The following is a 47,254-nucleotide window of genomic DNA, read 5'->3' on the forward strand; positions in this document are numbered from 1 at the left end:
GGGAATAGGGATGAAGTACTTTGCTCCCCAGCAACCAGATGTAGCCAGTGCGATCGCTTCGCTCATCAAGAGGCTTGCCAACCGCCCGAATCTCACCCAGAGTCGGCATCCCGTCCACGTCGCGGTAGCAAAACTGACGTTAATTATGAGATTTGATATCAAAAAGGCATAACGCACAATAAAAAAGGGCAACCTGTCGCAGATTGCCCCGATCGAAAATCAGAGTAGAATTAAGCGACAAATCTTAAGGGGTTTGTCGCATTTTCATTCAAGTCATCACGGTCAAGAGCGTTGTGTCTAAATCGAAAACCCTCGACCCGACAAATTCCTAGTGACCGATGCCGACGTAGCGGAAGCCAGCTTTTTCCATCTCCTCTCGGTTGAGGAAGTTACGGCCGTCGATGAGGACGGGAGTGTGCATTTGCTTGACCATTTTGCTGTAGTCGAGAGATAGGAACTGTTTCCAGTCCGTCACCAAAACTAGCGCATCGCAACCATCGGCTAACCGTTCGGGATCGGTTTCCACCAAAACCCCCGTCAACCCGTCCCGCAGTCCCGAAGAAGAAACGATCGGGTCGTAGGCTTTGACTTTCGCCCCCAAACGATTTAGGTTTTCGATCAGCAGCAGGGAAGGCGCATCGCGCATATCGTCGGTATCGGGTTTAAAGGTCAAACCGAGCAAGCCGACAGTTTTGCCTTTGAGGATTTTCAGCTCTTTTTGCAGTTTTTCCAACGCCAGCAATCGCTGCCGCTTGTTCACGTCAACGGCAGCTTTGAGCAATTGAGCCTCGTAGCCATAGTCATCAGCGGTGTGAACCAAGGCCGACACATCTTTCGGGAAGCACGATCCGCCCCAGCCGATTCCGGCTTGCAGGAACTTGCCGCCGATGCGGGAATCCAAACCGATACCTTGGGCAACCTGAGTCACATCAGCCCCGACGCGATCGCAAATATTGGCGACTTCGTTGATGAAGCTAATTTTGGTCGCCAGGAAAGAATTGGCCGCGTATTTAATCATCTCGGCGGAGTTGAGATCCGTCATCACCACGGGAACCGGAGGTAAGGAGGGATCTTCGGCAAATTTACGCTGGGTGATGGGTGTGTACAATTCTTGCATCATCGTCAGTGCCTTCGAGGCATTGCTACCCAAGACGATGCGATCGGGGTTGAAGGTATCGTAAACGGCCGAACCTTCTCGTAAAAATTCCGGGTTGCTGACCACGTCGAACTCCGCCTCGAGCTCGGAGAGTTCCACTTGGGCACCTTCACCAGCTAATTCTTTTTGGCGCTCGGCAATGCCATCGAGCACGATCATCCGCACCCAGTCACCAGAACCGATGGGCACGGTGGACTTGTTGACAATCACCTTGTAACCATCATTAAGATGAGTGCCGATGCCGCGAGCCACCGCTTCGACGTAGCGAGTATCGCTTTCTCCGGTGGGCAGAGGCGGCGTTCCCACCGCAATGAATAAAATCTCGCCGTGGTTGACACCCGCCCCCAAATCGGTGGTAAACTCGATAGTTCCTGCTTGGATGGCAGATTCCATAATTTCAGAAAGACCCGGTTCGAAGATCGGAGAGCGACCGGCTTTCATCATTTTGACTTTTTCTTCGTTGTTGTCAACGCAGATCACATCGTGGCCGACGTGAGCCAAGCAAGCTCCCGTAACCAAGCCAACATATCCGGTGCCAATGACACAAACACGCATATCAGTTAATCCTTCTAACTAAAATAAGGGTCGGGGATTTATCAACGAGTTCGCACCGTCACAGACTTTGACAGGTGACTCGATCCCAATATAACGAACAGATTGTGTAGGCACCCAGATGGAGTTTAATTTCTTATTGAGCACAGAGGCGCTCTCGGAAGTCCTCGATGGTCAACTTCAATCCCTCGTCTAAGGCAAGCGTCGGTTCCCACCCCAACCAAGTTTTGGCTTTGGTAATATCGGGCTGACGGCGACGGGGATCGTCTTTGGGAAGTGGCTCGAATTGAATCGGCACATCCGGATCGATTTTTGCTTGGATGGCCTGGGCGAGCTGCAAAATGGTATATTCTCCCGGATTTCCGAGATTCATCGGACCGATATGTTCTTCGTTATTCATCAAGCGGATAAATCCCTCGATTAAATCGGAGACGTAACAGAAGCTGCGGGTTTGCGACCCATCTCCGTATACGGTGAGAGGAATGCCTTTCAAGGCTTGAACGATAAAATTACTGACAACCCGACCGTCATTTTGCTGCATCCGGGGGCCGTAGGTGTTGAAAATACGAGCCACTCGCACGTCAACACCATTTTGACGGTGGTAGTCAAAGGCGAGGGTTTCGGCCACTCGCTTACCTTCGTCGTAGCAGGAACGAATACCGATAGTATTGACGTTGCCGCGATATTCTTCAACTTGAGGATGAACGTCGGGGTCGCCGTAAATTTCTGAGGTAGAGGCTAGAAAAAACCGCGCTTTCACCCGCTTGGCGAGTCCGAGCATGTTCAACGTCCCCATGACGTTGGTTTTGATGGTTTTGACGGGATTGTACTGGTAGTGAACGGGGGAAGCCGGGCAGGCGAGATGGTAGATCTGATCGACTTCTAAGCGAATGGGTTCGGTAATATCGTGGCGAACCATCTCAAAGTAAGGATGTCCGATCCATTTGAAAATGTTGCGCTTGCTTCCGGTAAAGTAGTTGTCCAAGCAGACCACTTCGTGACCTTGCTCCATCAATCGATCGATCAGGTGGGAACCGAGAAATCCCGCACCGCCGGTGACCAAAATTCTCATGCGAGTTCTATATTCTATCTTGAGGTGAGACTCGCCTTCTAAGGTATACTGCGATCGAATAAACTGTCTACATTCAATCTCGGGTTACACTTAAAATTTTCTTAAAATTTCGGACTTAAATTGTAAAGTTGCTGCTAAATCCCGATCGAAGTGGCATCGGGCATTCGGTTGAATTCAGTTCCTCCAACGTCGGCTTAGACCTATGGCTCATCCCCTATACGTTGCATTCATCTGGCACCAGCACCAACCCCTCTACAAAAGCCGTGCCGAACAGTCGGAGGTTGCTTATCGTTTACCTTGGGTGCGGCTGCACGGTACGAAAGATTACCTGGATTTAGTACTGATTTTAGAGCGTTACCCGCAACTGCATCAAACGGTTAACTTGGTACCCTCTCTGATTTTACAGCTCGAAGAGTACATTGCCGGCGAGGCGATCGATCCTTACTTGCAAGTGGCGCTGGCCGATGTCGAACAGCTGACCCCCGAACAGAAACAATTTGCGATCGAGCATTTCTTCGATGCGAACCACCATACCCTCATCGATCCCCATCCCCGATATCGCCAACTCTACGAACAGCGTCAGGATCGGGGTATCGATTGGTGTTTGCACAACTGGCAAGCCAACGACTACGGTGACTTAGCCGCGTGGCACAACCTCGCCTGGATCGATCCGGTGTTTTGGGAAGACGAACAGGTTGCCCGGTGGCTGGAGCAAGGGCAAAACTTCACTCAGACCGATCGAGCGGCAATTTTCGCCAAACAGAAGGAAATCCTCGCGCGCATCGTTCCCCAGCACCGTAAGATGCTCGAATCGGGACAATTGGAGGTGACCACCACCCCCTACACCCACCCGATTTTACCCCTGCTGGCGGATACCAATGCCGGTCGGGTTGCCGTCCCCAACATGACCCTGCCCGATCGCCGTTTCCAATGGCCCGAAGATATTCCCCGCCACCTGCGCAAAGCCTGGGAGATGTATAAAGATCGTTTCGGACAACCCCCTCGGGGACTGTGGCCGTCGGAACAGTCGGTGAGTCCGGCGATTTTGCCCTACATTGCCCGAGAAGGATTCGAGTGGATTTGTTCCGATGAAGCGGTGTTGGGATGGACGCTCAAGCACTTCTTCCACCGGGATGGGGCGGGGAACCTGTGCGAACCGGAGTTGCTGTACCGTCCCTACCGTTTGGAAACTCCCGATGGGGATTTGTCGATCGTCTTTCGAGACCACCGCTTGTCCGATTTAATCGGCTTTACCTACGGGTCGATGCCCCCCAAAAAAGCGGCCGCCGATATGGTGGGTCACTTGGAAGCGATTTCGCGATCGCTCAAATATCGTCAGGGAACGGGCAGCCCGACCCTAGATAATCCCTGGTTGGTCACCATCGCCCTAGATGGGGAAAATTGCTGGGAGTTTTACGATCGCGATGGCAAGCCGTTTTTAGAGTCGCTGTATCAAACCCTGAGCGATCGCGACGATATTGAGTTGGTGACGGTTTCCGAGTTTCTCGATAAATTTCCCGCTACCGCAACCCTTCCGGCGGACGAACTCCACAGCGGGTCTTGGGTGGATGGCAGCTTCACCACCTGGATCGGCGATCCGGCGAAAAACCGGGCGTGGGATTTACTCGCCGACGCGCGGCAAGTGTTGGCAAACCACCCGGAGGCGACGGAACAGACCAATCCCGAAGCTTGGGAAGCCCTCTATGCCGCAGAAGGGTCGGACTGGTTCTGGTGGTTCGGCGAAGGGCATTCGTCCAACCAAGATGCGATGTTCGATCGCCTCTTCCGAGAACATTTAGTCGCCCTATACCAAGCCCTGGGCGAACCGGTTCCCGAATCGGTCTCTCAACCCGTTGAAGACCATACTCCCCTGGGAGACCACGGTCCCCTGGGCTTCATCCATCCCACCATTGACGGTCGGGGAGACGAACAGGATTGGGATTGGGCCGGTCGCCTGGAAGTAGGAGGCGCGCGGGGAACCATGCACCGCAGCAGTGCCATTCAGCGGCTGTGGTACGGGGTCGATCACTTGAATTTCTACCTGCGATTGGACTTCCGCAGCGGCGTACGTCCGGGGAAAGATTGCCCCCCGGAGTTAAATTTGCTCTGGTACTATCCCCACCGGACGATGCACAACAGTCCGATTCCCCTGAGTGAGGTGCCCGATACTTCCCCAGCGAATTATTTGTTCCACCACCACCTGGAAATTAACTTGCGCAGCCAGTCGGTGTGGTTCCAAGAGGCGATCGAAGATCTTCAGTGGCATCCGCGCAATTCTCGCGCTCAAGTGGGGTTGGATACCTGTTTGGAAGTGGCAATTCCTTGGGCGGATTTATTGACAGAACCCGATTGGTCGTTGCAAATGATGTTGGTTCTCTCTGAGGGCGATCGCTTTTGCGATGCGGTACTCGATGATGGCATCGTTGAAATTGTGATGCCGTAGGGAAGGCGATTTCGGTTCGGATCGCGTGGGGGACGGGGTGGAAGAAGATCCCAGAGAATCGATCGTCGCTGCCTGCGACGATTGACTCCCGACACTCCACCCTCGTCAAAAATAATCCGATCGCAGAGGTTCGCTTACCCCCTCAGAACGTTGCGAGATCGTCCTCTAGAACAGTTCGTCGAGTGTCTCTGCTGCACCAAAATAGACATCGGTATCAACGCTAAAGTCTCCATCTTCTACTCGATCGCCGAAAACCGTAATTGTTCCCAATTCATCGGCATCATGTGCGCCGGCACCACCTTGATTGCTGATTAAGGAAATAATCGATTCCTCAACACCATCGCCATTCACATCGGCATAGCTCACAGATGCTTGTACGGTATGTCCGAAAATCGCAATGCTATCCCCTTGAGCTTTTTTGTAATCTAAGATGACGTCATCCCCGATGGCATCTACCCAATGATCGTGAACGTTGTCATTTTCGTGAGCAACCATCCTCCAATTAATTTCACCCGTTGAAGGATCGGCGTGCCGTTCGGCAATTTCATATTTTGCATTGATTAACAGATCGAAACGGAATACATCTGCTCCTTTACCGCCTGTGACCGTATCATTTGAATCGAGATAAGGTTGCTCTGGATAAACCTTCGATTCATCGGTTTCTTGAGCGATATCCGGTTCCCCCGCATCACTCCGAAGATGAAGAGTATCGTTTCCTTTGCCTCCATCTAAAAGATCGTTTCCAAAACCATCCAGAAGAAGATCGCTTCCTTTGCCACCATCTAAACTATCGTTTCCTTTGCCGCCATCTAAACTATCGTTTCCTTTGTCGCCATCTAAACTATCGTTTCCATCATCTCCAAAAAGCAAATCGCTTCCATTACCAGTAATTAAGCGATCGTTGCCATCACCGCCAGAAAGTGTATTTTGACCTTTCCCTCCCTCTAAAGTGTCATTTCCATCATCTCCAATAAGCAAATCACTTCCATTATTAGCAATTAAGCGATCGTTGCCATCACCGCCAAAAAGTGTGTTTTGACCTTTTCCTGCATTTAAAGTGTCATTTCCATCATCTCCAAAAAGTAAATCGCTTCCATTACGAGTAATTAAGCGATCGTCGCCGTCACCGCCAGAAAGTGTATTTTGACCTTTCCCTCCCTCTAAAGTGTCATTTCCATTATCTCCAAAAAGCAAATCACTTCCATTATTAGCAATTAAGCGATCGTTGCCATCACCGCCAAAAAGTGTGTTTTGACCTTTTCCTGCATTTAAAGTGTCATTTCCATCATCGCCATATAAACTATCGTCTCCTTTCCCTCCATCTATAAAATCGTCTCCTCGATCGCCAAATAATTCGTCTTTTCCATGACCACCCAAAACAATATCGTTGCCATCACCGCCAAAAATTAGATCGTCTCCTTTCCGACCAGAGAGATAATCATTTCCATTGAGACCTAAAATGTAGTCAGCGTTCTTGGATCCGATCAGGGAATCGTCGTTCTCGGAGCCAATAATCGTATTATCGATCGTCATAATTTAAGCGTACCTATGTGTAGACAGTCCCAGATTGATGTCTGCGATTCAGTGTATGAAACCCACTTCAATCCTTGATTTGGAAAAACAATACAAACCATATCGTTGTATTTTTTAAATCCGTTCTTTGCTTTCAAAATACGACGACTGTTGTAATTATTTAATTTTTCCAAAGCTCAGTTAGTACTGTAATAATGAATGAAAATAATGTAAATTCGTAATTTCACGAACTTCATCAAAGCCAGAAAATAATTTTACGTATTACTTCAGATTAATTCTTAATTCGAGCACGGATTCTAATCAAAAATACGCAACTTTATACTCAAAAGTCGATCGAAGTTTTGAACTTTTGTGAATTCTATTTTTTATAGCAGTCGTCACTACGGTTAGCCTGGATTATTCACCAAACGCGAAAATCCCCATCTCTGTCTAACCTCTCGCACACAGACTGTTTTTCGAGTCAATTTCGAGCTAGTTGATTAGGCAAGGCTTTTAGCGATTCTCGTTAAACCTCATGGATCGTGCAGGTTAGGACAATTGAATCTCACACCACGACCTCTCGAACCCCACTCCCTCAGCAACGCCCGATCGCAACATTAGCGCTTAACATGGCGGTGGCTAGATCGGGCAACTCACCCCCTTTGTCACCCCTTGAGCGTCCATGAAAGTAGAACCCAATCATACGAGAATCGTGGGCAGTTCGATCGCTCGTGCAAAGGTACAACCTCCGCGAGAAAAACTGCCCACCCTACAAATTCTTTCTTTTTCCTTTCCTCTTTAACCCTTTTTCACCAAAAGTCTAGTATCCCGTTTCCTCTTCGTACTCGGGCATCTTCGTTTTCTTGGGCAGATTCACTTTCGGAGCTTTGTAAGTTTTCGTATCTTCCTCTTCCGCCCAGGCATCGGCTTCGATATCCTCGTAGTCGTCGTACTCGGCGTATTCCGGGTACTGGGCTTTGGCAGGGGGTTCGGCTTCGGTGTAAGGGGCTTCTTCGTAGGGCTGGGCGTACTGAGCGCGGGAAGCTTCGCTCCAGTTATCCTCTTCTTCGTACTCGGCGTAAACGACTTCCGGCTCTTCTTCGTAAAGGGGTTCGGGTTCCGGACGATCCCATTGGTCTTCATCCCAGCGCGATTCCTGTGCCGGTCGGGCGGGGGTTTGCAGGGGTTCTTCGATCGGGGTGCGAATGCCGCTGCCGAGCTGATTTCCGGGCTTGGCGACGGGGGTGCCGAACTCGTAGTCTTCTTCCCGTTCCCAGGGGGGAGTACTCAGGTTCAATCGTTCGAGAATACCGACGCTAATCTGGCTCAACCGCTCTTGGGCCCCTTCAAAGACGATGAGACGATTCGGACCGCTGCTGACCACTTCTTCGATAGGCAGTTCGTAGGTACTCAAGACGGATTCCGGGATTTGGGGAATCCCCACAGAGGCGATGATAATCGAGACGACGGTGCCGTCTTCGGTATTGAATTTGAAACCGCGCACCTGTCCCAGGAGTTCCCCGGTTTCGGTAATCACCTCGCTGCGGATTAAATTGCTATAACCTTCAACATCCAGGTCATCTTCAATAACATCATCGTCTTCGACCAAAATCACATCGCCAATTTGACTGATTTCAGAAAGGCGCATATATCGAGGCAGGGCCGTCACGGCGAGGATATTTTCTCTCACCCCCAGGGCGACGACGGTACGGCGATCGATATCCACCCATAGCTGACTGACGACCCCGAGGCGTTTGCCGGTATCGCGAGTGATAACTTGAGTGCCTAATAGATCGGAGCGTTGGCGAATGTTTTCGGTTGTCATTATAAGTGGAACCCAGATCTCAAATCTCGATCGATATATTGTAATACTACACAGAGGAACTTTGATGTTGCAATTTTATCCCCAATACTTGGGTGTAGGCTCCTCGCGCTTGCGTCACGCCAATGGTGCGCTCTGCCGATTCAATCATCGGTCGGCGCAAACTCACCACGATAAATTGGGCCTGCTGCGCCTGTTGTTTAATCATTTTAGCTAATCGTTCTACATTTGCTCCGTCAAGAAACATATCCACTTCGTCAAAAGCGTAAAACGGAGAGGGGCGGTAGCGCTGCAAGGCGAAAATAAACGATAGGGCTGTCAGGGATTTTTCCCCCCCGGACATGGAAGCGAGACGCTGGACGGGTTTACCTTTAGGGTGCGCCACCAGGTTCAAACCGCTGCTGAAGGGGTCTTCGGTATCGCTCAACTGGAGGTAACCGTCCCCTTGAGACAGTTCGGCAAAAATTGCGGAGAAGTTTTCGTTCACGGCATCGAAGGCTTCGCGAAAGGCTCGCAAACGCAAGGTGGTGAAGTTTTCAATCCGCAGCAAAACCTCGGTGCGTTCTCCTTCGAGGGTGGAGAGTTTTTCCGTGAGTTGTTCCAAGCGGGTTTGGGTTTTGTCGTATTCTTCGAGGGCGAGCATATTCACCGGTTCCATCGCCTGGATGCGCTTGGCAAGAGATTTGAGTTCTTTTTGCAGCGCGTCGAGATTAATTTTCTCGGGGACTTCCGGTAGGGGATCGGGCAAATCCGCTTTGCGTTCGTCGAGTTGCTCGCGCAGGGTTTCGAGTTGTTCCCGTCGTTGCTGCTGACTTTCTTGGAGTTTTTGCTGTCGCCATTCGAGCTGTTGGGCGGCGACGCGCTGCTCTCGCAGGGCGGTTTCGGCTCGATCGCGCTCCTGTTTCTCCTCCCCAAGTTTGGCTTCGATTTGAGTCAGTTCTGCTTTCTGACGCTCGATTTGGGCGACGATGCCCTGTTGCTGGTTCTCCAGGGCGGCTTTTTGCACGTCCTGGGTTTCTCGTTCGGTGCGATAATCGCGATCGCGCTGGTGTCCGGTTTGAATTTTTTCTTCGAGGCGCTGGCGTTGGGCATCGAAGCCTTGGAGTTGTTCGAGGGCTTCGCGTAAAGCAGACTCGCGCTCTTGCAAGACCTTTTCTCGTTCTCGGATAGCGGCTTGGGCGGCTTGCCACTCGCTGTGGGTGCGATCGCCTTCTAGTTCGGCCAGCTGTTGCCGCAGTTGTTGCAATTGTCCTTCGAGTTGGGGGAGTTGCGTATCGAGTGCTTCGAGTCGAGTTTGGGTCGTTGCCCGTTCTTGGGTATTTTTCTCTAGTTGCGATCGCCCGTCTTGGTGCTGCTGCGTCAATCGCTGGATCTCTTTTTGCAGTTGTTCGGCTTTGAGCTGGCACTCGCGATACTGCTGTTTGGCATCGGCGAGTTCCCGCGAATGGAGTTTGAGTTCCGATGCCCACCGTTCGATGCTCGAATCGCACCGTTCCAGGATATCGGCGATCTGGGTCAGACGCTCGCGCAACCCGGTCACTTCTGCCGACTCCCCCTCTTCTGCATTACCAAAGTGTAATTGGGAACTGTTACCCCGATTCGCGCCCCCCGTCATCGCGCCGCTAGTTTCGAGCAATTCCCCGTCGAGGGTGACGATGCGCGTCCGCCCCAATACCCGCCGGGCATTATCGAGGGTATCGAAGACGACAGTTCCCCCAAAAACGTAGGCAAAGACTTCGTCGTATTGGGGTTCGCATTCAATTAAATCGACGGCGTAGTTGAGAAAACCTGCGGTGTTTTCCACCTCTCGCAGGTGAGAAATGCGAGGCGATCGAATCTTATTCAACGGTAGAAACGTAGCGCGTCCCGCCCGTCGTTCTTTGAGCAGGCGAATCCCCGCCGATGCCACTAAGTCATCTTCCACCACCAAAAAACCCAATCTTCCCCCCGCAGCGGTTTCCAAAGCCAGCTGAAAATCTGGTTCTACCCGTCCCAACTGAGCCACCAAACCGCACACTCCCTCCAATCCCGACTGGATGACGATTTTGGTGGCATAACTGCCAGAGGCTTCTTGCATCACCTGGGCTTGGGTTTCCAACTTATCCAGGCGGCGCTGTTTTTCTCGCTGTTCTTGCAATAAGCGGGTTTGGGTTTCTTGCATCACTTGCAACTCTGCTTCCGCTGCCGATGCCAGTTCGTTGAGGGATTCGACTTGGGTGCGCGCGGTGGCCAGTTCGCGATCGAGTTGCTCGGATTGCTCGTGTTTGGCGGTTTCCTCCCGCTCTAACCCCGCCAGAGATGTCTCCAACTCTTGAATCTTGCCATCGAGCTGAGAAACCCGCTCTCGAAGCTGCACGTTCTCGGCACGCTGGGGTTCGAGGGTGGCGAGCAGGGTTTCGGTTTGATGGCGTAAATCCGTTTGCTCCCGCACCCAGGACTCGGCGGTGTCGGCAATGGAACTGGCCGCTTCTCGACTGCGTTCTAGGGCTTGACGGGCTTCGTTGCGCGCCCCTTCCCGAGCGGCGATGGTTTCGGTTTCGAGTACGGTGCGTTCTTGGAGTAATTGGGCGAGCGATCGTTCGTTTTCTTCGATCTTTCCCTGATTTTGCGAGATCGAATTTTTAGTCTGGGCAATGTCCGATTCTAGGGTGGAGTAGCGCTCCTGCAACTGCTGCTGCTGGGCTTCGAGCTTTGCCAGGGCTGACTGTCCGGCGAGGAGTTCGTCTTCTCCCAAGGCTTTCACCCGCGCGTTGAGGGCATCGAGTTCGGCACTGGCGCGATCGATTTGTTCTCCCAGGGTTGCTAATTGTTCGGTAAGTTCAGTGCGAGTGCGATCGCCCGCTTCGATTTGCTCGCGCAATTTGGATTCGGCTGCGCGCAGTTGCTGCCATTGCAGAACCACTTCCCACACTTGCTTTTCTTGCAGTTCGGCGCGCAACTTCTGGTATTTTTCGGCTTTCACCTTATCTTCGGCAAGGCGATCGCGCTGGGAAATCAGCTCTTTCTCAATAATCCGACATTGTTCTTCCCGTTCTCGCACCGCATCGAGTTTTCCCCGCGCCTGGTTGATTTTGCGATCGAAGGCCGCCACCCCGGCTAACTCGTCGATAATCTCCCGTCGCTCGCGGGGATTCATGGAAATAATACTGGTCACGTCCCCTTGCAATACGACGTTGTAGCCTTCGGGATAGATGCGCAGTTGGTTGAGCTTTTCGTGGAGTTCCGTGAGGGTGGACGCTTCGCCGTTGATGAAATAATTGGAGGTGTAGCTACCAGATTTGGTCACCCGCAGCCGCCGCGTCACCATCCATTCGGGGGATTCTAAGGTCTCGATCGCCCCGTTGTTTTTTAAATCTTCTTCGTTCTCTTCCGCTTCGAGTTCCCGAGAGCGACTAAAATCTGCCGAGAGATCGAAAGTTACCGTGACGCTCGCTTCTACTGTGGAACGGCGAGAAGTGCGATCGTGGTTCACCAAATCCGGCAGGCGATCGGCCCGCATCCCCTTCGATGAGGCAATTCCCAAACAAAATAGCAGCGCGTCGAGAATATTCGACTTCCCCGATCCGTTGGGTCCGGAAATCACCGTAAACTCCGGCATCAGGGGAACCCGCGTCGTGCCGCCAAAGGATTTGAAGTTGGTGAGTTCGACTTGCTTAATGTGAACCATTTAACGCCACGTGCAACTTAATTCTCCAAAACCCTCTCGCTCGGGGGAAAAGGGGAAGGGGGAAGGGGAAAAGGGGAATTTTTCGACTCGCTCACCATATAGCTTTGCTCAAAGTTGTACATGGCGTAATTAAAAAGCGCGATCGCCGCCCAACAGCCTTGGGGACACAACTCCCATAGAGTAGCACAGAGGCTTGCAGTTATTTGAAACTGACGAACTTTAGAAAAGGAAAAACGGTCCGAACGATAGGAATTAGGGGAAATACAGTCACTCAAACCATTTTAAAAGCCGGGAGAAAAATTTAGGAATCGTCTTGAAGATCGATCGTCAATGAATTGAGAATTAAAGCGTCTTTTCAAATTATGTAGAACGCTCAAAGTTCGATCGAGATTTCTTTAGAATCACGCCAAGCTCGCCGTCGCTCCTCCCTTTGTGCGGTCGATGAGCTCGACGCTCGTCCTTCTAGCCTCGGAACCGAGAAGCCGAAACCACAATCGGCTTAAAACCCTTGGTACGACTTATTCCCAAGAAGTGTCAAGATTTCTATTTCCATCGATCGATCTGGAATTTACGGTCTCGATCGGCTCCGGGACGAGGGATAAGATCCCAACAGAAACTCGACGATCGAACGGGCTTGTTCTCCCTCGAAGATCGTGGTAACATTCTAAATATGAAGGTAGTTAGCGCCCTAAAAAATATTATCTCTTCGCCATTGCATTCACTGCAATTCCAAATATTAAGAAGAGTTATTCGCTCGGCATTACGGTAGAGCCAAATAGGGCATTGCGTAGTAGGTCAAGCATCGGACATTTGTCGCACAATGCATCACATCATTGTTTGCAACGTCTATGTTTGCCCAACTACAAGGCATCAAAGAAAAGATTCGGGGAGCTGTCTTATTGGCGGGTCTTCCATCTGTTCAGCGAAATGCGAGCGTTAAACTGAAGCTGCAAGCGGTCATGCTGGCGGTGAGTCTGGCGTCAGTGGCGGCGATCGGTTCCCTGGCTTGGCATCGCGCGCAGGTCTCGATGAAGGAGGAAATTTTCGGACAGCTCACCAGTATCCGCTCCTCCAAAGCCAATCAAATCGAGGTCTACTTTGAAATCCTGCGCAACCACGTCGAGACTCTCGCCGAAGATCGGATGGTGGTCGAAGCGATGGTCGAGTTGAACAAGGGATTTCGCGAAATCGATACGAACTTTATTCCCAGGGAGTGGGAAGAACCCCTGCAGCGGTACTACGAAGATGAGTTTTTCCCTCGACTTTCGCAGAATATTTCGGGCGAGCTAGCCTACGGCGTTTATCGCCCCACCGGACAAGCCGCCCGCTATTTACAGCATTACTACATCTCCACCAACCCTCATGAGGTGGGGGAAAAAGACCGGTTGCTCGATGCGGGAGACGGCAGCGACTACAGCCGCTTTCACGCCAAATACCACACCTTGTTTCACAACATCATTCAAAAGTTTGGGTACTACGATCTATTTTTAATCGATTACAAAACGGGCAACATCGTTTACTCGGTTTATAAAGAAACCGACTACGCCACCAACCTCGATGACGGGCCCTATCGAGAGAGCGGTTTGGCACAAGCGGTGCGAGCCGTTCGGCAAAACCCCGAATACCGATCGATTCAGCTCGTTGATTTTCAATTTTATCGCCCGTCCTACGGCGCGCCGGCCGCCTTTTTCTCCGCCCCCATTTACAACGGTCCGCACATCGTCGGCATCCTCGCCGTCCAGTTACCCGTCGATCGCATCAACAACCAGATGACCGGGTTTCAACAGTGGCAGCAGAACGGACTGGGGGAAAGTGGCGAAACCTATCTCGTGGGTTCGGATTTACTGATGCGATCGATCTCTCGCTTTTTAGTAGAGGATCGAGACCGGTACAAAGCCGCCTTGAAAAAAATTGGCACCCCCGACAGCACGATCGAGCGGATCGAACAACTCGACACCACTATTCTGTTGCAAGAAGTCGATACGGAAGCGGCCCGTTTAGCCTTAGGTGGCGCCTCCGGGACGAAGATCGTCGATGACTATCGCGGTTTGCCCGTCCTTAGCTCTTATGCCCCCCTCGATTTGGAGATTGACGGTCTCGATTGGGCGATCCTGGCCGAGATCGACCTCGCGGAAGCTTACGAACCCGTTCATACGTTGCAAATCTACCTCGTCATTTCCACGGCAATTGTAGTGGTTGCAGTCAGTTTTATCGCCCTGGGTTCTTCCTATTCGATCTTGCAGCCGGTGAATGCATTGCTAGAAGGGGTGCGTCGCGTCAGTCTCGGGGAAAAAGACGTGCGCGTCGAGATCGACTCGAACGACGAGTTCGGTCAACTGGCATCGGCATTTAATGAGATGGTCGAGAACCTGCGTACCCAAACGGAACTTTTAGACCGCAAAAGTCAAGAAAATGACGAGCTGCTGCTGAATATCCTCCCGAGTTCGGTGGCCCAGCAGTTAAAGAAAGGTCAAAAAAAAGTAGCCGATCGGGTCGAGCACGCCACCGTCCTCTATTCGCGGGTTTTGGGATTGCAAGAACTCACCGCCGAACGGGGGGTCGAGCAAGCGGCGAAAATCTTCAACGACCTGGTGGGAATTCTCGATAAAGAAGCCGAGAAGCGCGGTGTCGAAAAACTGAAGACCCTTGGGGAACGCTACGTTGCCATATGCGGACTGACCCGACCTCACCCCGATCGGGTGCGGCGAACGGTGGATTTTGCCCTCAACGCTTTGGACCACCTTCAGGGGTTCAACCATCGCCACGCCACTCAATTCAATCTTTGCATGGGAATTCACATGGGGGAGGTGGTCGGTAGTGTCATCGGCACGGACAAAAATATGTATTACAACCTGTGGGGTGAAACCGTAGCGCTGGCTAACTACTTAAGCACCCAAGCCGAACCCGGTAAGTTGCTGATGGTGCGGGAACTGTCCGATCCCCTCGAAGATGTGTATTCTGCGATCGCTTGCCAGCAAGTGGAGTTTGGGGGCCACATGCTGAAAGTTTGCACTGTCGGTCGGACGGTCGCTTCATCGGATCTCGTTGGGGAGACCAGTTAACGCTATGTGCAACTTAATTCTCCAAAAGCTGACAACACGGGGTCAAAGGGGAAGGGGGAAGGGGAAAAGGGGATATGGTCTGCATTGTCACCACGGGACTTGGTTGAAAGTTGCACGTGGCGTTCTTAATTCACCGCCAGTTTTGGATAAGCCGAAACCCTGATGCTACCGTGACCCAGAAATCGGCAAAAACCTGATTCTGTTGTTGAAGCATTGAAAATTTAGCGCTTAAGCAAAACTGACGTTAATTCAAACCCACCTCAGAATATATAGCGGTATTCACTTTGATTAGGACTTTGATTAGGACATTGTCACCGATATGACGATTGGGAAGGCGAGCAAGATGCTCGCGCTGGATATGGCGATATCGCAACATCTCGATCGACCTGGAGAGGCTTATGGATTTATCGATTTTTACCTGGGGATTGGCGATCGTCATCGGCGTTCCCGCACTACTCCTGATTCTCGGTTTTGGCACGGAGCAATTGGAGCGTCGGCACAATCCCCTGGCGAAGGTATTGCGCAGGGTTTATCTTTACGTCCTGCCGGTGCTGGCGGTACTGTTGGTGATGCGGCAGCTGTTTCGCGTGGAGAGAGGGCAAGTTTCCGCACGGGCGATCGAAACCTGCTTTTGGCTTGCGGTGTTGATGGCAGTGCTGGCTCTCCTGAATGCAGTACTCACCACCACCAAACGGGAAACCCTCTGGCAAATTCGCGTGCCGAACCTCCTCTTTCAGGTGGCTCGCGTCTTGGTCGTCTTGGCCGTCGCCTTCTACCTACTGTCCGGTGTCTGGAAATTCAATCTGACCAACTTGGTGACCGCTTTGGGGGTGGGATCGCTGGCTGTGGCGCTGGCCTTACAAGACACCCTCAGCAACCTGGTTTCGGGATTTTTGTTACTCTTGGAAGGACCGATTCGGGTCGGGGATTGGGTGACCATCGGTGAGTTGCGCGGAGAGGTCATCGATCTCAACTGGCGATCGGTGCGCCTGCGCGATGCGAAAAGAAATATCATCATTATTCCCAACGGTGTCGTTGCCCAAGAAACCATCGACAACAATACCCTCCACGAAGCCGACACCAAGCGTGAAGTTTGCCTCAATATTGCTGATGAGAATCCTCCCAACCGAGTGAAAGCCGTACTCAAAGAGGCTGCGGAGTCGGTGGAAGGGGTGAAACGAGCTAGACCCTTGATATCGGCGTTTCAAAGCTACAGCATTCAGTACACCGTGGAGTATTACATTGATTCTGCCATCAGCGAGAATCGCTCCCAAGACGCAATCCTGACCTGTCTCTACTACGCTGCCAAACGACACCAATTGACGATTCGCGACCCCATTTCGATCGAGTACGGTATCAAGGAAGATCCCAACCCGCAGCTCGATCGCCAACTCGAAGTTCGGGAATTTTTGCGATCGCTCCCCTACTTTGGAGTTCTCGAACCCGACACCCTCGACCATTTAGTGGCGAACTCGAGATTGGACTACTACGGTGTGGGCGATCGGGTCTTGCAAATTGGTGAATTTGATGAAGGGATGTACGTGATTTTAGAAGGCAGCGTCCGAGTGGCGGCCATGGACGTTCGCCACAGCCTTCAGGAAGTCAGCCACCTTTCGAGGGGAGACTTTTTCGGCGAGTTGACCCTGCTGGTGGAAGAACCCAGTCCGGTATCGGTCACGGTTTTGGAAGATTTAGTGGCGATCGTGATTACCGACAAACTCATCAGCCAGCTTTTACAACGCAGTCCCAAACTCGGCGTCGAAATCGGGCAAATTATCGATGAAAGCCACAAAGTGTTGCGCGTCATCCAAGGCAGCGCAGAAATACCGAATGGGGTGACGGGGTAATAGACCTCTCGAGGAAAAGGGTTAAGGGTTAAGGGGGAAAGGGGGAAGAAATTCATTTTGGAACCATAGATATCGATCTGATTTTTTATGTTCACCAGAGGGTTCAATAATGAACAATGAACAATGAACAATGAACAATGAACAATGAACAATGAACAATGAACAATGAACAATTACCTCTCCTTGAAAAGAAGAGGATTGATTCAAAGGAAGATTTTTTCTTATTTCTCCTTTAAAGGAGAGGCTTTAAACCTTAATTCTTCGGTAATGGGAAGAACGAGAATGCAATCGCCAAAATGGGATCGGTTAAAGATCTGCGAACGCAAACTGACCTGCCGGGTCCGATCTGGGTTGAGATGGCAGTTCTGGAGAGATCTATTACTGGTGGGTCTGTTGACGGGTACGATCGGCTGTGGTGCCAACTCAGGGGTTTCCCCAGCAACAGATCGACCCGAGACGGCAACAGTGTCCGAAACCGATCGAGAGTCGGTGAAACCCGATCGAGAAATCGAGTTTACCGTTCTCGAACCCAAAACTCCTCCCACTCCAGTCGATCGGCAGACCGGAATGGAGTTGCCGACTGTCGATCCGCTCAAAGTGGAAGGTAATTTGTACGTGGCCGGTAGTTTTGCCGCCTCTCCTGTTATCAAGGGGATGGGAGATCGCTTTATCGAAGAAGGCTATGCCGGCATTATCGAAATTTCGAGCATTGGTTCGAGCAAAGGCTTTCAAATTTTCTGTCAAGAGGGCAAATCAGATTTAGCCACGGCCAGCCGTCCGATTCGACCCTCGGAAGTGGAAGCTTGTCGTGAAATTGGGCGCGAACCCGTTGAATTCTCCATCGGCATGGATGTTTTGACGGTGGTAGTTCACCCAGAAAATGACTTCTTCGATGATGCCACCCTGGAGGAACTCGCCCGGATTTTCACCGTGGAAAAATGGTCGGATGTAAACCCCGACTGGCCCTCGGAAACCATCGAGCGGTTTATCCCCGCTCCCGAATCCGGTGTATTTGACATCTTTGTCGACAGGGTTTTTTATGGGAATTCGGAAGCCTTGCTCAATTTGCCCAACGTCCAGTTTTTCAAGGATGACGAAGATTTTGTCGTCCAAAGTATCAGTACGAATCCCTATTCGATCGGCTTTTTTAGCTTTGCGTTTTACGAGCGCAATAAAGATTTACTCAAGTCAATTTCGATCGAGGGTTTGCGACCGGGGATTAGAAATGAGTATCCCTTGGTTTATTCTCTATTACTCTACGCAGATGCTGACATGATTCCCCAAAACACCCAGGTCTCTGCTTTTTTAAATTATTTTCTCACCCACGTCAAAGAACAAGTCGTTAAAGTTGGATATTTTCCCCCTTCACGAGAAACCTTAGACAGCGAAAAACTTGAATTTTTAACCGTGCAAGGGTACGAAAGCTTTTTGGATTTCGATCGGGCTGAAGAGCTAGAATTTATTGAATAAAATATACCTTATAGCGGTTCTCACACTCATGAGGTACAGAGTTTCTGGTTTTAGGGAACGGGGAACACCGGAACGGGGAACGGAGAATGAGAAACGGGGAATGGAAAATAGAATTTGGGTGTATCTCCGTCTACTGAGAATTGCTATAACCCGACCCGAACTTAAGGAGGCGATCGTTAAGGGGGAGTTGGTTCGGGAAACTCATATTCTTGCGTCCATCCACAATCGAATAGCGTCCCTCCAGACATCGGAAGAAGGCGTGCGTTTAACTGAGTCCCCAACTCGATGGCATTAGCTCCCGCGCGATCGAACATCTCTTGGTGAATAAAATGCAATTCGGGGCCGTATTCCAACCAATAGTCCTCATCGCCGGGTTGGATAATTCGCTCTTCCTCTCGATCGCAGTTTGCAATTGTTGGAGGACAAGAGTAGACCTCTTTAGAGAACAAAGGAATGAGGAAAGGATAAGGTTCTGGATTTCGAGCTGAGCCGATGAGTTCGGCGAGTTGGTGGTGTTGGTTCAATAAATCAATAAATAAACTTTGAAATGCCGGATACATATCATCCCAACGACCGCACATTTGAATTTTGGCAAATAAATATTCCCCCGAACCGGCAACGAATGCAGCCCAAACCTTGACGTGAGACAGAGTCAGACAATCCCACGAGCGAGTCTTCTGGGAAAACCGATCGACTCCACGAAAACCTGCCAAGGTAAGGCTCGAGCGAAAGACTTCCAGTGCGCGTTCCGGTGAAGTTCGATAAAACCAAGCGATAACGTTCAATCTCATCTTAATTTCTCAATTTATTAAAAAACAAAAAATACTGTTTTTACCAAGAACCGACAAAAAATATCGGATTATTTTTTATCAACTAAAAATAATTATTCAAAAAACAGGATAATATTTTTTTTACAATTCAAAAAAAATAAAAATTTTTCATTTTTCATTTTTAAAGAAACTCAATATTTATTTTTTTAAGACGTTTATACCAGAAAAAATTATTTTAAACTGTCAGTTGTAGCGAAGTATTAATCGATAATTTTAAATCATTTTGACGAATTTGGTTTTTCCCGTTCAATATAGAAGAAGATAAAACGCAGCAACTCCTCAATATCCATGCACCATCGAGCACAGAGAATCGATCGCATTCCCCTCACAAATCGCCCCATCTCCCATCAAATCGGTTTGTGGCTGGCGTGTTTGAGTGTGTTGGGGAGTGGATGTAGCGCCACAACTTACAGCCAGGGGGTTCCCCTGTCCGATACCAACCTCGAACCTCTAACCCTCGAACTCGATATTCCCGCCGAAGATAATGGTAGCGGTAGCCTCATTACCGTCGATGTCAACGATGATGGCAACCGAGATATTATCGTCACCAAACCCGGCACGATCGCTGCCTACGAGACCACCGGGCAACAGCTTTGGAAGCAACAGGCGAACGTTCAACTGACCAAACAGTCGGAAAGCCAAGGACTACCGGGGCGATCGGCCCCAGGGGTACAAGCTGCCGATATTGATGGAGATAACCAAACCGAGGTGTTGTTCCTGACGCAGGAGGGGACGCTGGAAATTCTCCAAGGGTCCGATGGGGCGATCGAAAAGAGCATCTCCCTGGAATCGCCACCGGATACGGAACGCTGGGAACACTTGGTGGTGGCTAATTTCCGGGGAGAAGCGAATGGGGATTTACTTCTGCAAACCACCAACGCGACCGGATACCGCATGGGTAGCTATCTGGCGGCTTACTCTTTTGAAGCATTGATGTCCGATGTCCCCCCCGAACCCCTGTGGACGCAGGATAATTTCATCGCCAACGCGCACAATGGGGCGCGCGTGGCCGATCTCGATGGCGACGGTAAAGAAGAGGTGTTGGGGGGTAGCGTGGTGTCCCCGGAAGGAGAGATACTGCTGGAGTTGCCCCTCAAAGGTCACGTCGATGCCCTCGCGGTGGCGGACATTCGGCCGGATTTACCGGGGTTGGAGGTCGTCGCCCTCGAAGAAGGGGGAACCCCACTGCCCTTCAGCGGTCGCAATCGTCTGGGTCGCATTGGCAATCACCTGTACCAGCAACTGTTTGGCGATGGGAATCGCATTTTTCTCTACAATCGCGATCTCCTCATTTGGGAGACCCACTACAAGCACCAGGAACCGCAAAATACTGCTGTGGGAGACTTCGATCCCGATCGACCCGGTTTGGAAATTTGGTGTCGCAGTCGGTACAGAACCCACCAAAAACCCTTCGTATTCGATGCCCGAGGGCAGCTGATTGCCAACTATAAGATGAAAGATGTCGCGCCCCAAAATTGGACGACGAAGGGCATCGAAACCATTTTTACCATTGATTGGACGGGGGAAGAGGGACAACTGGCCGCTGCCAAGGAACGCCACAGCGCTGGAGATGTGGCAATTTTCGATCCCATTAGCGGTGAGTTTCTGTTGCGGTTCCAGGACAATGCCGATCGCCTCTATGTTGCCGATGTGTTGGGGGATTGGCGAGAAGAGTTGATACTCCTGAGCGGCGATCGACTCTTAATTTATCAAAATCCGGAGACGAATCCCAATCCCGACAAGCCATCGCTCTGGGAACGTCCGGAGTACCGACGCAGCAAGATGACCTGGAATTACTACAGCCCTTGATGTTATAGCAGTTCGCGCCCTTTTCGCTACACATTAGAGTTTTTGGGGAATGGGGAATGGGGAATGTGGAAGAGAAAAACCTATTCTATTTTTTCAATCGTGTAAATAAACCACAAGAAGCGCTATAGGTTAGAGCGGGTGTTGTCCCATGGCTTGCAGCCATCGAAATTCGCTGTTACCAAAACCGAAACGCCAGCACTTCCTCCCAAAACCCTGAGCTATCGTGGTCGAAAGTCGGTAAGGTATTTGGAGGTATTGGATGAAACGGTTTCGATCGAGCATCGCATTTTTGGGACTCGCTGCCCTCCTGGCGGCGTGCGGCTCTCAGTATAACGGCGCGGACTATGCTGCAGAAGTCCCGAGCGCACCCCCACCGGCACAGCAATCGAAACAGTTAACAAGTGCCGAACCGAGTCCAGTCGAACCGGAAGCCGCGCCAGAACCCGCAGAACCGACGAGCGGCGAAACCTACGACTCGATCGAAGATAACCCCTTCGAGTTGGTTGGCAGCAATCCCCTATCCACCTTCTCGATCGATGTCGATACCGCCTCCTATAGCAACCTTCGCCGCTTCATCAATAACGGCCAGCGTCCCCCCAAAGATGCCGTCCGGATCGAAGAACTGATTAACTACTTCACCTACGAGTATCCCCAACCCACGGGCGATCGCCCCTTCTCTATCGACACCGAAACCGCAGCAGCCCCCTGGAACGATAACCACCAACTGGTTCGCATCGCCTTGCAAGGGAAAAAAATCGCCTCGGAAAATCTCCCCCCCAGCAACCTCGTGTTTTTGCTCGATGTTTCCGGTTCGATGAACGATCCGAATAAATTGCCGCTGCTTAAATCGGCATTTCGGATGCTCGTTAATGAGTTAAATGCGGAAGATCGCGTCAGTATCGTTGTCTATGCCGGGGCGGCTGGCGTGGTGTTGCCTCCGACTCCCGGAAATGAGAAAGAGACGATTTTAGAGGCGATCGAAAAGCTCAATGCTGGGGGTTCCACCGCCGGGGGTGAAGGCATCCAACTCGCCTACAAACTCGCCCAGGAGAACTTCCTCGAAGCCGGAAACAATCGCGTCATTCTCGCCAGCGACGGAGATTTTAACGTCGGTATTTCCAGCGATACGGAACTGGTGAAACTGATTGAAGGGGAACGGGAAAAAGGGGTATTTCTCACCACTCTTGGATTTGGTAGTGGCAACTTGCAAGACGCGAAAATGGAAAAACTCGCCAATAAAGGGAATGGTAACTACGCCTATATCGACAACGAGTTAGAAGCGAGGAAAGTTTTGGTGACTCAGATGGGGGGTACGCTGCTCACCATTGCCAAGGATGTAAAAATACAAGTGGCGTTCAACCCAGACAAAGTACAAGCCTATCGCCTCATCGGGTATGAAAATCGGCGGTTGCAAACTCAGGATTTTGCAGACGATACCAAGGATGCTGGGGAATTGGGGGCGGGACATACCGTCACCGCACTCTACGAAGTGATACCCGTGGGCGTACCTATTGATGTCGCGGTGTCGGAAAACGCAGCCCCGGAACCAAATCCCGATATCTCCTTTGACGATAATGCTTTGATGCAGGTGAATTTACGCTATAAAGAACCCCAGGGCAGCGAATCTCAATTGCTGTCTTCTATGGTTGCCGATGGGGGAGGGAGTTTTGACAAGGCTTCAGAGAACTTTCAGTTTGCCGCAGCCGTTGCTAGTTATGGCATGATTTTGCGGGATTCGCCGTACAAGGGAGATGTGAGTTTGGAGCAAGTATTAACCTTGGCGCAAGAGTCTCAAGGAGTCGATCTCGATGGCTACCGGGCGGAGTTTATCCGCTTGATTCAAAGTAGCGAAGAATTCCTAAAGTAGGCGTTATTATTGGGTGGGCAATGGCAGAATTAGCAACAGATTGTGTAGGGTGTATTTAGGAACGAAGCACACCACAGCCACTCCATAATCCCGTGATATGTAAATCCTAATAACGCGGTGTGCAATCTTTTTGCGATCGCCATATGGCAAGCGAGTCGCAAAATCCCCCATTTCCCATTCCCTATTCACTCGTATTGTTAGGTTTTGGATAAACAAGTTGCACATGACGTTAATAAAGATAAAACTCCCTCGGGGTTGGTGGGTCGTTCGATTTTAGTAAAAACGTTAAATTCCGGTTATCAAAACTGCTCACCCTACAATTAACTCCCTAACGATTGACGACTGAAAGTAAAAAATGACCGTTCCAGCTCCAAGTCTTAAACTATTTTTTGAAGAGGAGATCGTCAATCTAGATGAAGATACGGTTGAAGAGTTTGTGAGCCGTTATCCGAGCGCACAAGTCATTCAGTGCTTGTTCGAAGAGCTGAAATCTTTAGAGTATGGCGATGATGCGTGGAGGCTAGGAGGAGCTTTGGCAGATGTTTCTCACAAGTATGCAGTCGATACGCATATCTATTTATGGCTAGAAAACTCTACTCTCGATCGAAAGAAAATTTTTTTAGATTTTTTGGCTGGATATTATTATAATGCTTTCCCTAACATCGGGGCATTAATCGAATTCGCAGACTCTATTCGGGATGTGATTGATTGTCTGAATATCTTAGATTGGGACGAATCCGCTATTTTTTTAGCTATTGAGTCTATTGTTTACGGATATGGAAGAATAAAACACTTGATTCGAGAAAATCAACAAATAAAGGAGCGAGTGAAGCAACAAGTTATGGTTTTCCAAAAATATGTATCTAACGCTAATCTCGCATCTTCAGAACACCAGATGATAGCAGGTATGTTGAAGACGTGGGATTTAGGGATTTCTGAGATTGGTACAAGATAGAGGTTGGGAAGGTATAGATATCATGAATAACTTAGAACCCAAACCATTTGCCGATCGCGGCTACAAACTCGATCGCCCTCTCGGAACCAATCACCTGGGAGGACGAGTCACCTACCTGGCAACAGAATGCGATCGCCAGCAACCGGTGGTAATCAAACAATTCCAGTTTGCTCGCGATGGGGCTAATTGGTCGGAATATCAAGCCCACGATCGAGAAATCGCCCTCCTCCAACAACTCAATCATCCCCAAATTCCCCAGTATCTCGACTCTTTTGAAACCCCCGACGGTTTCTGTTTGGTTCAGGAATACAAAGATGCGCCCCATCTAAAAATCGATCGCCCCTTTTCTCCCGAACAAGTCAAACAAATTGCCGTTGCCGTTCTCGAAATTCTCGTCTATTTACAACAGCAAGAACCACCGATTATCCATCGAGATATCAAGCCGGAAAATCTCCTGATCGAGTCGGGAGAAACCCTCCAGGTTTACTTAATCGACTTCGGATTTGCCCGTCCCGATCGCAGCGAAATGGCAGCTAGCAGCGTGATTAAAGGGACATTGGGATTTATGCCTCCCGAACAACTCTTCAACCGCCAACTGACTCCCGCTTCCGATCTCTACAGCCTGGGAATGACGCTGATTTGCTGTCTGACAGGAACCCCATCTATGGAGGCGGGACAGCTCATCGATAATAAAAACCGGGTCAAATTTCGCCATTTGCTGCCCCACCTCGATTCCCGGTTTGCTGCTTGGTTGGAGAAAATGGTTGCCCCCAATCTCAAACATCGCTACCCCAATGCTGCGGTTGCCCTCGAAGAACTAAAAGCGATCGAACGTCGAAACCTCAAACCTATTGCCATTGCCAGCCTCGCGGCATTGAGTACGGTGATTTTCGCCGGTATGGGCTGGCTGTACTTCACGCCTACCCCCCCAATCACCCGCTACATTTCTGACTGTCCGGGATGCGATTTAAGCGGGCAAGATTTGCGCAGTCTCGATCTGAGTCATGCGAACTTGAGGGGGGCGGATTTAACCCATGCGGATTTGCGGGGAACTTACTTAAAAAATGCCGATCTCACCAATGCGGATTTGCGGGGGGCGAATCTGGAGAGTGCTGATTTAACGGGGGCGAAGTTGGATGGGGCAAAACTTCCCACTCGTCCGTAGAGCGATCGCCATCCGCCTCAGAAAATACCCGATCGTCTCACCCAAATCGACAGGTGACGCGACCGAGGATTAAATGGGGTTCAACCCAGCCAAACACTCGACTATCGGTGCTTTGCGATGGATTGTCTCCGAGAACGAAACAGGTGCCATTGTCGCGAACCGAAACGACTCGTTTGATTAACCGGATTTTCGAGTCATCGGGAGACACTAAAGCGATCGCATCTCCTGGGGTTGGGGGCGATCGCTGATAAGCTTTTGGATCGACGAAGACTTCATCTCCGGGCAAGAGGATGGGTAACATCGAAACCCCAACGACCTGAAAACGCTGTCGCCGCCTCAACAGCCACAGCAGAATATCGAAAAAGTTGCTATCTCGAAGTGCAAGCGGGTTGAGACTCGCGGTTCCAGTCAAGCTTCCCGTCCCATTTAACTGGCTTTGTACCAGGGGACGTCCGTGCGATTTTTGGTGGCCCAGAACATTTCTTGGATTTCTTTAATCGCATCCATCAACTCGTTGGCGTGTTCTAAGTTCACTTCGACTTTGCACGCCGAACAGAGTTTCGCTGCGTTCCAGAATTTGGTGTGTAAATCGGGAAACTGTTCTAAATGAACGGGTTTGAAGTAATCCGTCCACAGAACGAGCAGCTCTTTTTTCGTCAGCTGTGCTTGCTCTTCTTTGATTTGGATGTACCGACCGATGGTATTTTCGTAGCTTGCCATGGCGACTGGATCGCCTGCAGAGGGAGGTTGCAGATCGAGAATCTTCTTGGTCATCGAGACAACCGCTTCGGCTGAAATTCGGGCAGAAGCCGGATCGTACACCCCACAAGGTCCGTCACAGTGTGCGTGGAGAGTTGGAGCCGGAAACCAGCGCTTAATTTGGTTGGTAATTTGTTTCCAAGAAAGCATAATGCTAAAACTTCGCAATTGTGAATTGCTAAATCTTAACATCGATCGAGAACATTTTCTCTCGGTTTTTATACCCATTGAAAAGAAGCTCGGCAAATTAATGCAAGAAAACCGAGCCGAAAAACTGCGATCGAAGCTTTTGAGGTAAATTTCGATCGAGCCAGCTATTCTTATTTATTCTCAATAAAAATTGACCGACTCTGGAGTTTCCGATCGAGATTGTAAACCTCCCGATCTCCCCCGATGTGGCGATCGCGATCCGATCGGGATTACCGGATGTGAAGAGAGGAATATCCGTGGAGAAAACCGGGGTGCGCTTTACGGTTCTAGAGAGATATTTTTATCGATCTATTCTGAAAGGAAAAGATCCAGTCTCATCCATCAGCTCGATACTCAATCCCAGTTAGTTTTTGGATCTAAATATTTTCAGCTTTGAAATATTCTCAATAAAATAGGATGATATTTGACAAGATTCAATTCATAAACCTTCTAAATGACGTCTCATTAAAAATTAATTTTTGGGATGGCAATCGCCCTTTATACTAACCCTAAATGTCAATGCGTTCGCGAGAATTCCCATGGCAAATATTCCCCATTGTCTCGGACTCAGCTTTGTTTCAATCGTCACCCTGAGCAGCATGGGAACGGTCTTCGTGCCTCCATCAACAATTCGGGCCGAGATGATTTCTGCAACGAACGAGCAGTCCGTCATTGAAGGTACTTTCGTTGAAGTGGCACACGACACCATCGGAACGGCAAAAATTCTCGTCGAAGATGGTGTTTCTTATGTTAAATTCGACGACGCATTCAAAACGGATGACGGCCCCGATCTGTTCGTACTCCTGCATCGCGATGCCGTCCCGGAAACCTACAAACCCGACGACTATCTCAACCTCGGGGAACTGCAAGCGATTCGAGGAACTCAGCGTTACGAAATACCCGACGGGACAGATATTGCAGAATACGCTTCGGTGGTGATTTGGTGTCGGGAATTCGATGTAACTTTTGGTTACGCCACTTTGCTAGAGCCAGAGGACATGGGGGATTCGGAATCCTCGGGTGCGACACCAGTGGAGATCGAAATTTTAGAGGATGAAATCCCGATCGAACCTTCGAAGTCACTGTTTTGAGATTCGATCGCATTCTCGGGTTAATCGAGCGTACGCTGCTACCATGAACGGACTCTAGAACATCTAACACAACGATATGGACGCAAAAGATCTTTTAGGCTTAGTGCATCCGGCGATCGCCGTTGCCATCGTCTATCCCCTGATTGGGATGGTGGTGAATATGGCGTGGCAAACGCGCCAGAGACGCTTGCAAATCGCCACGGATAAAAAAAGTAAAATTCCCCCCGTTGTCGGTCGAGAACACGTCAAAATCGGTCGCTGGCTGACGGGTTTTGTAGTGGGTATCTCCCTGGTCGCTCTCGCCTACGTTATTATTCTCAAAGCCAGTTTATTTAGTAAAGAGCCATTTTTAATTGGCTTTATTTTATTGATGTTTGCGGCGACCATCGGCTCGCTGGTTTGTCTTTTCAAAGCCGAAAGTAAGATGTGGCGCGCCACATTTGCCACCCTCAGCAGTGCGGGATTAATTATTTTAGGCGCTCAGGATGGGGTATTTCGCCGCACGAACGAGTGGTATATGTCTCATTTTTACTTTGGCATTACTGTCTCGATCTTGATGATTATTTCCCTCACGATTCTCCCGGAAATTTATAAAGACAAAACGAATCGATGGCGGACGGCGCATATTCTCTTAAATTGTTTGGCTATTTTTCTATTTCTGGGACAGGGATTTACAGGAGCAAGAGATTTACTCGAAATTCCCCTCAACTGGCAACTTAAATATCTCGGTTTGTGCGATTGGGGCAAACAGACTTGTCCCGAACCGCAGTCGCAAAATCCGATGGATTCCTTCCATGCAGATCTCAGTGGGATTCCCCAAATCGATGGATTCGATCGAGAATAATTCATTCAATCGAGCCAGCCTCGATTCACAATCCTGCGCTGAAAATACAACGCGATTTAACCGCAACTCAGCTTCTACTCAGATTGGCAAGTCATCCTTAGATGGGTTGAGTTTTCAGATCTTTTGATATGCTTTCCGTTCCCCAATCTCCTATCTACCGATCTCCCGTTCCGAACCTAGAGCAAATTCTGGTTCTGATTCCCGTTTTAAACGAAGAAAGCACGATCGCCCCCACGATTCGCAATTTGCAACAATTCGGACTGACGCAAATTCGCGTCATCGATAATGGCAGTACCGATCGCAGTGCCCAGATGGCTCGATCGGCCGGGGCGCAAGTGGTGAGCGAACCGATTCCCGGTTACGGTCGCGCCTGCTGGCGGGGGTTGCACAATCTCGATCCGGATGTGGAGTGGATTTTGTTCTGCGATGGAGACGGCAGCGACGAACTCGACGGACTCGATGAGTTTTTTGCCGCCACCGAAACTGCCGATCTGATTTTAGGCGATCGCCGCGCCACCGCTGCCGGACGCGGGGCGATGACCCCCGTGCAAAACTTCGGCAACGCCCTAGCCACCACCCTCATCGGTTTGGGATGGGGACATTGGTATCGGGATTTGGGACCGCTGCGGCTGATTCGCCGTCGGGCACTCGATCGCATTCAAATGCAAGATCGGGGGTTTGGCTGGACGGTGGAGATGCAAACTCGCGCCATTGAATGCGGTCTGCGGGTGCGGGAAATTCCCGTCGGCTACCGTCGCCGTCAAGGGGGGCGATCGAAAATTTCCGGTACCCTCCGGGGTAGCGTACAAGCCGGAACCATTATCCTCTCCACATTGGGGACATTGTATCTGCGCCGCCTGACCTTACGCAGGGGGGCTTTGGGGGCTTCGGGTGCAAAGAGGGAAAGACCACAAGAGTGACAGAAGAGGGATAAAGAAGATTCATTAAAATTGTCCATTTGCCTCCCCTGCTCTCCCTGCTCCCCCGGTCTCTACACTATGGCGATTGCAAGACTATCGAACCAAATACCCCTCTACCTGAGTACCGTTTTGCTCGTTTTTGGGGCGATCGCGATCGTTCCCTACGGCGATTTCCGCGATGTGGCAGTCACCCTCCCCTTTTTCATCGGTATCGCCATTATGAGTGTTGGATTTGCCGTGTCTTGGGCAATTTCAACTCTGCCATCTTGGTGGTTTTGGACGGTTGCCGTTCTCACCCGCGCGCTGTTGCTGCCGATGTATCCCGGCGATGACGTGTGGCGCTATCTCTGGGAAGGATACATCCAAAATCTTGGTTTCAGTCCCTACCACTATGCCCCAAATGCGGCGGAACTCATCCCCTACCGCACCGAATGGTGGGAGTTGATGAACCATCTGGAGGTGTCGGCGATTTATCCTCCCCTGACACAGTGGGGATTCCGGGGTCTGGCAGCGATTGCACCGTCGGTACTGGTGTTTAAACTGGGATTCTTAAGCGCGGATTTGGGGGTGTGTTGGCTGCTGGCGCGGCGTTTCGGTCATGGCAAAACGCTGCTGTATGCCTGGAATCCCCTGATTCTCTACTCCTTTGCAGGAGGCGCTCATTACGATAGCTGGTTTATTCTGCCGCTGGTGGGGGTTTGGTTGGCGTGGGATGGAGGGCGGCAGAAGGTTTCGAGTTTGGCACTGGGGGTGAGTGTGGCGATGAAATGGATGTCGCTGCCGATGCTATCTTTTCTGGCATTACCGGCTTTGAAAAAGTGGCAAGTTAAAGGGGCGATCGCAGTTTTATTCTTCGGATTTTTACCCATGGCGATCGCCTCGATTCCATTTTGCAATCTTGAGGCGTGTCCCCTAATTCCCACGAGTTCGACGTTTATTTCCCACGGGCGATCGGCCGAGTTTTTTCCCTATTTCATCAGTCAGATTTGGCCGCAATCTCTGGAACCGGGATTTAATAAAGTTTATCTGATTCCATTGGCTTTGTCGGGTCTCTTTCTACTGTGGAAATCGCGCCGGTTTATCACCTTTGCCGAAGGGTATTTTTTCGCCCTGTTAACCCTCTCCCCGATCGTCCACGCTTGGTACTTTACCTGGATAATTCCCTTTGCCGTTGCCAGTCGCAATCTCGGCACTCGTTTGGTGAGTATATCGGCGTTTGCGTACTTCCTACTTCCCTATTACAAGGAATTGGGAGAAGGCTGGTATTTACAGCCTCCGGAACGCTATTTCCTCTGGTTTCCCTTTGTATTGGGCTTCTTGTGGACCGTGTTCGGTTGGGGCGATCGGATTGTAGCTAATCGGGCGATGGAACATTAAACGGTATCGCCATTTCTAGCGCTATTTCCAAACTCTCGGGTAACTGCCTCGCCTATTTACCAATCAAAAACGAGAACAATGCATTTTCCATTTCCGATTCCTATTATCGATCGCCGTTAGGGTATAACCCTACTCGCTGAATTGCCCCATATTGTTAACTCAAGGCGAGCATCTTGCTCGCACTCAGGATTGTTAAATCATGAACAAAAATTCCCTGATTCTATCTGCACTTCCCCTGGTGATGTTGATGGCGTCTTGTGCGACCCAAGCGCCCGTTTCTTCTCAAAGCAACGCCGCTGAGATTTCTCAAGTTGCACGGGGAGAACCCTTTACCTACGATGATTATGCATCGGTATTGGCAACGTACGTCAATTCTGAAGGGGAAGTGGATTATGCCACTCTCAAAGAGAATCGAGACGCTCTCGATCGATTTAATGCAGACTTAGCTGCCCTCGATCGCGCGACTTACGAGAGTTGGACGGAATCGCAACAAATTGCTTTCTGGATTAATGCCTACAATTCCCTGACGTTGCACGCGATTATCGATAATTACCCCGTCGAGAGTATCCGGGATATTTCTGGGGTCTGGACGCGCCTCAATTTTACGGTGTTGGGAGAAGCGATGACCCTCGACCATATCGAACACGGCATTCTGCGCAAAGACTTTAACGAACCGCGCATTCATATGGGATTGGTGTGTGCGTCGATTGGCTGTCCGTTGTTGCGTGCCGAACCCTTTGTGGGCGATCGCTTAGCAACCCAACTCGACGAGCAAACCGTTGAGTTTCTCTCTTACGCGCGCAACTTCCGTCTCGATCGCGATTCCGGTGAAGTCTTAATTTCTTCGATTTTTAAGTGGTTCGGCGAGGATTGGAAAACCACCTACGGCACCGAAGAGAAATTCGAGGGCTTTAACGATGAAAAACGGGCGGTACTCAACTTTATCGCTGAGTATGTGGATGAAGGCGATCGCAGCTATATGACGGAGGGGGAGTACAAGTTAAAGTATCTCGACTACGATTGGGGACTCAACAAGCAATAGACGGGATGAGTGAAGAAGGGGGAGAGATGGGAACAACACTAGTGCGGCGATCGCAGAATTAAAAATGCGTCTTGAAAAGTTGAACGGGACTCAAACCGATACCGCTCACTTTTCGCAAAATTAAAATTGCTTACTGTACATAGCTTTGCTGCATTTGAGAGCTAGATCGTTATTTCTGCCGCGCTGCACTAGTGGGAATTCAGGAGCATCTCTCCCACTAGGAGCAAGATGCTCTCAGTAGGAGAGATGCTCCTAGTGGGTGCGGAAAAACGATCGGACTCGCCTGTCAAGGCAAACTGCTCCTGCAATTCTACCGGTGTTGTTTTCCTGAGGGAAAACCTGCTCCCCTTCGTGCTTAAAGCAATCCAATGGAATGCAACGGTCCGTTGCCACTAATCACTTCCACCAGTAACAGGAGAAAGCCCACCATTGCCAAACGACCGTTCCAGACTTCGGCCGCCGGTGTCAAACCCCACTCCCAACGCTCTTGCGGGTACATCTTCATGTTCTCTTGAGGGTGTACCACATCCTCGAACTTCGTCGGTTTGTCTTCGAGGGCTTGGATGGTCATATCCGCTAAATCCTCAATGAATCCATGGTGGGTGTTGAGGGCGGGTACGCGATAGAAATTCTCAATACCGGCTTCCTCGGCGATTTCCCGGTATTCCATATCGATTTCCTGGAGGGTTTCGATATGTTCGGAGACAAAGCTAATGGGAACCACGACTAATTCTTCGATGCCTCGTTCGGCGAGTTCTTCAATGGCATCTTCGGTATAGGGTTGCAGCCACTCCACCGGACCCACCCGACTTTGATAGGCGAGGGTATGCTCGTTGGGACGATTGAGCGTCTGCATAATCAGACGGGTGCATTCCTCGATTTCTCTTTGGTAGGGGTCGCCCGCTTCTTCGACGTAGCTGACGGGAACGCCGTGGGCGCTAAAGAAGATGTGAGCGCGATCGGGTTCGGGGAGTTTATCGAGTTCCTGGGCGATCAGATCCGCCATCGCCTGTAAATAACCCGGTCGCTCGTACCAGGAGGGAATGACAGTATAGTCAATTTTCTTGAGAGATTGCTCTTGTTTCCAGAGTTTTTCGAGAACTCGGAAACTCGAACCACTGGTGCTGATGGAAAATTGCGGGTAGAGGGGTAAAATCACCAAGCGATCGACACCGTCTTTTTCGATCTTGGAGATCGCTTCTTCGGTGAAGGGATGCCAATAGCGCATTCCCACGTAAACGCGAGCATCTTGCCCTTTATCTTGCAAGCTTTTTTCTAACGCTTGAGCCTGTTCGTCTGTAATTTGCCGCAGGGGAGAGCCGCCGCCAATTTGTTGGTAATTTTCCTGAGACTTACCCGCTCTTAGGGTGGAAATGAGCCATGCAAGGGGCTTCTGCATCCACGGAAAGGGCAAGCGAATAATCTCGGGATCGGAAAATAAATTATATAAAAAAGGTCGGACGTCCTCGATTCGATCGGGACCGCCTAAATTTAGCAGCAAAACTCCTGTGCGGCTCATAGCAGTAATAATGTTCCTATATTTAAAAATTTCAGATTCTTTACCAATTTTAACATTGACATTGGACTGAATTTTACTATTGTTAACACTCTCTTACCATGACTTGGGTTTGCCGGCAACCCAAATCACAGTATTTAGAGAGAAACGATGGCAATCGATCGTCTCTTGAAATCCCGAGAAAGCACCTGATTTTGACTGTTTAAAACCTAGGGCGACACGAACGACCTCAGGATTCTAGCAAGGACTCTGCATTTCTTGAGAGAGGGTCTCTTGCCATTGGGGATCGAACCAAAAATCGGGAGTTCTTTTTTCCCTCGAAGGGGTCAGTTGTAAGAATTTACGGAGTTGTAGAGACTTTTCAGACAAGCCATTGGGTAGGTTACACCTAACGTTACACCTAAGTTGCTTTACTCAACCGAAGACTCGTCGTGCACCACTTGCAATCGGTTGATGACTTGCCGCTCGAAACGAATTTTCTCGATGCGTTGCTAGGTTCGAGCGTTATCCATTCGGGAACAAATCCTTGGAGAATATCGAAATCGATAACAGGGAGTTCGAACTCCTCATTCGTCTTCATCCCAGGCTTCGACCGCCAACAGCTCGCTGACGGGATCTTGCATGGAAAACTCAAACTCTTGTAGCTCTCGCTTCCAGTGCTGCCACTCGTCGCCGTATAGGAAGGCAATTTTCCAGATGCTATCGCCAGAATTGATAATTTTGGAATCAACTAACGAACGCACCTGACGTTGTAATTTCACCATCGGGTGAATAACCTGCTGGTTCATATGACCTCTTAGATTGTGCAAATCTTGTTATCAAAACAGTTTTTCGATCGCGCTTTAACTGGCTATGCGTTGAATTGGGCGATGAAAAACACACATTACCATACTTTTAACTCAAACGAGTCGTTTTTGGCAAGGGATTTATTCTAAAAATTGCTTAATTTCCTTAACATACTAATACAAAACCTCCCCTGTTCGATCGAGAAGTCGAAATAACCGAACCGTTAATCTGCATTCCACCTTTGCCACTCTAAGGTCACTTTCGAGAGGGCGATCGCCTGACTTGAATGTGCAGACATCTTGACATTTTAATTAAAAACAGTAACAATATATACAGATAAAAATCTAATTGTTCTAAAAAATATCCGCAACAACTGACTTCTGTCAAAAAGCGTTTGACGTAGGTCACGTCAAAAGTATGCCGTCCCGAGCCGTTACCCAAACGCGCATCCCAGTCTCCGAGCTAACTCCAAACATCGCACCAGGAGCCAGTTCCATATCAACGAACGGATGTCTCAAGCCGTTTACAAAAGGACGTAAAAAATCATGAAATTTAAATATCGCGGTCGCAGTTACGAATACAAGCCTTCCGAGATCGAAATGGAACCCGGTCCGGTGGTGGGAAAATATCGCGGACAACAGTGGCAGCTTCACTATCCCCGCCATATGAACGTGCCGCAACCGGCAATGGCGTTGAAATATCGCGGCATCGCCTATCGCACCACAGAAACCGGTGGAATCGAAACCCCGAGGCCCAAAACCGTCGATGGTACACCGGTACAAATTCCCACCAAAGTGCCGACCCACAAAGCACTCGAAGCCGAACTTACGAAAACTCATCGTGCCTATCTCGTCAAGCGTCTGGCCCATCGCCTGGAAGTCGCAAGAGCCAACGGTGACGAACAGCTCGTCCGCCTCCTGGAGTGGGAGCAGCAGCAAATGGCTTGAGTTAGGGGATGGGGTGTCGGGGGTAGGGTGTGGGGAAAAGCAAACGGACAATTGACAAAAATTGCTAATTATTGCTCTCCCGGTCTCTGCATCCCCTTGAATTCCATCCTCAATTCTGCGTTGCCAAATTCATCCTTTGACGCAAACCACCTGTTTGAGAGTGGCGACGATTTCTACTAAGTCTTTCTGTTGCGCCATCACTTCCTCAATTGGCTTGTACGCCCCAGGAATTTCGTCGATAATGCCGTTATCTTTGCGGCATTCGACCCCTTGGGTTTGGGCGATTAAATCGTCGAGGGAGAAAGATTTTTTGGCTTTGCTGCGAGACATCAGGCGACCGGCACCGTGGGAACAGCTACAGTAGCTGTGGGCGTTGCCCTTGCCTTTGACAATGTATGACTTCGCCCCCATGGAACCGGGGATGATGCCGTAATCTTCTTTCTGCGCGCGCACCGCACCTTTGCGAGTGACGTAGACTTCTTCGCCGAAGTGAACCTCTTTTTCGGCATAGTTGTGGTGGCAGTTTACCTCTAATAGGGGTTTGGTGGGTTTGCCCCCTGCTGCATGTTGCTCCACAATGCGTTTCACTCGCGCCATCATGACTTCGCGATTGTAGCGAGCGTAGTTCTGCGCCCACTGCAAGTCACGCCAGTATGCCTCGAATTCGGAGGTTCCGGCAACAAAATAGGCTAAGTCGCGATCGGGCAGGGAAACTTCTGCCAGCTTTGCGAGTTCTTTTGCCGTGCTGATATGGCGCTGGGCGAGCATATTACCGATGTTGCGAGAACCCGAGTGTAGCATAATCCAAACTTGGTTCTCAGTATCGAGACAAATCTCAATAAAATGGTTGCCGCCACCGAGGGAACCTAACTGTTTGGTGGCTTTCCCTTCCAGGTGCTGCACGCCGGCGTGGAGGTCTTTAAAAGATTTCCATCCCTGCCAGTTATTTACCGCTTTTTCGATGGTTTTATTTTCGTTGAAACCAACGGGAATGGCAGCTTCGATATCCTTGCGAATTTTCTTCAGTTTTCCTTCGAGGCGATCGGCTCCAAAGGGCATTTTTATCGCACCCATGCCGCAACCGATATCCACCCCCACTGCTGCCGGAACGATTGCTTCTTTGGTTGCCAGAACCGATCCCACCAACGCACCTTTGCCTAAATGAACGTCGGGCATCAGGGCAACGTGCTTGTAGACAAAGGGCAGCGATGCCACATTTTTCGCCATCTGAATTTCTTTAGAACCCAGACCTTTTTGCGTCCAGGAAAGTACGGGCTTAGGCGTAGAAATATTCAACGCTTCGTAAGGCATTGGTGTTGGTACTCCTTTGCAAATGGGAACGCGCCCACTTGCCGATTTTTGATGGTTTTTTGTTTTTGTAGTATTTGTAGTATAACAGCCGGTTTGGAGGGTGGCAATACCTTTGTACCCGTCCTCCCCGTTTCAGTTGTAGGGTGGGTAGTTTTTCGGTCGGAATAGAATTTTGACACTCCTTCGCGAACTGCCCACCTGACCCAATTGTGCAATCTGACTGGAGTCTTTCTCCCTGACAGGTATAGCTGTATTCAGTTAGGTTAGGACAGCCCAAGTCCCAAGTTCAAAAAGCGCATCTTTCTCCCCCAGCTTCCCCAGCTCCCCCAGCTCCCCCTGCTCACATTCACCCGTATCCTCATCACTTTCGCCGCGACTTCATCACCCTTCCCAAATCTGAAGTTGCCGTTCTGCCGCAACCAGACAGTTGAGATACTTGGGGGGATAGAGGAAGCGTTCGTAAGCCAGTGCCATTTGCCGCGCGGCTTCGGCGTAGGGAACCCGACCGATTCCCGTCCCCAATCCCGGACAGGCAACAGTTTCGATCGATTTCGATGAGTTTTGATTGTGTTTGCGTACCGCCAGCAGCATCGCCCACATCGCCACGTAGGGAATATCCGTTCCGGCGATGGACATGGGAACGCGCATGGTGGGAGTATGAGCGAGAAAGGGATGGCAGGAATGACCGGTTTCTACAATTAGAGACGTGCCGACGGATTGTTCTCCCAAATATTCTTGGAGAATTTGCTGCTGAACCCGTTCCATCAGGGAATCGCCAAAGAAACGAACGATCGCCGCATCGATACCGCCATCCATCATCCCGAAGGAGTTAGCCGGACTCACCAGGCAATCGTATTCGGGCAGCCACTCAAAATAATTATTGACGATTTCGACGTTGGGTAAATACTGGAAATGCTGTTGAAATGCCTTGCATAGCGCCGGGTTGGGCGCAACTAATATCAGTTTCAAAGAAAAAACCTCCGATTAGAGATTATTCTAGAAAATTCGATCGGGAAATGACAATGCGATCGACTTTATAGGGATAGCGGTAGGGGTCTTAGGATACAGGTGTTGGTGAGCTGGGGGAGCATGGGAAGCTGGGGGAGCTAGGGGAAAGAGATTCTCATGTAAACTTAGGTTGTCCTAAACGTTGTGGATACAGCTATACATCCAGCTTTAAACTAGGAAAACTATCCGGATTTTTGGGGAAATTCGTGAATTTTTAATCAAGCGCTGTTCCCCCGTTCCAGGAGAGTTTGATGATTCGCGATCGCCTGTTTACCTTGCAAGACAACCTCACCGATCTTTACGAACAATTAAGCGGTAAGGAAAAAGCCCTGATTCGCGCCCCCGAAGAGGAAAAGACGCGAATTCGGCAGCAAATCCGGGATGTGAAAGGAGAGATTCAGAATTTTGAGCAAGAGTATTGGTTGGCTTGGAGAAGGGAGTCGGCTGCACTGACGGTATCGGAAGCGGAAGCCGAAGTCGCGACAACCACCATCGTCCAAGAAGCAGAAATCCTCGAAGCCACAGCCGCCTATCCCGAGGAGGCGATGCCAATCCTGCAGGAAATTTTGAGGGAGTTGAAGAAGCCGGGAACCCCAGCAGCCGGAAAACTAAAAGCCGCGATTCCGTTGCTGCCGGGATTGGTGGCGTATGAGATGGAGGTGGATACGGAAGGATTGCTGCGTCGGTTGTTTCCCACGTTTTCTCGGTTGCTGGGAAAGTAGCAGCCCCCAGTCAGGGTGTCATTGTTCGAGGGGGCAAGCCATTTGTTGAGGTTCTGAAACGGCGATACAAATCGATCGCGATGCTGAGTTTGGCGGGTATGGCATTAAGTACTGGAATTTGGACTTACAATACCCCTTGCACCCATTCCTCGACGATGGGAAACTCAAACCCGTTGGCACGATTGTGCAATCCCAAACTTGCTCGTCAAATTACGATTTTGGTTGCTGATTTTGAGGAGGCAGAACTGGAAAACTACCGCGTTACGTATACGATTCTCAACAATCTGAAACTGGCAACGGCGGAATACTCGGATGTGCGAGTGAAGGCGCTGGGGAGGACGATTACGGAAGAGGATGGCAGCGAGGTGGCGCGGAAACTGGGACAGAAGCATAACGCTGCGATTGTCCTTTGGGGATGGTACGACAAGACGGAAACCACCGTACCCCTGAGCGTGAATTTTGAGGTGTTGGCTAAACCGAAATATTTCCCCGAATTAGAAGCAACAGCCCGAGGTCAAATTCGAAGATTTGCAGCCGCAGAGTTAGAAGACCAGCAAATTCACATACAGGTTTCCAGGGAAATGAGTTATCTGACGCTGGTGACGCTGGGGTTATCTCGATATGCAGCAAAGGATTGGGATGGAACAATCGATCTGCTGACAGATGCGCTGGAACAAGATACTCCAAAGGAATTAGCCTTGAATCGAGCAGCAGTTCACTTCTATCTGGGCAATGCTTACGATTACAAAGGAGCCGAGCGCAAAGCGATAGCTGACTACACCCGTGCTATTGAACTCGACTTAGACTATACGGCGGCTTACTATAATCGAGGTATTGCTTACGGCAAGCAGGAAGAGTATGAAAAAGCAATTTCTGACTTTAACCGTTTGATTGAACTCGACCCAAATGATGTCGGTGCTTACTACAATCGAGGTCTTGCTTATGACTATAAGCAAGAGTATGAAAAAGCAATAGCCAACTACACTCGTGCCCTTCGACTCAATCCATATGATGTAGGAGTTTACTACAATCGAGGTCTTGCTTACCGCAAGCAGAAAGAGTATGAAAAAGCAATTTCTGACTTTAACCGTTTGATTGAACTCGACCCGAATTTCCCATCAGCTTACTACAATAAAGGTCATACTTACCTCTATAAGGAAGAGTATGAAAAAGCAATAGCCAACTACACTCGTACTCTCGAAATTGACCCCGAATTTGCAAACGCTTACCACTGGCGTGGCTATGCTTACAACGATATGGGAGAGTACGAAAAAGCTATTACTGATTACACTTATGCTCTGAAGATCGACTCAAACAACGAGAAACTATATTACTTTCGAGGCTTGACCTACACAAATCTGGATGAGTACGAAAAAGCAATTTCCGACTACAACCGTGCCATCGAGCTAGACCCTGACTATGCAGGGGCTTACAACAATCGGGGCAATGTTTACCGAAACCTAGAAGAATACGAAAAAGCAATTGCTGACTATAACCGTGCCCTTGAAATCGACCCTAACGATGTATGGGCTTACCATCATCGGGGCGATACTTATCTCAAACAGGAAAAGTACGATCTAGCAATTGCTGACTACACTCACGCCCTCGAACTCGACCCAAACGATGCACACCTTCACGCTCATCGGTGTGATGCTTACAGCCATCTGAAAGAATATGAGAAAGCGATTGTGGAGTGCGATAGCGCCATCGAACTCAATCCAGATTATGACTGGGTTTACAGTATTAGAGGTCAAGTTTATGCTCGCCAAGACAATACCCAAAAAGCAAAGGCTGATTTCCAGAAAGCCTTGGAGTTAACAAACGATCGAGAACTGACACAAGAAATCGAACAGCAGCTTCAGGAACTCCAGTGATGGGCTAGATTTGTGCCATTGTTCGCTCCCCCTCCGGAATGGGCAAACACACCATAAAACAAGTCCGCCCCGGCTTCGACTCCACCGAAATCGTTCCCCGATGGCGATTTTCCACGATGCGGCGCACGACATCCAGACCCAATCCCGACCCTTTCCCCATCTCCTTGGTGGTAAAAAAGGGTTCGTAGATGCGAGACTCGATCTCTGAGTCGATACCCGTCCCAGAGTCGATAATTTCCACCCGCACGTAGTTCCCATCTCGATAGGTCGCCACTTCCAGCGTTCCTTCCCCGTTCATGGCATCGATCGCATTATCGATTAAATTCGTCCACACTTGATTGAGTTCGCTGCCGTAGGCGCAAATCTGCGGGACGGTGCGATCGTACTCTCGCTTCACCGTCACCCCGTATTTGAGTTTGTGGGTCAACAATCGCAGGGTATCTTCGAGTCCCTGATGCACGTCCACGAGTTGCTGCGCGCCCCGATCGAGGTGAGAATAGGATTTCATGGAACTCACCAACTCGGAAATCCGTTCTGCCCCCCGCAGTCCGTGGTGGATGGTAGACATCACGTCAAAAGATAGGGCCAGCCAGCGAATCCCCTGGTCGCGCAATTCCGTCGTATCGTCCCGCCAGCGTTCCATCAACCGCTCTAGGGTGGCAATTTCAATCCCCGCCGCCGCCAGGGGTTCGGCAACCTTCCAAGCCTGTTTCACCCCGTAATCTTCGAGCCAATCGAGCAGTTCCTCCTCGCGATCGCTCAATGTCATCGCATCGGCAGAGGGGTTTAAAATAGCTTCGTAACCCCCCTCTCGCAACTTCAGCCATTCTTGTGTATGTTCCGGATCGGGATTGCGCTGACCGTAAATCAAATTCATTTCTTCGAGTTCGCGAATCGCCGGAACTACATCCCGCAAAGCCCGCACCAGAGCAGCCGCTGGATTGTTCAATTCGTGGGCTAGTCCCGCCGAAAGCGTCCCCAACGCCGCCATTTTTTCCCGATTGCGGATGAAAGATTCCAACCCCCGCAAACGCTGGGCGACGACGCGAAAAATACTGCGCTCGAAATCCCGACATTCGTGCAAGAGTTTGAGGAAATCAGTGCAGTGAATTTTATAGAGGTGGCAGTCGGTTTCCGCGCGGACAGAAACCTCCACCGGCCCGTCCACGAGGATGGGAATTTCCCCAAAGAACGCCGGGGCTTCATGTTGACCGATGGGCATCTCTATTCCTTCGCTGAGGCGAGTAATACTGACTCGACCGCACAGAAGAATAAAAAAACCATTCACCGGCGTACCTTCTTCGACTAATACCGCTCCAGCTTCGAGATCGACAACTTGGGCGCGATCGCACGCCCATTCAAGCCGTTCTTTGGGCAATTTCTGGAACGGTTCGAGGGTGAGTATTTCATTGCTACACAGCACGGTGGTTTCCTCACAAATGACTCAGATAGCGGTGGACGAATTGGACGCAAATACTGCCTTCGCCGATGCCGGATGCAACCCGTTTAATCGAGCCGTGGCGCACGTCACCGACGGCAAAAATACCGGGAACGCTGGTTTCCAGGAGGTAGGGAGCGCGTTCTCGAGGCCAGTCCTGGAGGGGATTGCCAGAATCGAGATCCGGTCCGGTGAGGATAAAGCCTTTTTCATCTCGCTTCACCAACCCATCCAACCAATCCGTCCTCGGAACCGCCCCGATGAAGATAAACAGGGACTTCGCCGGTAAGGTCTGCACTTCACCCGTTTGGGAATTTTCGATTTTCAGGGATTCCAAACGAGATTCCCCCTGTGCTTCGATAACGCTCGAATGCGTCCAAACCTGGATATTCTCCGTGGCGTCGATTTGGTCGATCAGGTACTGAGACATACTTGTGGTGAGGGAATGCCCCCGCACCAGCATCGTCACTTTGCTGGCAAATCGGGAAAAATACATCGCCCCCTGTCCGGCAGAATTTGCCCCACCGACGACGAACACCTCTTCGCCTTCGCAAGACATGGCCTCGGTTTGAGCCGCCCCGTAGTATACCCCCGAACCCGTAAGGCGATCGGCACCGGGAATATTCAGTCGCCGCCAGGATACCCCTAACGCCAAAATCACCGTATGACCCGCGAGGCGATCGCCATTTTGCAACGTGACGATGCGATAGTCGTTCTCGATTTCGATCTTCGTGGCTTCCTGGGGGGTGAGAATTTCCACGCCGAACCGCTTGGCTTGGGTAACCGCACGGCGTGCGAGATCGCCGCCACTGAGTCCCACGGGAAATCCGAGATAGTTTTCGATTCGAGAACTGGTTCCCGCCTGGCCGCCGGGTGCTTCTCGTTCGATGGCAACGGTTCGCAGCCCTTCCGATGCCCCGTACACCGCAGCGGCCAGTCCACCGGGACCGCCGCCGACGATAATCAAATCGTAGAACGGGTTTGTTGCTTGGGTTTGCAGACCAATTTTTTCGGCAATCTGCAAGTTTTCCGGTTTCGGCGCGCAAGACCCGTCGGCAAAGACAACCAACGGCAAACAGGGAGTTTCGGCTTTGGCGTAAGTGAGGAGTTTTTGAGCTTCCCCATCCCGTTCGATATCCAACCAGCGATAGGGAACCTGGTTGCGGGCTAAAAAGTCTTTGATGCGGTGCGATTCGGAAGACCAGCGATCGCCAACCACGCGAATGCCTTGAAACTCCGGGTGAAAGTGCGCCCGCCAATCGGCAAGTAAGTCGTCGAGAATGGGATAGAGTTTCTCTTGGGGCGGGTCCCAGGGCTTGAGGAGGTAGTAGTCGAGGCGGGCGATATTGATGGCGCGGATGGCGGCTTCGGTATCGGCGTAGGCGGTGAGCAAAACGCGCTTGGCTTCGGGAAACGTATCGGTAGCTTTTTCGAGAAACTCGACCCCCGACATTTGCGGCATTCGCTGATCGACCAGAAACAAGGCGACGGTGTCGTTGCGGAGTTTCAACTGTTCGACAGCTTCGAGGGCGGCTTTCCCGGAATCGGCACGAATGATGCGAAACCGTTCGGCATACTGTCGGCGCAAGTCGCGGGCGATCGCCTGCAAGACTTCGGGATCGTCGTCAAGGGTGAGAATAACAGGCTTATTCATTGTCGAGATCTGTTTTGGATCGGTAGCTGCAATCAAGTCGAGGCGATTTGTCGAGGCAATCGAACTTATTGGGCGTTCTTCGATGCATTATCGAGGATGTAGCGAAGAAAAGCATAGGCTTTTGGCGCTGGAAACCGCAGGGATTCCCCCTGATATTCAATGATGTAGTCTCCCACCACAGCCGGACAAGCGGTGCAGGTAAACACCTTTTGGCTGAGGGCATCGACGCTGAGGGTGGCGATCTGCTGTTCGAGCCAGTTGTCAAATCGATCGAGGTTTGGGGAATCTGGGTGAGGTTGAGTCATTGTTCGATCGAGGAGAAAAATTTAGTCCATCTACTCAAAAAATGTACCAGATTACGAAACTAAAATTCTGAAATTTGTTTCATGATTCAGCGAAACGAAAATCGTTAGCCTATAGGAACCTAAAAGTTTGTTACTCACTCTGGAGAGGGTATGAGATTGTCAAATCTTCGCGATCGGTTACTTATAGCGCTTCATACTGGTTTATTTACATGATTTAATAAATACTTTTTCTGTTATATATTATCAGTTTTTGATGAATAGTAAATTTTTAAAATACAAGAAAAATGCTATATAAAGATACTGGTTTCAGTTTTAGTTTTAAACAAAAAAATATACAAAATAATTTTTTTGTTTTTTGTTTTGATTGACGTTTTAATTTTATTCCTTAGAATAGCAATTATAAAACAAAAAAATAAAAGTTTTTTCGTTTTATAAGTTTTTTGACAGGAAATACCGGTTTTTTTATGGTGATTTTTCTTGATTGTTTTTTAGGTTAAAATAAAACGATCGGACGCTATATTGCTGAATATACATAGTAAAAAAATTAATTATAATACGAAAAAATGGAGGAAAGCAGAAGAAGAATATAGCGCTTCTCATACTCATGAGGTACGTAAAATTCCCCTGAATTACCCTTACAAAAGGGGACTTGAGATTTAAAATTAGCCCTCACTGATTTGAAAACGGCTATATAAAGACTCAACCTGAATCTCAATCGTCCTAAGGGCTATGCACTTAGCTATAAAAAGTATCGTAAATTAAATTAATTAGGGCGATAGTTTTTGAAGCCCCAAAATTTTAGGAATATGATGCGATCGCGGACTGACTGACACAACTCGCTCGAGTCGATCTTAATCATGAAACTCAACAACCACCATTCAGACTGTTGTCACTCAAGTTACTGCCGCCAAAGCCATCACCGCATTTTGCCCCCCAAAGCCAAAACTGAAACACAGAACGTGACGTACTTGTGCCGAACGGGCAACTCGGAGGAAATCTAAGTCAAATTCCGGGTCTTTTAACCCCACGCAAGGGGGTAAAATTTGCGTCTCGATCGCCTTCAGGCAAAATGCCGCCCCCAGCGCCCCCGACGCGCCGACGGTGTGCCCTGTTGCCCCTTTTGTGGAACTAACGGGAACGCCCCAGGGGAACAACTGCCCGATGAGATGGGCTTCGCTGCGATCGTTAAGGGGGGTGCTGGTTCCGTGGGCGTGGATGTAATCGATGTCTTTTGGGGTAATGCCGCTGCGATCGAGACATTGTTTCACCGCAACGATCGCACTTTTTCCCCCCGGTTCCGTGGCGCAGATGTGATGACCGTCGGCCGTTAGACCGAATCCCAACACCCGACCGTAAATCTTAGCATCGCGACGGCGAGCGAGTTCTGCTGATTCGAGGATGAATACTGCGGCTCCTTCCCCCAATGCCAACCCTTGTCGATGTCGATCGAAGGGATACGATCCCGTTCGGGCTAAGGCTCCCATTTTATCGAATCCGGCGAGGGTTAAGGGGGTAATCGGCGTTTCCACCGCCCCGGCAATGACCCGATCGCAAACACCGGTCTGAATCAGCTCAAATCCCCGCGCGATCGCCCAGATGCCAGTTGCACAGGCGGCCATGGGTGCGAGTACCGAACCGGTTGCGCCAATTTTTCGAGCGGTGGCGATCGCGCCCATGTGGGGTAGGGAATTGAGCCAATCCCAGTTTTCTTCTGAGGGGACAATTTTCGAGGACTCTCGATCGCGAAACAGCGTGTGGAGATGTTCCCACCGATGTTGCTGGCTGCGACTCGAGCCGATAACCACGCCACAATCGGGCAACGGCGCAGTTAAACCCGCATCGTGTAGTGCTGCATCGACAACTCGATCGACTAGGGTTAAAAACGCCATCGGTTGGGATTCGATCGTGCCGAGGGGTCGGGGGGGAAACTCGGGAAAGGGTTGCCCCAACTGAAGACCGGACTCGCCAGCAAGCACGCGATGCCAGGTTTTGTCCAAATCTCCCAATGCCGACATCAAACCAATACCCGTCACCAAAACTTCCACGGCTACTTCGGCAAGGTTAGTACTGAATCGGGTCTAGGAAGGGCTTTGGAGGCAGGGGAGGCTTCGGGAGCAGGGGGGGGAGTTAATGGACAATGGACAATGGACGAGTGGCAATGCTCTTCCTCCATATCAGTGTCTCCCCATCACATCACCCCATCTCCGTGTCACCGCGTCTCCGTGTCACCGCGTCTCCCCATCACATCACCCCATCTCCGTCTCGAAGCCAGACTAACGTTGCAAGTTTTCCAGCCCTTGGGTTACCATAGCCGACTCAATGCGATCGCCTTGTTGAATTTGGTCGACCACATCCATACCTTCGGTGACGTAACCGAACACGGCGTAAGACCCGTCAAGGAAGGCTAAATCCGCTAGGGCAAAGTAGAACTGAGATGAGGCGGAATTGGGCAAACTCGATCGCGCCATAGCGACAGCCCCCCGCGTATGGGTCAGTTCCGGTTGGGCGTTTACTCGGGCTGATTGAAAGGTTCGACCGTAAATGGGGGTATCTTCACCTTCCGGGGTAATTTCTAAGGGGATATCCCGAGGATTACCCGTGTCCGGATCGACGAAACCGCCCGTCCCCAAGCGAGAGCTGGGGGTATTGGGGTCTTTGCTGTTGGGGTCTCCCCCCTGGACGACGAAGGGTTCGGGTTCGCGAACGACGCGATGGAACATCAAGCCATCGTACACGCCGCGATCGACTAAATCCACAAAGTTGCCGGACGTAACTGGGGCTTTCTCGCCATTCACTTCGATGGTAATCGGAGCGCCTTTCACCGTCATCACCACCGTTGCCGTACCGCTGAGTTTCGGCAAGTTGCTGTCGGGCTGCACTTGAGCCACCGGGGGAGTTGTAGAAGTGCCCGGTTCGTTATCCGTTGCTGCTTGTAGGGTACATCCGCTGAGGGTGAGAACGGCGATGGCTAGGGAGGAGACAAGCCAATACCCAATTTTTCTGTGCATTGCGTTTCCTATCGAATTTTTTATCGAAGTTTCATCACAAATCTTACGACCCGAGCTGATGCTAGCACAATGGAGGGTTCGATCGTCCCCAGCGATGGCGACTGCGATAGCAACTAGATACTCGTGAAGGTGGGCAGGGGGAGCAGGGAAGGCAACGGGAGAGTAAATGGACAATTGACAATGGGTTAGTTGCGACGCTCTTGCCCCTCTTCCGTTTCTCTCCCTGCTCCCGTTTCCCATCCCCCCTCTGCGCGTCCGGAGCGTCACCCGTGACAACAAGCAGGGGAATCATGAGCGATCGCAACGCAAAAAACTTTACAAACCTTCTAAGGGAACCCCCAGAAAGCGTGCGAGGGTCGCCGCTTGGGTTTCGAGTTGCGCCAGGGGCAGGGGCTGTCCGACGCGAGTGAGGGGAATATCGCGCATTCCTTTGACTTGTAGGTAAATGGCTCGCTTGGGATTTAAACCTTCTTGCAGTTGGACCCGCACCGATTGTACGTCTTGGGTCTTGCAAGTGACTTCCACTTTACGGTTTTTGCCGGGGAATCCCCAACGAAAAATGCGCACCGACTCTTTATCGAGATCGAACTCGTTGTAGCCGCCACCAACATCCCAGGCAACAGTCAGCCACAAATAAGTACTCAGGAGAACAGCGGCAATTCCATATAACCCCATCGCCAAACCTTGGGGAAAAAAGATTAACTGAGTCGCGTCGGAGACCGGTACGAGATTGACGTGGTAGTAACTCGACAGCCCAGCAAGCAAGAATCCGATTCCCCCGAGAGAAACGATACTCGCCCACCAGTAGTTGCTAAATCGGCGCGATCCTAAAACCGTTTGACGCAAGATGCGATCGCCATCGGTGGCAGCAGGGGCGTTGGTTGTCATGGCTATAGCTCGATCGATATCAATTTGTTAAATAATCGATCTACATAATACAAACAACTGGCGCCTCGATCGTTTCAGCCTTGTTAATACGGGAAATTTTGACAAACTTGACTGAGAAATGTGTGAAATTTGGCATCATAGTATATAGATATGTTAACTTACTTAGAAACCTTGCACCTCGTTTCGCAAGGAGGATAAACATAACATGACAATCGCAGTTGGACGCGCGCCAGCGACTCGAGGAGCATTTGACATCCTCGACGACTGGCTCAAGCGCGATCGCTTCGTCTTCGTCGGCTGGTCCGGAATTCTGCTGTTCCCCTGCGCCTACATGGCGTTGGGCGGA

34 protein-coding genes and 1 pseudogene are annotated in these 47,254 nt (G+C 50.4%); 17 read left to right on the plus strand and 18 right to left on the minus strand.

The window, feature by feature from the left end; genetic code table 11:
• Positions 1-328 precede the first annotated feature (328 nt).
• Both AC2215_RS01870 and AC2215_RS01875 read right to left on the minus strand, forming a co-directional pair.
• Complete coding sequence (locus tag AC2215_RS01870; protein ID WP_486808251.1) at positions 329-1,711, minus strand: UDP-glucose dehydrogenase family protein; 1,383 nt, start codon at positions 1,709-1,711, stop codon at positions 329-331.
• A gap of 133 nt (positions 1,712-1,844) precedes the next feature.
• Positions 1,845-2,780, minus strand: a complete 936-nt coding sequence (locus AC2215_RS01875; protein WP_486808252.1) for a UDP-glucuronic acid decarboxylase family protein — start codon at positions 2,778-2,780, stop codon at positions 1,845-1,847.
• Between the two features lie 202 nt (positions 2,781-2,982).
• On the opposite strand from AC2215_RS01875, the gene AC2215_RS01880 reads away from it, so the two are divergent.
• Complete coding sequence (locus tag AC2215_RS01880; RefSeq protein WP_486808253.1) at positions 2,983-5,223, plus strand: glycoside hydrolase family 57 protein; 2,241 nt, start codon at positions 2,983-2,985, stop codon at positions 5,221-5,223.
• Between the two features lie 165 nt (positions 5,224-5,388).
• Here AC2215_RS01880 and AC2215_RS01885 read toward each other — a convergent pair whose 3' ends face one another.
• From AC2215_RS01885 to smc, 3 genes are all read right to left on the minus strand, one after another.
• Entirely contained in the window at positions 5,389-6,756 is a 1,368-nt protein-coding gene (locus tag AC2215_RS01885) for a calcium-binding protein (protein WP_486808254.1), read from the minus strand.
• A 799-nt stretch (positions 6,757-7,555) separates the two neighbouring features.
• Entirely contained in the window at positions 7,556-8,560 is a 1,005-nt protein-coding gene (locus AC2215_RS01890) for a PRC-barrel domain-containing protein (RefSeq protein WP_486808255.1), read from the minus strand.
• 46 nt (positions 8,561-8,606) lie between these two features.
• Complete coding sequence (smc, locus tag AC2215_RS01895) at positions 8,607-12,224, minus strand: chromosome segregation protein SMC (protein ID WP_486808256.1); 3,618 nt, start codon at positions 12,222-12,224, stop codon at positions 8,607-8,609.
• A gap of 848 nt (positions 12,225-13,072) precedes the next feature.
• Here smc and AC2215_RS01900 point away from each other — a divergent pair.
• The 3 genes from AC2215_RS01900 (at position 13,073) to AC2215_RS01910 (ending at position 18,603) form a co-directional block, all read left to right on the plus strand.
• A complete protein-coding gene (locus AC2215_RS01900; protein ID WP_486808257.1) occupies positions 13,073-15,286 on the plus strand; it encodes an adenylate/guanylate cyclase domain-containing protein in 2,214 nt (737 codons plus the stop codon).
• A 398-nt stretch (positions 15,287-15,684) separates the two neighbouring features.
• Entirely contained in the window at positions 15,685-17,133 is a 1,449-nt protein-coding gene (locus AC2215_RS01905; RefSeq protein ID WP_486808258.1) for a mechanosensitive ion channel domain-containing protein, read from the plus strand.
• Between the two features lie 384 nt (positions 17,134-17,517).
• Positions 17,518-18,603: a substrate-binding domain-containing protein gene (locus tag AC2215_RS01910; RefSeq protein WP_486808259.1), complete on the plus strand. Its 1,086-nt coding sequence runs from the start codon at positions 17,518-17,520 to the stop codon at positions 18,601-18,603.
• Between the two features lie 176 nt (positions 18,604-18,779).
• On the opposite strand, the gene AC2215_RS01915 is transcribed toward AC2215_RS01910, so the two are convergent.
• Positions 18,780-19,394: a hypothetical protein gene (locus AC2215_RS01915; protein WP_486808260.1), complete on the minus strand. Its 615-nt coding sequence runs from the start codon at positions 19,392-19,394 to the stop codon at positions 18,780-18,782.
• A 327-nt stretch (positions 19,395-19,721) separates the two neighbouring features.
• Here AC2215_RS01915 and AC2215_RS01920 point away from each other — a divergent pair, with 327 nt between their 5' ends.
• The 4 genes from AC2215_RS01920 (at position 19,722) to AC2215_RS01935 (ending at position 25,229) form a co-directional block, all read left to right on the plus strand.
• Positions 19,722-21,242: a rhamnogalacturonan lyase family protein gene (locus tag AC2215_RS01920; protein WP_486808261.1), complete on the plus strand. Its 1,521-nt coding sequence runs from the start codon at positions 19,722-19,724 to the stop codon at positions 21,240-21,242.
• A gap of 259 nt (positions 21,243-21,501) precedes the next feature.
• Entirely contained in the window at positions 21,502-23,109 is a 1,608-nt protein-coding gene (locus tag AC2215_RS01925; protein ID WP_486808262.1) for a vWA domain-containing protein, read from the plus strand.
• A gap of 355 nt (positions 23,110-23,464) precedes the next feature.
• The gene (locus tag AC2215_RS01930; protein WP_486808263.1) at positions 23,465-24,064 is read left to right on the plus strand and encodes a hypothetical protein; all 600 of its coding nucleotides are present in this window, start codon (positions 23,465-23,467) and stop codon (positions 24,062-24,064) included.
• Positions 24,065-24,086: 22 nt separating this feature from the next.
• Positions 24,087-25,229, plus strand: a complete 1,143-nt coding sequence (locus tag AC2215_RS01935; protein ID WP_486808264.1) for a protein kinase domain-containing protein — start codon at positions 24,087-24,089, stop codon at positions 25,227-25,229.
• Positions 25,230-25,266: 37 nt separating this feature from the next.
• On the opposite strand, the gene sodX is transcribed toward AC2215_RS01935, so the two are convergent.
• Both sodX and sodN read right to left on the minus strand, forming a co-directional pair.
• A complete protein-coding gene (gene sodX / locus AC2215_RS01940; protein WP_486808265.1) occupies positions 25,267-25,641 on the minus strand; it encodes a nickel-type superoxide dismutase maturation protease in 375 nt (124 codons plus the stop codon).
• A gap of 14 nt (positions 25,642-25,655) precedes the next feature.
• Positions 25,656-26,138, minus strand: a complete 483-nt coding sequence (sodN, locus tag AC2215_RS01945; protein ID WP_486808266.1) for a superoxide dismutase, Ni — start codon at positions 26,136-26,138, stop codon at positions 25,656-25,658.
• Between the two features lie 578 nt (positions 26,139-26,716).
• On the opposite strand from sodN, the gene AC2215_RS01950 reads away from it, so the two are divergent.
• The 5 genes from AC2215_RS01950 to AC2215_RS01970 all read left to right on the plus strand — a co-directional run bounded on the left by AC2215_RS01950 (position 26,717) and on the right by AC2215_RS01970 (position 31,451).
• Positions 26,717-27,268, plus strand: a complete 552-nt coding sequence (locus tag AC2215_RS01950; protein WP_486808267.1) for a DM13 domain-containing protein — start codon at positions 26,717-26,719, stop codon at positions 27,266-27,268.
• A 76-nt stretch (positions 27,269-27,344) separates the two neighbouring features.
• Positions 27,345-28,112 carry a DUF4079 domain-containing protein gene (locus AC2215_RS01955; protein ID WP_486808268.1) on the plus strand — a complete coding sequence of 256 codons (768 nt, stop codon included), beginning with the start codon at positions 27,345-27,347 and terminating at the stop codon, positions 28,110-28,112.
• Positions 28,113-28,240: 128 nt separating this feature from the next.
• The gene (locus tag AC2215_RS01960) at positions 28,241-29,032 is read left to right on the plus strand and encodes a glycosyltransferase family 2 protein (RefSeq protein WP_486808269.1); all 792 of its coding nucleotides are present in this window, start codon (positions 28,241-28,243) and stop codon (positions 29,030-29,032) included.
• Between the two features lie 78 nt (positions 29,033-29,110).
• Entirely contained in the window at positions 29,111-30,409 is a 1,299-nt protein-coding gene (locus AC2215_RS01965; RefSeq protein ID WP_486808270.1) for an MptA/MptB family glycosyltransferase, read from the plus strand.
• Positions 30,410-30,608: 199 nt separating this feature from the next.
• On the plus strand, positions 30,609-31,451 hold the full coding sequence (locus AC2215_RS01970) for a DUF547 domain-containing protein (protein WP_486808271.1): 843 nt from the start codon (positions 30,609-30,611) through the stop codon (positions 31,449-31,451).
• Positions 31,452-31,806: 355 nt separating this feature from the next.
• Here AC2215_RS01970 and hemH read toward each other — a convergent pair whose 3' ends face one another.
• Positions 31,807-32,970, minus strand: a complete 1,164-nt coding sequence (hemH, locus tag AC2215_RS01975; protein WP_486808272.1) for a ferrochelatase — start codon at positions 32,968-32,970, stop codon at positions 31,807-31,809.
• Between the two features lie 563 nt (positions 32,971-33,533).
• A complete protein-coding gene (locus AC2215_RS01980; protein WP_486808273.1) occupies positions 33,534-33,755 on the minus strand; it encodes a DUF4327 family protein in 222 nt (73 codons plus the stop codon).
• 543 nt (positions 33,756-34,298) lie between these two features.
• Here AC2215_RS01980 and pirA point away from each other — a divergent pair.
• Positions 34,299-34,700 carry an arginine synthesis PII-interacting regulator PirA gene (pirA, locus tag AC2215_RS01985; protein WP_486808274.1) on the plus strand — a complete coding sequence of 134 codons (402 nt, stop codon included), beginning with the start codon at positions 34,299-34,301 and terminating at the stop codon, positions 34,698-34,700.
• 129 nt (positions 34,701-34,829) lie between these two features.
• Here pirA and AC2215_RS01990 read toward each other — a convergent pair whose 3' ends face one another.
• Both AC2215_RS01990 and AC2215_RS01995 read right to left on the minus strand, forming a co-directional pair.
• Positions 34,830-36,011, minus strand: a complete 1,182-nt coding sequence (locus tag AC2215_RS01990; RefSeq protein WP_486808275.1) for an RtcB family protein — start codon at positions 36,009-36,011, stop codon at positions 34,830-34,832.
• A 381-nt stretch (positions 36,012-36,392) separates the two neighbouring features.
• Complete coding sequence (locus AC2215_RS01995) at positions 36,393-36,980, minus strand: macro domain-containing protein (RefSeq protein ID WP_486808276.1); 588 nt, start codon at positions 36,978-36,980, stop codon at positions 36,393-36,395.
• 290 nt (positions 36,981-37,270) lie between these two features.
• On the opposite strand from AC2215_RS01995, the gene AC2215_RS02000 reads away from it, so the two are divergent.
• Together AC2215_RS02000 and AC2215_RS02005 are read left to right on the plus strand one after the other, a co-directional pair.
• Positions 37,271-37,741: a hypothetical protein gene (locus AC2215_RS02000; RefSeq protein WP_486808277.1), complete on the plus strand. Its 471-nt coding sequence runs from the start codon at positions 37,271-37,273 to the stop codon at positions 37,739-37,741.
• Positions 37,742-37,896: 155 nt separating this feature from the next.
• Positions 37,897-39,615, plus strand: coding sequence for a tetratricopeptide repeat protein (locus AC2215_RS02005; RefSeq protein WP_486808278.1), 1,719 nt, complete (start codon positions 37,897-37,899; stop codon positions 39,613-39,615).
• Between the two features lie 4 nt (positions 39,616-39,619).
• Here the strand turns inward: AC2215_RS02005 and AC2215_RS02010 are convergent, their stop codons facing one another.
• From AC2215_RS02010 to AC2215_RS02035, 6 genes are all read right to left on the minus strand, one after another.
• Entirely contained in the window at positions 39,620-41,038 is a 1,419-nt protein-coding gene (locus AC2215_RS02010) for an ATP-binding protein (RefSeq protein ID WP_486808279.1), read from the minus strand.
• Positions 41,039-41,048: 10 nt separating this feature from the next.
• Positions 41,049-42,707, minus strand: coding sequence for an FAD-dependent oxidoreductase (locus tag AC2215_RS02015; RefSeq protein WP_486808280.1), 1,659 nt, complete (start codon positions 42,705-42,707; stop codon positions 41,049-41,051).
• 65 nt (positions 42,708-42,772) lie between these two features.
• On the minus strand, positions 42,773-43,012 hold the full coding sequence (locus AC2215_RS02020; protein ID WP_486808281.1) for a hypothetical protein: 240 nt from the start codon (positions 43,010-43,012) through the stop codon (positions 42,773-42,775).
• 893 nt (positions 43,013-43,905) lie between these two features.
• Positions 43,906-45,057, minus strand: a complete 1,152-nt coding sequence (locus AC2215_RS02025) for a beta-ketoacyl-ACP synthase (RefSeq protein ID WP_486808282.1) — start codon at positions 45,055-45,057, stop codon at positions 43,906-43,908.
• 228 nt (positions 45,058-45,285) lie between these two features.
• Positions 45,286-46,020: a peptidylprolyl isomerase gene (locus AC2215_RS02030; protein ID WP_486808283.1), complete on the minus strand. Its 735-nt coding sequence runs from the start codon at positions 46,018-46,020 to the stop codon at positions 45,286-45,288.
• A gap of 315 nt (positions 46,021-46,335) precedes the next feature.
• Positions 46,336-46,908 carry a photosystem I assembly protein Ycf4 gene (locus AC2215_RS02035; RefSeq protein ID WP_486808284.1) on the minus strand — a complete coding sequence of 191 codons (573 nt, stop codon included), beginning with the start codon at positions 46,906-46,908 and terminating at the stop codon, positions 46,336-46,338.
• 205 nt (positions 46,909-47,113) lie between these two features.
• Here AC2215_RS02035 and AC2215_RS02040 point away from each other — a divergent pair.
• Positions 47,114-47,254: pseudogene (locus AC2215_RS02040) on the plus strand (photosystem II D2 protein (photosystem q(a) protein)); the annotation flags it as partial.

The organism is Zarconia sp., assembly GCF_057467645.1.

What these genes read in the sequence shown, in the direction of transcription:
- AC2215_RS01870 (WP_486808251.1), bottom strand. Translation starts at nt 1,711, where the DNA reads ATGCGTGTTTGTGTCATTGGCACCGGATATGTTGGCTTGGTTACGGGA.
- AC2215_RS01875 (WP_486808252.1), bottom strand. Translation starts at nt 2,780, where the DNA reads ATGAGAATTTTGGTCACCGGCGGTGCGGGATTTCTCGGTTCCCACCTG.
- AC2215_RS01880 (WP_486808253.1), top strand. Translation starts at nt 2,983, where the DNA reads ATGGCTCATCCCCTATACGTTGCATTCATCTGGCACCAGCACCAACCC.
- AC2215_RS01885 (WP_486808254.1), bottom strand. Translation starts at nt 6,756, where the DNA reads ATGACGATCGATAATACGATTATTGGCTCCGAGAACGACGATTCCCTG.
- AC2215_RS01890 (WP_486808255.1), bottom strand. Translation starts at nt 8,560, where the DNA reads ATGACAACCGAAAACATTCGCCAACGCTCCGATCTATTAGGCACTCAA.
- smc (WP_486808256.1), bottom strand. Translation starts at nt 12,224, where the DNA reads ATGGTTCACATTAAGCAAGTCGAACTCACCAACTTCAAATCCTTTGGC.
- AC2215_RS01900 (WP_486808257.1), top strand. Translation starts at nt 13,073, where the DNA reads ATGTTTGCCCAACTACAAGGCATCAAAGAAAAGATTCGGGGAGCTGTC.
- AC2215_RS01905 (WP_486808258.1), top strand. Translation starts at nt 15,685, where the DNA reads ATGGATTTATCGATTTTTACCTGGGGATTGGCGATCGTCATCGGCGTT.
- AC2215_RS01915 (WP_486808260.1), bottom strand. Translation starts at nt 19,394, where the DNA reads ATGAGATTGAACGTTATCGCTTGGTTTTATCGAACTTCACCGGAACGC.
- AC2215_RS01920 (WP_486808261.1), top strand. Translation starts at nt 19,722, where the DNA reads ATGCACCATCGAGCACAGAGAATCGATCGCATTCCCCTCACAAATCGC.
- AC2215_RS01925 (WP_486808262.1), top strand. Translation starts at nt 21,502, where the DNA reads ATGAAACGGTTTCGATCGAGCATCGCATTTTTGGGACTCGCTGCCCTC.
- AC2215_RS01930 (WP_486808263.1), top strand. Translation starts at nt 23,465, where the DNA reads ATGACCGTTCCAGCTCCAAGTCTTAAACTATTTTTTGAAGAGGAGATC.
- AC2215_RS01935 (WP_486808264.1), top strand. Translation starts at nt 24,087, where the DNA reads ATGAATAACTTAGAACCCAAACCATTTGCCGATCGCGGCTACAAACTC.
- sodN (WP_486808266.1), bottom strand. Translation starts at nt 26,138, where the DNA reads ATGCTTTCTTGGAAACAAATTACCAACCAAATTAAGCGCTGGTTTCCG.
- AC2215_RS01950 (WP_486808267.1), top strand. Translation starts at nt 26,717, where the DNA reads ATGGCAAATATTCCCCATTGTCTCGGACTCAGCTTTGTTTCAATCGTC.
- AC2215_RS01955 (WP_486808268.1), top strand. Translation starts at nt 27,345, where the DNA reads ATGGACGCAAAAGATCTTTTAGGCTTAGTGCATCCGGCGATCGCCGTT.
- AC2215_RS01960 (WP_486808269.1), top strand. Translation starts at nt 28,241, where the DNA reads ATGCTTTCCGTTCCCCAATCTCCTATCTACCGATCTCCCGTTCCGAAC.
- AC2215_RS01965 (WP_486808270.1), top strand. Translation starts at nt 29,111, where the DNA reads ATGGCGATTGCAAGACTATCGAACCAAATACCCCTCTACCTGAGTACC.
- AC2215_RS01970 (WP_486808271.1), top strand. Translation starts at nt 30,609, where the DNA reads ATGAACAAAAATTCCCTGATTCTATCTGCACTTCCCCTGGTGATGTTG.
- hemH (WP_486808272.1), bottom strand. Translation starts at nt 32,970, where the DNA reads ATGAGCCGCACAGGAGTTTTGCTGCTAAATTTAGGCGGTCCCGATCGA.
- AC2215_RS01980 (WP_486808273.1), bottom strand. Translation starts at nt 33,755, where the DNA reads ATGAACCAGCAGGTTATTCACCCGATGGTGAAATTACAACGTCAGGTG.
- pirA (WP_486808274.1), top strand. Translation starts at nt 34,299, where the DNA reads ATGAAATTTAAATATCGCGGTCGCAGTTACGAATACAAGCCTTCCGAG.
- AC2215_RS01990 (WP_486808275.1), bottom strand. Translation starts at nt 36,011, where the DNA reads ATGCCTTACGAAGCGTTGAATATTTCTACGCCTAAGCCCGTACTTTCC.
- AC2215_RS02000 (WP_486808277.1), top strand. Translation starts at nt 37,271, where the DNA reads ATGATTCGCGATCGCCTGTTTACCTTGCAAGACAACCTCACCGATCTT.
- AC2215_RS02005 (WP_486808278.1), top strand. Translation starts at nt 37,897, where the DNA reads ATGGGAAACTCAAACCCGTTGGCACGATTGTGCAATCCCAAACTTGCT.
- AC2215_RS02015 (WP_486808280.1), bottom strand. Translation starts at nt 42,707, where the DNA reads ATGAATAAGCCTGTTATTCTCACCCTTGACGACGATCCCGAAGTCTTG.
- AC2215_RS02020 (WP_486808281.1), bottom strand. Translation starts at nt 43,012, where the DNA reads ATGACTCAACCTCACCCAGATTCCCCAAACCTCGATCGATTTGACAAC.
- AC2215_RS02030 (WP_486808283.1), bottom strand. Translation starts at nt 46,020, where the DNA reads ATGCACAGAAAAATTGGGTATTGGCTTGTCTCCTCCCTAGCCATCGCC.
- AC2215_RS02035 (WP_486808284.1), bottom strand. Translation starts at nt 46,908, where the DNA reads ATGACAACCAACGCCCCTGCTGCCACCGATGGCGATCGCATCTTGCGT.